The organism is Erysipelatoclostridium sp. MSK.23.31 (genome assembly GCF_019125875.1).
Lineage (GTDB): Bacteria > Bacillota_I > Bacilli_A > Erysipelotrichales > Coprobacillaceae > Thomasclavelia > Thomasclavelia ramosa.
This window is the reverse complement of record NZ_JAHOCB010000007.1, coordinates 57,084-99,668: the sequence shown is the minus strand read 5'-3', so window position 1 is coordinate 99,668 and position 42,585 is coordinate 57,084. Positions and strand designations below refer to the sequence as shown.

At 32.8% G+C, this 42,585-nt stretch carries 44 protein-coding genes (1 of these 44 cut by a window edge); 43 read left to right on the top strand and 1 reads right to left on the bottom strand.

What is annotated here, in order from left to right; genetic code table 11:
- From KSU54_RS05455 to rbfA, 41 genes are all read left to right on the top strand, one after another.
- On the top strand, nucleotides 1-173 hold a 173-nt coding region (locus KSU54_RS05455), incomplete at its 5' end, for an alpha/beta-type small acid-soluble spore protein (RefSeq protein ID WP_217746587.1).
- 123 nt (nucleotides 174-296) lie between these two features.
- A complete protein-coding gene (locus KSU54_RS05450) occupies nucleotides 297-518 on the top strand; it encodes an alpha/beta-type small acid-soluble spore protein (RefSeq protein ID WP_003538205.1) in 222 nt (73 codons plus the stop codon).
- Between the two features lie 180 nt (nucleotides 519-698).
- On the top strand, nucleotides 699-1,895 hold the full coding sequence (locus KSU54_RS05445; protein ID WP_003538206.1) for an acetate/propionate family kinase: 1,197 nt from the start codon (nucleotides 699-701) through the stop codon (nucleotides 1,893-1,895).
- Between the two features lie 84 nt (nucleotides 1,896-1,979).
- A complete protein-coding gene (locus KSU54_RS05440; protein WP_022007747.1) occupies nucleotides 1,980-2,915 on the top strand; it encodes a DHH family phosphoesterase in 936 nt (311 codons plus the stop codon).
- Entirely contained in the window at nucleotides 2,908-4,572 is a 1,665-nt protein-coding gene (locus KSU54_RS05435; protein WP_003538208.1) for a hypothetical protein, read from the top strand. Before KSU54_RS05440 ends, KSU54_RS05435 begins: the two co-directional genes overlap by 8 nt.
- A gap of 152 nt (nucleotides 4,573-4,724) precedes the next feature.
- Nucleotides 4,725-5,396, top strand: a complete 672-nt coding sequence (locus KSU54_RS05430) for a response regulator transcription factor (protein WP_003538209.1) — start codon at nucleotides 4,725-4,727, stop codon at nucleotides 5,394-5,396.
- Entirely contained in the window at nucleotides 5,393-6,784 is a 1,392-nt protein-coding gene (locus tag KSU54_RS05425; RefSeq protein ID WP_003538210.1) for a HAMP domain-containing sensor histidine kinase, read from the top strand. Before KSU54_RS05430 ends, KSU54_RS05425 begins: the two co-directional genes overlap by 4 nt.
- Before the next feature lie 12 nt (nucleotides 6,785-6,796).
- Nucleotides 6,797-7,369 carry a xanthine phosphoribosyltransferase gene (locus KSU54_RS05420; RefSeq protein WP_008791764.1) on the top strand — a complete coding sequence of 191 codons (573 nt, stop codon included), beginning with the start codon at nucleotides 6,797-6,799 and terminating at the stop codon, nucleotides 7,367-7,369.
- Nucleotides 7,370-7,385: 16 nt separating this feature from the next.
- On the top strand, nucleotides 7,386-10,331 hold the full coding sequence (locus KSU54_RS05415; protein ID WP_029479984.1) for a chromosome segregation protein SMC: 2,946 nt from the start codon (nucleotides 7,386-7,388) through the stop codon (nucleotides 10,329-10,331).
- A gap of 10 nt (nucleotides 10,332-10,341) precedes the next feature.
- The gene (gene ftsY / locus KSU54_RS05410) at nucleotides 10,342-11,325 is read left to right on the top strand and encodes a signal recognition particle-docking protein FtsY (RefSeq protein WP_003538213.1); all 984 of its coding nucleotides are present in this window, start codon (nucleotides 10,342-10,344) and stop codon (nucleotides 11,323-11,325) included.
- Nucleotide 11,326: 1 nt separating this feature from the next.
- The gene (gene ylxM, locus KSU54_RS05405) at nucleotides 11,327-11,656 is read left to right on the top strand and encodes a YlxM family DNA-binding protein (RefSeq protein ID WP_003538214.1); all 330 of its coding nucleotides are present in this window, start codon (nucleotides 11,327-11,329) and stop codon (nucleotides 11,654-11,656) included.
- Nucleotides 11,657-11,668: 12 nt separating this feature from the next.
- Nucleotides 11,669-13,063, top strand: coding sequence for a signal recognition particle protein (gene ffh, locus KSU54_RS05400; RefSeq protein WP_003538215.1), 1,395 nt, complete (start codon nucleotides 11,669-11,671; stop codon nucleotides 13,061-13,063).
- Between the two features lie 41 nt (nucleotides 13,064-13,104).
- Nucleotides 13,105-13,839: a class I SAM-dependent methyltransferase gene (locus tag KSU54_RS05395; RefSeq protein ID WP_003538217.1), complete on the top strand. Its 735-nt coding sequence runs from the start codon at nucleotides 13,105-13,107 to the stop codon at nucleotides 13,837-13,839.
- An 80-nt stretch (nucleotides 13,840-13,919) separates the two neighbouring features.
- Complete coding sequence (gene rpsP / locus KSU54_RS05390; protein WP_003538218.1) at nucleotides 13,920-14,192, top strand: 30S ribosomal protein S16; 273 nt, start codon at nucleotides 13,920-13,922, stop codon at nucleotides 14,190-14,192.
- A 2-nt stretch (nucleotides 14,193-14,194) separates the two neighbouring features.
- A complete protein-coding gene (locus KSU54_RS05385; RefSeq protein WP_003538219.1) occupies nucleotides 14,195-14,446 on the top strand; it encodes a KH domain-containing protein in 252 nt (83 codons plus the stop codon).
- A gap of 39 nt (nucleotides 14,447-14,485) precedes the next feature.
- Nucleotides 14,486-14,995, top strand: coding sequence for a ribosome maturation factor RimM (rimM, locus tag KSU54_RS05380; RefSeq protein WP_008791762.1), 510 nt, complete (start codon nucleotides 14,486-14,488; stop codon nucleotides 14,993-14,995).
- The gene (gene trmD / locus KSU54_RS05375) at nucleotides 14,985-15,704 is read left to right on the top strand and encodes a tRNA (guanosine(37)-N1)-methyltransferase TrmD (protein WP_003538221.1); all 720 of its coding nucleotides are present in this window, start codon (nucleotides 14,985-14,987) and stop codon (nucleotides 15,702-15,704) included. Before rimM ends, trmD begins: the two co-directional genes overlap by 11 nt.
- 106 nt (nucleotides 15,705-15,810) lie before the next feature.
- Nucleotides 15,811-16,161, top strand: coding sequence for a 50S ribosomal protein L19 (gene rplS, locus KSU54_RS05370; protein WP_003538222.1), 351 nt, complete (start codon nucleotides 15,811-15,813; stop codon nucleotides 16,159-16,161).
- Nucleotides 16,162-16,228: 67 nt separating this feature from the next.
- A complete protein-coding gene (lepB, locus tag KSU54_RS05365; protein ID WP_003538223.1) occupies nucleotides 16,229-16,774 on the top strand; it encodes a signal peptidase I in 546 nt (181 codons plus the stop codon).
- Between the two features lie 10 nt (nucleotides 16,775-16,784).
- Nucleotides 16,785-17,651 carry a ribosome biogenesis GTPase YlqF gene (ylqF, locus tag KSU54_RS05360; RefSeq protein WP_003538224.1) on the top strand — a complete coding sequence of 289 codons (867 nt, stop codon included), beginning with the start codon at nucleotides 16,785-16,787 and terminating at the stop codon, nucleotides 17,649-17,651.
- Nucleotides 17,638-18,258, top strand: coding sequence for a ribonuclease HII (locus KSU54_RS05355; RefSeq protein ID WP_117791799.1), 621 nt, complete (start codon nucleotides 17,638-17,640; stop codon nucleotides 18,256-18,258). The genes ylqF and KSU54_RS05355 overlap by 14 nt, the downstream gene beginning before the upstream one ends.
- Nucleotides 18,259-18,327: 69 nt before the next feature.
- Nucleotides 18,328-19,080 (top strand): DNA-processing protein DprA, encoded by a 753-nt coding sequence (dprA, locus tag KSU54_RS05350; protein WP_003538226.1) that lies wholly within the window; start codon nucleotides 18,328-18,330, stop codon nucleotides 19,078-19,080.
- 76 nt (nucleotides 19,081-19,156) lie between these two features.
- Nucleotides 19,157-21,229 carry a type I DNA topoisomerase gene (gene topA, locus KSU54_RS05345; protein WP_008791761.1) on the top strand — a complete coding sequence of 691 codons (2,073 nt, stop codon included), beginning with the start codon at nucleotides 19,157-19,159 and terminating at the stop codon, nucleotides 21,227-21,229.
- A gap of 59 nt (nucleotides 21,230-21,288) precedes the next feature.
- Entirely contained in the window at nucleotides 21,289-22,593 is a 1,305-nt protein-coding gene (trmFO, locus tag KSU54_RS05340; protein ID WP_117791798.1) for a methylenetetrahydrofolate--tRNA-(uracil(54)-C(5))-methyltransferase (FADH(2)-oxidizing) TrmFO, read from the top strand.
- Nucleotides 22,574-23,482 carry a tyrosine recombinase XerC gene (gene xerC / locus KSU54_RS05335; RefSeq protein WP_003538230.1) on the top strand — a complete coding sequence of 303 codons (909 nt, stop codon included), beginning with the start codon at nucleotides 22,574-22,576 and terminating at the stop codon, nucleotides 23,480-23,482. The genes trmFO and xerC overlap by 20 nt, the downstream gene beginning before the upstream one ends.
- A gap of 161 nt (nucleotides 23,483-23,643) precedes the next feature.
- Nucleotides 23,644-24,507: a 30S ribosomal protein S2 gene (gene rpsB, locus KSU54_RS05330; RefSeq protein ID WP_009300653.1), complete on the top strand. Its 864-nt coding sequence runs from the start codon at nucleotides 23,644-23,646 to the stop codon at nucleotides 24,505-24,507.
- Nucleotides 24,508-24,577: 70 nt separating this feature from the next.
- Nucleotides 24,578-25,468 carry a translation elongation factor Ts gene (gene tsf, locus KSU54_RS05325; protein WP_003538232.1) on the top strand — a complete coding sequence of 297 codons (891 nt, stop codon included), beginning with the start codon at nucleotides 24,578-24,580 and terminating at the stop codon, nucleotides 25,466-25,468.
- Between the two features lie 191 nt (nucleotides 25,469-25,659).
- A complete protein-coding gene (gene pyrH, locus KSU54_RS05320) occupies nucleotides 25,660-26,376 on the top strand; it encodes a UMP kinase (RefSeq protein ID WP_003538233.1) in 717 nt (238 codons plus the stop codon).
- Between the two features lies 1 nt (nucleotide 26,377).
- Nucleotides 26,378-26,923: a ribosome recycling factor gene (frr, locus tag KSU54_RS05315; RefSeq protein WP_008791757.1), complete on the top strand. Its 546-nt coding sequence runs from the start codon at nucleotides 26,378-26,380 to the stop codon at nucleotides 26,921-26,923.
- Nucleotides 26,924-27,058: 135 nt separating this feature from the next.
- Nucleotides 27,059-27,370 carry a DUF6434 domain-containing protein gene (locus tag KSU54_RS05310; protein WP_003538235.1) on the top strand — a complete coding sequence of 104 codons (312 nt, stop codon included), beginning with the start codon at nucleotides 27,059-27,061 and terminating at the stop codon, nucleotides 27,368-27,370.
- 296 nt (nucleotides 27,371-27,666) lie between these two features.
- A complete protein-coding gene (locus KSU54_RS05305; RefSeq protein WP_008791755.1) occupies nucleotides 27,667-28,422 on the top strand; it encodes an isoprenyl transferase in 756 nt (251 codons plus the stop codon).
- Nucleotides 28,422-29,204 (top strand): phosphatidate cytidylyltransferase, encoded by a 783-nt coding sequence (locus KSU54_RS05300; RefSeq protein ID WP_003538238.1) that lies wholly within the window; start codon nucleotides 28,422-28,424, stop codon nucleotides 29,202-29,204. The genes KSU54_RS05305 and KSU54_RS05300 overlap by 1 nt, the downstream gene beginning before the upstream one ends.
- Nucleotide 29,205: 1 nt before the next feature.
- Nucleotides 29,206-30,357 (top strand): 1-deoxy-D-xylulose-5-phosphate reductoisomerase, encoded by a 1,152-nt coding sequence (locus KSU54_RS05295; RefSeq protein WP_003538239.1) that lies wholly within the window; start codon nucleotides 29,206-29,208, stop codon nucleotides 30,355-30,357.
- Nucleotides 30,357-31,436 (top strand): M50 family metallopeptidase, encoded by a 1,080-nt coding sequence (locus KSU54_RS05290; RefSeq protein WP_003538240.1) that lies wholly within the window; start codon nucleotides 30,357-30,359, stop codon nucleotides 31,434-31,436. Before KSU54_RS05295 ends, KSU54_RS05290 begins: the two co-directional genes overlap by 1 nt.
- 75 nt (nucleotides 31,437-31,511) lie before the next feature.
- Complete coding sequence (locus tag KSU54_RS05285) at nucleotides 31,512-35,834, top strand: PolC-type DNA polymerase III (protein ID WP_008791753.1); 4,323 nt, start codon at nucleotides 31,512-31,514, stop codon at nucleotides 35,832-35,834.
- A 98-nt stretch (nucleotides 35,835-35,932) separates the two neighbouring features.
- Nucleotides 35,933-36,400 carry a ribosome maturation factor RimP gene (gene rimP / locus KSU54_RS05280; RefSeq protein WP_003538242.1) on the top strand — a complete coding sequence of 156 codons (468 nt, stop codon included), beginning with the start codon at nucleotides 35,933-35,935 and terminating at the stop codon, nucleotides 36,398-36,400.
- A gap of 12 nt (nucleotides 36,401-36,412) precedes the next feature.
- Complete coding sequence (gene nusA, locus KSU54_RS05275) at nucleotides 36,413-37,756, top strand: transcription termination factor NusA (RefSeq protein ID WP_117791797.1); 1,344 nt, start codon at nucleotides 36,413-36,415, stop codon at nucleotides 37,754-37,756.
- 12 nt (nucleotides 37,757-37,768) lie between these two features.
- On the top strand, nucleotides 37,769-38,026 hold the full coding sequence (gene rnpM / locus KSU54_RS05270) for an RNase P modulator RnpM (protein WP_008791752.1): 258 nt from the start codon (nucleotides 37,769-37,771) through the stop codon (nucleotides 38,024-38,026).
- Nucleotides 38,019-38,315: a L7Ae/L30e/S12e/Gadd45 family ribosomal protein gene (locus KSU54_RS05265; protein WP_008791751.1), complete on the top strand. Its 297-nt coding sequence runs from the start codon at nucleotides 38,019-38,021 to the stop codon at nucleotides 38,313-38,315. Before rnpM ends, KSU54_RS05265 begins: the two co-directional genes overlap by 8 nt.
- 4 nt (nucleotides 38,316-38,319) lie before the next feature.
- Nucleotides 38,320-40,173 carry a translation initiation factor IF-2 gene (gene infB, locus KSU54_RS05260; protein ID WP_008791750.1) on the top strand — a complete coding sequence of 618 codons (1,854 nt, stop codon included), beginning with the start codon at nucleotides 38,320-38,322 and terminating at the stop codon, nucleotides 40,171-40,173.
- Between the two features lie 9 nt (nucleotides 40,174-40,182).
- Nucleotides 40,183-40,530, top strand: coding sequence for a 30S ribosome-binding factor RbfA (gene rbfA / locus KSU54_RS05255; protein WP_003538248.1), 348 nt, complete (start codon nucleotides 40,183-40,185; stop codon nucleotides 40,528-40,530).
- A gap of 60 nt (nucleotides 40,531-40,590) precedes the next feature.
- Here the strand turns inward: rbfA and KSU54_RS19410 are convergent, their stop codons facing one another.
- Complete coding sequence (locus tag KSU54_RS19410; protein ID WP_081723939.1) at nucleotides 40,591-40,737, bottom strand: IS3 family transposase; 147 nt, start codon at nucleotides 40,735-40,737, stop codon at nucleotides 40,591-40,593.
- Between the two features lie 271 nt (nucleotides 40,738-41,008).
- On the opposite strand from KSU54_RS19410, the gene nagA reads away from it, so the two are divergent.
- Nucleotides 41,009-42,148 (top strand): N-acetylglucosamine-6-phosphate deacetylase, encoded by a 1,140-nt coding sequence (nagA, locus tag KSU54_RS05245; protein ID WP_009009118.1) that lies wholly within the window; start codon nucleotides 41,009-41,011, stop codon nucleotides 42,146-42,148.
- 1 nt (nucleotide 42,149) lies between these two features.
- A protein-coding gene (locus tag KSU54_RS05240; protein ID WP_003538252.1) for an aldose 1-epimerase family protein crosses the window boundary here: on the top strand, nucleotides 42,150-42,585 show its 5' portion. The gene runs 443 nt beyond the window's last position; 436 of the gene's 879 nt are visible here — the first part of the coding sequence; it begins with the start codon at nucleotides 42,150-42,152; the stop codon falls past the right edge of the window.

Here is a 42,585-nt window from a genome sequence, read left to right as displayed (position 1 = left end):
AAAATGCAATCGATCAAATGAAGTATGAGATTGCTAACGAATTTGGCGTTAATTTAGGTCCTGATACAACTGCTCGTGATAACGGTTCAGTAGGTGGCGAAATCACAAAACGATTAGTCGCTATGGGTCAAGCACAAATGAGCTCATCAAACAAATACAATCAATCTAAATAATTATTTTTAAAACCCTAGTTAGCTAGGGTTTTTATCTTTAAAAAATAAATTTAAATTTTTTTATTAAAAATGTATATTTTAAAACAAATGACACAAAATATTACTGTCAGGAGGTGAAAATATATGTCACAAAATAACTCTAGTAGAAACAAATTAGTTGTCCCTGGAGCTCAAAATGCAATCGATCAAATGAAGTATGAGATTGCTAACGAATTTGGCGTTAATTTAGGTCCTGATACAACTGCTCGTGCGAATGGTTCAGTAGGTGGCGAAATCACAAAAAGATTAGTCGAAATGGGTCAATCACAAATGAGTTCATCTAATAACTACAATCAATCTAAATAATTATTTTTAAGACCCTAGTTCAATCTAGGGTTTTAAAATATTCTTAAATATAAAACAAATTTATTCGATAATTCCAATAAATACTTTAATAAATGGTGAAAGTGCTTTCAAAATATATTGAGTTTAGTGTTGAATTTAGGTACAATTAATATATGACATGAAGAAATAGGAGGAATTATAATGGTTAAAGTAATGGCAATCAATGCTGGTAGTTCATCTTTAAAATTCCAGTTGATCAATATGCCTAGTGAAGAAGTAATTACATCAGGGTTAGTCGAAAGAATTGGACTAGACCAAGGTAACTTCGAAATGAAATATAATGGTGAAAAATTTATTAAAGAGTGTCCAATTAAAGACCATAGTGTTGCAGTACAATTATTATTAGATGCTTTAGTTGATCACCATGTTGTTGAAAGTTTAGGTGAAATCGAAGCTTGTGGACATCGAGTTGTCCACGGTGGCGAATATTATAACGACGCGGTTAAAGTCGACGAGGAAGTTGTTGCTCGCGTAGAAGAATTAGCTGAATTAGCGCCACTTCACAATCCAGCACATATTGTTGGATATAATGCATTTAAAGCAGCTTTACCAGAGGTTGAACATGTTTTTGTATTTGATACTGCATTTCATCAAACTCTTGACCGGGAAAGATATTTATATCCTTTACCATATGAATACTACACAGATTTAAAAGTTCGCAAATATGGTGCCCATGGAACAAGTCATAAATATGTATCTCAAGTTGCCATTGATATGTTAGGAAATCCCAAACATTCGCGAGTAATTGTTTGTCATTTAGGAAATGGTGCAAGCATTTCAGCAGTTCAGGATGGTATATGTATTGATACTTCAATGGGATTTACACCACTGGCAGGAGTAATGATGGGAACACGCTGTGGTGATGTTGATCCATCTATTATGCCGTATTTATGTAAAAAATTAAATAAAACACCTGATGAAATTTTAGATATCTATAATAAGAAATCAGGAATGTTAGGAATTTCTGGAATTTCTTCAGATTCCCGTGATATTGAAAATGCATTATTTAAGAACGGTGATGAACGTGCACTTCTTACAGGTTTGTTATATGCACGAATCGTTTCAAAATATATTGGAAGTTATTTTGTTGAAATGGGTGGTGTTGATGCTATTGCCTTTACTGCTGGAGTTGGAGAAAATGCTTCTTATCTTCGTCGTTTGATCATTGATAATGTTTCACGTGCGTTAGGCGTTTTCTTAAATGAAGAAGAAAATGAACGTCGTAGTAAAGAAAATCGTCTAATTTCCCATCAATATTCTAAAGTTGATGTTTATGTAATCCCTACTAACGAGGAAGTAATGATTGCTCGTGATACTGTAAGAATTTTAGGTTTATAAGCTCTGATCAATAATCAGAGCTTTTCTATTTATAAATTTGGGTAAATATGGTATAGTCATCTTATTAAATAGAGGAGTTTTATAATGGAAGAAAAAATAATTGCTAAAATTGAAGAATATGATTATATTGCTATTTACCGTCATGTAAATCCAGATTTTGATGCTTTTGGCAGCCAATTGGGAATGTACGATATGATTAAAGCTACTTATCCAGATAAAAAGGTTTTTTTATGTGGTGATTTCAGTTCGGAATTAGTGAAAAAATATACAGTAGTTTTTGAACATCAAGAAGTTGATTATACTAAAGATATTTTAGGAATTGTTCTTGATACTGCTAATATTGAAAGAATTGATGATCAAAGATATCAACTTTGTAAAGAAATTATTAAAATTGATCATCATTTGGTCGTAGATAGTTATGGCACTTTAAATTACGAAGATAGTAGTGCTAGTTCAGCTAGCCAATTAGTTGGAACAATTTTTAAAGATACGGCTATGAAAATTACTAAAAGTGGTGCAGAAGCTTTGTATTTGGGAATTGTTGGAGATACAGCGCGGTTTATGTATCGAAATACTGATGAACGGACTTTTGCAGTAGCTGAAGCTTTGGTTCAAGAAGGAATTGATATTGTTGAAATCTATAATCGAATTTATATGAAGAAGGCTAAGGATTTACAAATTAATAAATTTATTTTAAATAATCATCAGTTTGATGGTGGTGTTGCTTATTATGTTTTAAGTGATGCAGATTTAAAAATGTTAGAAATTAGTCGTGAAAGAGGTTCGGATTTTGTTAATTTATTATCTGGTGTAGAAGAATATAAAATTTGGATGGCTCTAACTGAAAATGTCGCTGATCATAATTGGCGTGTTAGTTTACGTTCACGTGATTACGCAGTCAATAAGGTGGCTGAAAAATATAATGGTGGTGGTCATATACTGGCAAGTGGCGCAAAGTTAGCTTCATTAGAACAGCTTGGTCAACTGCTTCAAGATTTAAAGGAGATAATCAATGAATAAATTTACTGACATATTTGCAAATTTTATTGAGGGTTTTTCATTTAGACAAGGTTCTCAAGATGTAAAACAAGTAAAAAAAGGTGCCTTTTTAAAGGCGTTTACAATAACTTTAATAATTGGATTGATTGGTGAATATGCTTTTTTGATCCCATTGAATCTTCGTTCACCACAATTTATAATTTATTTTTGTATATTATTATTAATATTTAATGGACTATATTTTATGTTAAGTCAAAGATTTAGTAAGATCACCAAATATAGTCTCATTGTGATTGGAATATTAATTGCATATGTGGCCATTGGGACATTTGTTAGTTCGCCTATCTTTAATGCAGGAAGTTATCAAAAACAATTAAAGTTAGATAAGAAAGCAGACTTCTATGCTGACAATAAAACTATTTCCTATCAATCGATTCCAGTGGTGGATCGAGATAGTGCGATTAAATTAGGTGATCGTAAAATGGGACAGATGGTTGATTATGTATCCCAATTTGAGGTTGATGAGTCGTATGAACAAATAAATTATCAAGATACGCCATATCGTGTGACACCATTAGAATATAGTGACTTGATCAAATGGTTTACTAACCGTAGTGATGGACTGCCCGCATATATCCGAGTAAATATGGTGACGCAAGAATCTGAAGTAGTTAAATTAAAAGAAGGAATGAAATATTCTAAATCAGAACATTTTGGACGTAAAATTGAACGTCATTTGCGCGCTAATTATCCAACTTTAATGTTTGATACATTGGCTTTTGAAATTGATGAAAAGGGGAATCCTTATTGGATTGCACCAGTATATAATTATAAAATCGGTTTATTTGGTGGAAAAGATATAACTGGAGCTGTATTAGTTAATGCAATAAATGGTGATCATGAATATTATGATATTGATAAAGTACCAGAATGGGTTGACCGTGCTTATCCAGCAGAACTGGTTTTAAGTCAATTAGAAAATTATGGTAAATATACAAATGGGTATTTTAATACTTTATTTTCGCAAAAAGGAGTATTACAGCCAACCTCTGGTTACAATTATGTAGCAATCAATGATGATGTCTATTTATATACTGGTTTAACATCGGTATCTAATGATGCTTCTAACGTTGGGTTTGCTATGATTAATTTGCGGACTAAAGATGGAAAGTATTATAATATTTCTGGAGCTGAAGAATATTCTGCAATGTCTTCGGCGGAAGGTCAAGTTCAAAACTTGAAATATACGGCAACTTTTCCGATTTTGATCAATGCGGGAGGGCAGCCAACATATTTCTTATCTTTAAAAGATGATGCTAAACTTGTTAAAAAGTATGCTTTTGTTAGTGTTGAAAATTATCAAATCGTGGCTACCGGTGACAGTGTTGCTCAAGCTGAACAAGCATATTATGCTTTATTAGAAGCTAATGGTAAAAAAACTGACTCAAGTGAATATAAGACTAATGAGTTGACTGGAGCGATTACTGCAATTAATGAAGCTGTCGTTGATGGTAACAGTACTTATTACTTTAAACTTGAAGGTAGTGATACGATTTTCATCGGAGATATCAGTTTATCTAATCAATTCCCATTAGCAAAAGTTGGTGATGTTGTAACCATTGAATATGTTAATAGTAAAGACAATAGCGAGGTAATTACTTCAATTAAATTTGGTTAGTCTTTAATAGAACAAGAAGCTATAACTTATATATAGGTTATGGCTTTTTTATATTTATTATCATCTCTTTAAACTCAAGCTATTTTGCTTTTGTAACTATATATTTAGTTAATAAAATGTGTTATAATCTTACAGTGAATTGAGGTGTAAAGATGAAAGCAAAAGTACTAGTAGTTGATGATGAAAAAGATATTAGGGAATTAATTAATTTTTATTTGAATAAAGAAGGATTTGAAGTTCTGGAAGCTAGCAATGGTGAAGAGGCTTTAGAAATATTCGAAAATGAATATATTGATTTAGGAATCATTGATGTCATGATGCCAGTTATGGATGGTTTTGAACTAGTAGAAAATCTAAAGGAATTTAAAGATGTTCCAGTAATTATGTTAACAGCGAAAGGTGAAAGTAAAGATAAACTTCGCGGTTTTTCTGTTGGTGCTGATGACTATGTAGTTAAGCCATTTGATCCAACTGAATTAATGGCACGAGTGCGAGCAGTTTTAAAAAGATATAGTGTTAATACATCAAATATAATCAAATTAAATGAAGTTGAGTTTGATGGCGATAAATATGAGATACGTTATCAGAGCGAAATCATTCATTTACCGTTAAAACAATTTGAATTAGTTTTTGAGTTAGCAAAGCATCCAGATCAGATTTTTAGTCGTGAACAGTTGATTGAAAAAATTTGGGGAATGGACTATGATGGCTTTGATCGTACTGTAGATGTTCACATTAAGCGAATTAGAGAAAATCTAGGACACTTACCAGGATTTAAAGTTGTAACGGTGAGAGGACTTGGATACAAGGTTGAAGTCGAATGATGAAATCTATTTATGGCAAGCTGATTTGCGGTTTTTTAATAACTATCGCATTTAGTTTTTCGGTTGCTGGATATGTAGCTTTACGTAATAATTATGATCAAATTGAAGATATGGCTAAGAGTGAGTTGAGTGCAACAAGTGAATATGTTGTAGGTATTTTAAATAGCCTTGATGATGCTAATATTAACGATATTATGAATAAATACGCAATTAGCTCAGAGGTTTATATAACGTTGTATTCACCAGAATTGGACTATTATACATATGGTGAAAACAAAGGATATTTTCCTAGTCGCGAGACAATGATTCAATATTATCATGATGAAAACAAAAACGGGCGTTTCGATGAGCGCAAAAGTGTGCAAACCTATGGCAGCAAGGCAAAAATCAATGGTTCTGATGTATATATATTTATTCAAAAGGATACTAGTTATGAAAAAGGAATTTTTGCTAATTCTGCTGTTTTGATTTTGGGTTGTGTCTTTTTATCAGGAAATCTAGTTTTTTTAGCGATTGCTGATATTATTGTTAAACCAATAACGAGATTAACTAACGCCACTAAAGAATTATCAAAAGGAAATTATAGTGTTCGTGTTAATTATGTGGGTGATGATGAAATTTCTCGATTGAATCAGGGATTTAATCAAATGGCACAGCAGTTAGCGAAACAAGAAGAAACAAGACAAAAGTTCATTTCTGATATTTCGCACGAATTTCAAACTCCATTGACTGCAATTCAAGGCTTTGCCAATATTTTAAAAGAGGAAGATCTTCCTAAAGAGCAGCGTCAAAAGTATGCTGATATAATCTTATTTCATTCAAAAAGGTTATCGACTCTTTCTAAGAATATGCTGCAGCTGACGTTGTTGGAACGAGAAGAGGTTGAGTTAGAATTTACAACATATTCAATTGTTGAGCAATTATCTCGGGTTATTTCTACTCAAGAAAACCAAGCAATTTTAAAGGATATAGAAATTCAATTTGAAAAACCGCGCAAAGATATTATGGTTTATGGCGATGAACAACGATTGGAACAAGTTTGGATCAATCTTATTTCAAATGCAATCAAATATACTGGTGAAGGTGGTCTTATTACAGTAACTGTTAAAAAGGCTTCTCGTGAAGTTGAAGTATCAATTGAAGATACTGGATACGGAATGTCTAAAGAAGTTGTTTCACATATATTTGAACGTTTTTATCGTGAAGAAAAAGCCCGTTCTGTAGAAGGAAATGGACTAGGGTTATCAATTGTAAAAACAATTGTAGATTTACATCATGGAAATATAGATGTTATTTCCCAGGTTGATGTTGGCTCTACTTTTGTAGTAAAATTACCAAGCGAACGAAAAGTTTTTGATATTAAAGAAAAACTATCGTTTAATAAATAATCGGAGGAATTTATGGAATTACTTAAAGAGAGAATATTAAAAGACGGGATTGTAATTATGCCGGATATATTAAAAGTGGATAGTTTTTTGAATCATCAAATTGATCCTACTTTGTATCGACAAATAGCTCAAGAATTCAAAGCTCGTTTTAAAGACACAAAAATTACTAAAATCTTAACAATTGAAGCTTCGGGAATTGGGATTGCTTTAGCAACAGCTTTTGAATTTGATGATGCACCTGTTGTCTTTGCAAAGAAAGGGACTGCAAAAACAACAAGTACACATTATTATAGTTCTAAAGTACATTCATTTACTAAAGGAATTGATTATGATGCGATTGTCAGTAAAAAATATTTAGATAAAGATGATAATATCTTAATTATCGACGATTTTTTAGCTAATGGTCAAGCTGTATTAGGTTTAGTTGATATTGTTAAACAAGCAGGTGCAAATATTGCTGGTGTTGGAATTGTTGTTGAAAAAGGTTTTCAAACAGGTCGCCAATTAATTGAAGAAAAAGGCTATCGTGTGGAATCGTTAGCAGTAGTAGAAGCATTTAGGGATGGTGCGGTGATCCTGAAATAATGAGAGGAAGAAAGTAATGTATTTAAAAAGAATTGAATTACATGGTTTTAAATCATTTGCTGATAAAGTCAATGTAGAATTTCAACCTGGAATCACAGGAATCGTAGGTCCAAATGGTTGCGGGAAATCAAATATCTCTGATGCTGTACGTTGGGTTTTAGGAGAACAGTCAGTTAAATCGTTGCGTGGTGCAAATATGTCAGATGTTATTTTTGCTGGAAGCGAAGATCGTCGGGCGCAAAATTTAGCTGAAGTTACCTTAGTTTTCGATAACAGTGATCGTTTTATGAAATATGATTATAATGAAGTCGAGATTACACGGCGACTTTATCGTATGAATAATGAAGCGGAGTATTTAATCAATAAACAATCTTGTCGTTTAAAAGATATTATTGATTTGATTATGGATACAGGTCTAGGAAAGGATTCGTTATCAATTATTTCCCAAGGCAATATTTCTTCTTTTGCGGACAATAAACCAGAAGAACGTCGTGGTATTTTTGAAGATGCAGCAGGAGTTTCTAAATATAAAAAAAGAAAATTAGAATCGATTCGTAAATTAGAACGTACTAACGAAAATCTTGAACGAATTGGTGATATCGTAGTAGAACTAGAAAAACAGGTTGGTCCTCTTAAACGTCAAAAAGACAAAGCAGAGAAGTATTTAGCGTTGAAAGAAAAATTAACAGCTATAGAAGTTAATGTTTTAATAAATGAGATAACTGAAGCAAAAAAATCACTAGATGAATTGAGTAAGGTAATCAAGGACTTAAATGAGCGTCAAGCTTCTTTAGAGGCTGATATTTTGCTTAAAGAGAGCAGTAACGATGAAATAAAAAAGAAAATGTTTACTCTCGACCAAGAAATAAATGCTTTACAAAGTAAACTATTAGAGGCAGTATCAAATGTCTCGAAACTAGAGACTGCCAAAGTCGAAGTTGATCAAAAGCGAAAACATGCACTTGAGACCTTAAGTAAAGAAAATTTAAAAGAAAATATCGCTAATATGAAGGCGATTTTAAGTGATGTTGTTAATGAATATAATGATCGTGTGGAACGATTAGATAACACTCAAAAAGAGTTAACCACGATAATTGGACAACAAGAGGAGCGTAATAAAAAATTACTTTTATTAAAAAATGAAATTGATCAATTATCAAACAATATTAATAAAAATAAATCACGAAAAGAGATTTTAATAGATGCGATTGAAAATAAATCAAATTATCATCATGGCATTAAAACAGTTTTAAGTCTTGCTAAAAGTAATAAAAATATTATTGGTGTTTTAGGTGATTTAATTACAGCTGATGAAGGATATGAATTAGCGTTGTCGTCAGCTTTAGCAGGAGCAATAGAGTTTATTGTTACAACAGATGATTTAACTGCACGAGATGCAATTAAATTTTTACGTGATAATAAAGCGGGACGAGCTACTTTTTTACCAATCAGTGCTATGAAACCACGACATGTGCGTGAAGAACATTTAGTTGTTTGTCAAACCATGGAAGGATATTTAGGTTTGGCTAGTGATTTTGTAACATATGAAGATGAGATTGCTGCCGTTGTTTTAAATCAACTAGGGAATATTATTGTAGCTAAAGATATTGATAGTGCTAATGAAATCAGCAAAGCAACTTTTTCTCGGTACAAAGTCGTTTCTCTTGAAGGTGATGTTGTTAATGTTGGCGGTTCTTTGACGGGTGGAAGTTTTAATCGTCAAAAATCTTCAATAGTTCAAAAACGTGAACTTGAGCAGGTTGCTGTTACTCTTGAACAACAAGAAAAAGAACTTGGGCTTAAGCGTAATGAACATAATGGATTGGATAATGAAATCAAAGAAGTTTCACATGCTCTATTACAAAAGCAGATGGCATATGCTAAATTGGAAGTTGTTGTTCAAAGCAAGAAAGAAGAGTTGATCAAGGCAAAATCCGAGTATGAATCATTAGCTGATCAAAGTGTTGAATTAGAAGAATTTGCTAGTGGAAAAACAGAAAGTAAATTAGTTAATCAGTTAAATGAAGCGATTAAATATCGTGATAATTTAACTGAAGAAATTAAATCAAAACGTGAACTTAGAATGGCCTATGTTAATCAAAATGAAGCTTTAGATGTTGAATTGCGTGAATATCGTAATGATTTAAAAGAGGTTCAAAGTGAGGTTAATACTAGTGCTATTAATGCAACAAAATTAGAAGCAATGTTAAATAATCATTTAGCTAGATTAAATGATGAATATCGGATGACTTATGAGTATGCTGTCGAGCATTACCTTGATGAAATTGATATTGAACAAGCTAAATTAGAAGTATACGAATTAAGAACAAATATTAATCGTTTAGGAAACGTTAATGTTGATGCAATTGAAGAATATCAAATAATCAGTGAGCGTTATGAGAACATGAATACTCAGCGTATAGATTTGATTCAAGCCCAAGATAGTATCCTTGAAGCGATTAAAGAGATGGATGAAATTATGGTTGAGCGTTTTTCAGAAACGTTTGAGAAAATCAACGAAGAGTTCAATCATGTCTTTAGGAGTTTATTTGGTGGAGGAAAGGCTAGAATAAAGTATACTGATCCTACAAATATTCTTGAAACTGGAATCGATATTGATGTTCAGCCCCCAGGTAAAGCAGTCCAGAATATTACATTATTTTCAGGTGGGGAAAAGGCCTTGATCGCTATTTCATGTTTATTTGCAATTTTACGGGTACGGCCAATTCCGATGTGTATCTTAGATGAGGTTGAAGCTGCATTAGATATTGCAAATGTTGAACGTTTTGCTAAATATTTAAGAGAATTTTCGGGAACGACGCAATTTATTGTGGTTACCCATCGTGAAGGAACAATGGAAGAATGTGACCTTCTTTATGGAGCAACAATGCAACAAAAGGGAGTTACAAAGTTAGTTAGTGTCAAATTAGAAGAAGCAATAGATTTAACAGATCAAAGTTAGGAGGAATCGTATGGGATTTTTTAGTCAAATAAAAGAAAAATTCGTTGGTAAATCTGCTAAACAAAACGAAAAATATGTAGCTGGATTAGATCGGTCTAATAGTACTTTTTCAGATCGAATCAATGAACTTGCAGCTCGCTTTAGAGAAATCAATGATGAGTATTTTGAAGAATTGGAAAATATTTTGATTATGTCCGATGTTGGAGTTTCGATGGTAATGAAGATAGTTGAAGAAATTAAAAACGAGGTACGTTTGCAAAATATTACTGACCCAAAAGAGATTAATGAGATCATCGTTGATAAAATGTTCGTTATTTATGCAAATGATAGTGTCATGACAACTAAGATTAACTATGCTGAGGAAGGATTAACAGTAATTTTAATGGTTGGAGTAAACGGGGCTGGTAAGACTACAACAATTGGGAAATTAGCTAATCGTATCGTTAATGATGAAGGTAAGAAAGTAATGGTTGCAGCTGGAGATACTTTTAGAGCCGGAGCGATTGATCAGTTAGCAGTTTGGGCACAGCGTGTTGGTGTCGATATTGTTAAAGGTAAAGAGGGCGGTGATCCTTCAGCAGTGGTATTTGATGCTTTAAAACAGGCAAAAGAAAAAAATGTTGATGTTTTAATTTGTGATACTGCTGGTCGTCTTCAAAATAAGGTCAACTTAATGAATGAATTAGAAAAAATGAATCGTATTATTAAACGCGAAGTACCTGATGCACCGCATGAAACACTGTTAGTTATTGATGCAACAACTGGTCAAAATGGTGTTTCACAAGCTGTGGAATTTTCTAAGATCACTGATGTCTCAGGGTTAGTTCTAACCAAAATGGATGGAACTGCTAAGGGTGGGATTGTTCTTTCTATCAAAGATCAATTGAATATACCTGTAAAATTCATTGGTCTAGGAGAAAGTGTTGATGATTTACAAGAATTTGATTTAGACCAGTATATATATGGGTTATGCAAAAACCTAGTTGAGGAATAGTATGGAATCAAGTTTAGAGAAAAAACAACGAGTTAATCTACTAATGGATTGTTATAGTGATTTGTTGACAGAAAAACAGCAAACATATTTAGAATATTACTATCAAGAAGATTACTCTTTATCGGAAATTGCACAAATTTTGGATGTTAGTCGTAATGCTGTATTTGATAATTTAAAAAAAGCGGTTCATAGTTTAGAAAATTATGAAGAAAAACTGCAGTTGTTAAAAAAACATCAAGAAAGGCTTGACTTGATCCAAAGAATTGAAGATGATATATCTAGTGATCATAAAAGTCTAGAAGAATATTTAGAATTATTAAGGAAGATTTAGAAAGGGGTATTTATGGCATTTGATTCATTATCAGAACGTCTGCAAGGGACTTTAAAGAAAGTTTCTGGACAAGGGCGTTTGACTGAAAAAAATATGGAAGAAATGCTTAGCGAAATTCGCTTAGCATTATTAGAGGCAGATGTAAACTTTCAAGTTGTAAAAGAGTTTATTGCTGCAACAAAAGAAAAAGCGTTGGGACAAGATGTTTTAGGTTCATTAAAACCGGGACAGGTTGTTGTAAAAATCGTCCATGACGAACTAGTTTCGTTACTGGGAACAAGTGTTGCGGAAGTTGATTTTGATAAGAAGCCAACTGTTATTATGATGGTTGGACTTCAGGGTTCTGGGAAAACTACAACTTCTGGAAAAATCGCAAAATTAATTACCAAGAAATATGGTAAAAAACCATTGTTGGTTGCTGCAGATATTTATCGCCCAGCTGCTGTGGATCAGTTAAAAACATTAGGTGAACAATTGAATGTTCCTGTCTACGAAAAAGGGACATCACAATCTGCTGAATCAATCGTAGAAGAAGCGATGACATTTGCTCGTGACCATAATAATGACGTAATTATTATCGATACTGCGGGGCGTTTACATATTGACGAACCATTAATGAACGAGCTGGCTAATATTAAAAAGATCGCTCATCCAAGTGAAATTTTACTAGTTGTTGATGCTTTAACTGGACAAGATATTGTTAATGTTGCCAGTTCATTTAATGAACAGTTGAGCATTACTGGGGCTGTTTTAACTAAATTAGATGGTGACTCTCGTGGTGGGGGAGCTCTATCAATTCGTCATATTACAAATGTACCAATTAAATTCATTGGTACTGGTGAAAAATTAGATGCTATCGATTTATTCTATCCTGATCGTATGGCTGATCGTATTTTGGGAATGGGCGATGTTGTATCTTTAGTTGAAAAAGTACAAGATGTATATGATGAAAAAGATACAATGAAAGCCTATAAAAAGATGCAATCGGGACAATTTGGTCTTGATGACATGCTTTCTCAAATGCAGCAGTTAAGGAAATTGGGGCCACTATCAGGAATTATGAAAATGATTCCAGGAATGCCTAAGTTACCAAAAATGAATGATGAGGACTCTGAAAAGAAATTAAAAATGACTGAATCAATTATCTTTTCAATGACCAAAGAGGAACGTCGAGATCCAAGTATTATTACTTTATCTAGAAAAGAGAGAATTGCTAAAGGTTGTGGTAAAGATGTTGCAGCAGTTAATCGCTTGCTAAAACAATTTGAAGAATCTAAAAAAATGATGAAGATGTTAGGTAATGTTGATCCTAATACAGGTATGCCAATGCCAGGGGGACGTGCAAAGAACCCTAATATCGGTAATCCTAATCGTAAAAAAATCCGTCATAAAAAGAAGAAAAAATAGCCTGATAAATTCAGGCTTTTTATTACTAAAGGAGAATATGAATGACTCAAAATAAATATGATGATCCAGCCTTTTTTGAAAAATATAGTCAGATGTCGCGGAGTAAAAATGGATTAGAGGGTGCAGGAGAATGGCATGTATTACAACGAGTTTTACCTGATTTTACAAATAAAACAGTATTGGATTTAGGTTGTGGATATGGCTGGCACTCTATATATGCGATTGAACACGGTGCAAAAAAAGTTATCGCAAGCGATATTTCTAGCAAAATGATTGAAACAGCAAGAATCAAAAACAATGATCCGCGGATTAAATATGAATGCATTTCGTTTGAAGAAAGTAATTTTGGAGAAGCTGTATTTGATATTGTTATTTGCTCTTTAATGATTCACTATTTACCTTCCTACCAAGATTTTGTAAAAAAAGTAAATAAATGGTTAAAAACAGGTGGATATTTGGTGTTTAATGTTGAACATCCTGTATTTACTGCTAAAGGAGATCAAGACTGGTATTATAATGAAGCTGGTGAAATTGAGCATTTTCCTGTAGATAATTATTATCTTGAAGGAAAACGTGAGGCGGTGTTTTTAGGAGAAAAAGTAATTAAATATCATCGCACATTGACGACTTATTTAAATGAACTGTTAAATGGCGGATTTGAAATAATTCAAGTTAAAGAACCAACGGTAAGTTCAAATGCCCTTATTGCACATCCTGAGTTTAAGGATGAGTTACGCCGCCCGATGATGCTGATTGTTTCTGCTAGAAAAAAATAAACACTGTCAAGTAAAAAAGCTTGACACCTTATCTAGAGTATGATAAATTTAGTGAGTAAATTAATTAGGAGGATATGTATATGGCAGTAAAATTAAGATTATTAAGAATGGGTGCTAAGAAAGCTCCTTTCTATAGAATTGTAGCAGCAGATTCAAGAGCTCCAAGAGATGGACGTTTTATTGAACTATTAGGAACTTATGATCCACGCACTAACCCTGCAAAAGTTACAATTAAAGAAGAAGAAGTATTAAAATGGTTAAACAATGGAGCACAACCATCTGATACAGTTAAAAACTTACTATCTAAAGAAGGAATTATTAAAAAATTTGCTGATTCTAAATCAGGTAAATAATCATGGATTACGCAAAGATTCTTAAAGATATCGCGATTGAATTAGTTGAAGATAAAGACCATTTAGAAGTACGTGAAATGCCGTCGTTAGAAGAAGATGTAGTGGTACTACATGTTTATTCAGCTAAATCGGATATTGCGCGATTGATTGGTCGTAAAGGTATGATGGCTAATTCAATTAGACAGCTTATGTCTGTTGCTGGTCGCATGGCCAATAAAAAATTAGATATTAAGTTTGAATCGTATGAACAATAAAAGATGTGCTGAGCACATCTTTTATTATATGGAGGACTAATGGAAAAACTTAAAATTGGAAAAATAGTAGGAACACATGGCTTAAAGGGAGAACTAAAAATTAGATCAAATAGTGATTTTGCTGATAAAAGATTTAAAAAAGGAAACGAAATTATTATAAGTTATCAAAATCAAGATTTGGTCTATAAAATTATTACATCGCGGATACACAAAGGAAATTATTTAGTATCATTTAGGGATAATCAAGATATTAATTTGGTTGAAAAATATATTGGTTCTTTTGTTTATGGGTATAAAGATGATGAACTCTTAGATGCTGATGAATATTTTTATACAGACTTAATTGGAATGCAGGTTGTTTCTACAGAGGGAACAAAAATTGGTCCAGTTACTTCAATTTATGATAATACTCGTCATGATATTTTAAATATTGATCATAATGGTAAAAATGTTGCAATACCGTATGTTGATGCATTTATTAAAGATGTTGATGTAGAAAAGAAAATTATTGTAGTTATGCTAATAAAGGGGCTTATTGATGAAGATTGATATTTTAACATTGTTTCCAGAAATGTTTACAGGTTTTTTAAATACGTCGATCATCAAAAGAGCGATTGACAAAGGTTTAGTTACTATTGAATTACATGATTTTAGAGAGTTTTCTATTGATAAACATAAGCATGTCGATGATTATCCTTATGGCGGAGGACAAGGGATGGTTTTAATGTGTGCACCAATTGTTGAATGTCTCAAAACAATTGCAACTGATGATAGTTTTATTATCTTAATGTCACCTCAAGGCATTACTTTGAATCATGGTTGTGCTGTAGAATTGTCAGCTAAAAAACATTTAATTATCATTTGTGGTCATTATGAAGGTTTTGATGAACGAATCCGTGATTATGTTGATATGGAATTATCGATTGGTGATTATGTTTTAACTGGTGGTGAACTAGGAAGTATGGTTGTTAGTGATGCAGTGATACGCTTATTAGATGGAGCAATCAAAGAAGACAGTCATATGGATGATTCTTTTAGCCATGGACTGCTTGAGTATCCTCAGTATACTCGCCCACAATGCTATGATGGTAATGAAGTACCTGAGGTACTAATGAGTGGGCATCATGAAAATATTCGCAAATGGCGCAAGTTCCAATCATTAAAAAAGACCTATTTGAAACGACCGGACTTATTGGAATCGTATCAATTTGATGCTGAAAGTATCGAAATGATGAAAAAAATAAAAGAAAATGATTGATTTTTATGATTGATCAGTCTATAATGTAACAGTCGCAAGACTGCAGATGTTCCGCTGGTTAATCGAATGAACGTTTAAGACAAAATTTTGATAAGGAGAAATAGTAATGAATTTACAATTAGTAGAACAAATCACTAAAAAACAAATGAGAAATGATATTCCTGAGTTCAAAGCAGGGGATACATTAAAAGTTTTCGTAAAAATTAAAGAAGGTGAAAAATTCCGTATTCAGTTATTTGAAGGAGTTTGTATCGCCAGAAAAGGTAGTGGAATTTCTGAATCTTTTACAGTAAGAAAAATCTCTTACCAAGTTGGAGTTGAAAGAACTTTCCCTGTCCACACTCCAATTATTGATCATATTGAAGTTGTTAAAGTTGGTAAAGTACGTCGTGCTAAACTTGGATACTTACGTGGATTATCTGGTAAAGCTGCTAGAATTAAAGAAATTAGAAAATAGAAATGGCTCGCCATTTCTTTTTTTTCTAATTTTTTGTATAATAGACATAATGTAGGAGGACTTTTTTATGTCAAAGAAAAAAGAAGTTATCAAGTTTTCACTACAACTATTGGCAATCGTTGCAGTTACAACTGTAACCTTTACTAAAATAATTATTCCGGTGAGGGTTGATGGTCAAAGTATGTATCCAACTCTTCATGATGAAGATATTGCAATAGTAAATGCGTTATCACTTGAGCGAAGTGATATAAAACGTTTTGATATAGTTGTATTGAAATGTGAAAAATTGGATAAGGATATTGTTAAACGGGTAATTGGGTTACCTGGTGATACTCTTGTTTATAGAGATGATAAACTATATATTAATGGAACATACTATGATGAAAAGTACTTGAATAAAGATTATATCGCAAAAGCTAAAATAAAATATCAAACGGAACTATTTACTAATGATTTTGAAATCACATTAAATGACGATGAGATCTTTGTATTAGGTGATAATCGGTTACAATCTGCTGATTCTAGAACTTTAGGTACATTTAAATATAGTGACATTATAGGCAAAAAAGGTTTAGTTATTTTCCCGTTAAAAAATATGAATTTAATTAAGTAGGAGGTTTAAAATGGTAAAACAGATTCAATGGTTTCCTGGACATATGGCTAAAGCTCGTCGGGAAATTAGTGAAAAAATGAAATTGATTGATATAGTGATAGAGCTTGTTGATGCTAGGGCTCCACTATCTTCAAAAAATCCAATGTTTAACGAAATTTGTAATAATAAGCCAAGGTTGATCGTAATGACGAAAAAAGATTTAGCGGATTCTAAGGCAACAAGTAAGTGGATTGAGTATTTTAAGGGAAAAGGTATTTATGCAATTTGTGTGAATTTAAAGAATTTTAATGAATATCAGTTGGTCATTGATGTATGCAAAGAAATATTGAAAGAAAAAATGGAACGTGAAGCTAAGCGGGGATTAAAACCACGGGCAATGCGAGCAATGGTTTTAGGAATTCCTAATGTTGGGAAGTCAACTTTTATAAATCGTTTAGCAAAAAGAAAAGCGACAGTAACTGGGAATCGACCTGGGGTTACTAAAGCTCAACAGATTATAAGAGTAGACAAAGATTTTGAATTATTCGATACGCCGGGAGTGTTATGGCCGAAATTTGATGATTTGAATGTTGCTCGAAACATTGCTTTGATCGGGTCAATCAAGCAAGATATCTTACCACTTGATGAATTGTTTATTTATGCTGTTAATTATTTAGAAACCCATTATGCAAACATTGTTTGTAATCGCTACAATATTATAATCGACTTAAATACCGATTGGGTAGAAAAAGCATATGATGATATTGCAAAAAATCGTAAAATCAAACCAGTGCGTGGCTATACTGACTATGATCGGGTTATGGAAGTGTTTTTTAATGATATTTTTGATGGTAATATGGGGAAAATAACTTGGGAGTTGCCAAATGGAACGCTATGAGTATGAAGAAAAGTATTATCAAGCTGGATATGACTATATCATTGGTTTAGATGAAGCTGGTCGTGGTCCGATGGCTGGAGAATTGGTTGTTGCTGGAGTGGTTTTTCCTAAAGGGTTTTATGATGAAAGAATTAATGATTCAAAGCAGTTAAGTGCTAAAAAACGAGAAGTATTGTACGATTTGATTATTGAAAATGCATTATATTATGATATTGAAATTATTAGTGTTGCAGATGTCGATCGTTTGAATGTGTACCAAGCAAGTAAACAGGGGATGGAAAAATGTTTAGAACTACTAAAAAAAGAGAAGATGTTTGCATTAACAGATGCAATGCCGATTGATTATCCTGACCATCTTTCAATCATTAAAGGTGATGCTAAAAGTATCTCGATTGCTGGTGCCAGTATATTGGCTAAAGTGACGCGTGATCGTTTGATGGAAGCTTATGCTTTGGAGTATCCTGAATATGGTTTTGAAAAGCATAAAGGATATGTTACGAAAGCACATAAAGAAGCTCTGGGAAAATATGGAGTTTGTCCAATTCATCGTAAATCTTTTGGACCGGTCCAAAAGATATTCTCAAAACAGATGTCATTTGATTTTTAATGACATTTTTTTGATTTTTAAAAGTAATTTTAAGTTTAATGAAGTATATAATAATGAGGTGATAAAAATATGGAAGAAATCTTATTATATTTTTCATTAAAATATGCAGGTGATTTTGATTCGATTTTAAAAGCTTTAGAGTGTAAAGAAAAGATAGATGAAAAATTGAAAAAAGAATTGTTTAAAGATATTACAGCCAATTACACTACTTTGATCTCGCCAGATTATCCAACTGCTTTGAAAGAGATTGCCTGTCCGCCATTCGTTTTATTTTATTATGGTAACTTAGCTTTGGTTAAAAATAAATGTATTAGTGTAATTGGGAAGCGACATCCTAGTACATATGGCGTAGAATGCACAGCAGCACTAGCAGCACAGTTGGTTGAAGCAGGTTACACAATTATAAGCGGTATGGCAATGGGAATCGATACGATTGCACATCAAAGTACAATTACAGCTAATGGTCAAACAATAGCTGTTTTAGGAAGTGGTATTGATTATTGCTATCCACACAGAAATCAACAGCTGTATCAGGTTTTAAAAGATCATCATTTAGTTATCAGTGAGTATCCGGGAAAATTTATACCACAAAAAATAAATTTTCCAAGAAGAAATCGCATAATTTCAGGATTGAGTGAATCTATATTAGTAACTGAAGCAAATCAGCAAAGTGGTACGATGATCACAGTCGGGCACGGTCTAGAACAGGGAAAAGATATATATTGTGTTCCTAGCCGTATCAACGATGCTTTGGGTTGCAATTATTTAATTCAACAGGGTGCTAAATTAGTTATAAATGTGAGCGACATTCTTAATGGATAAAAACAGTTTTAAAAAATTTAGTTGACAAAACTTTAAAAAACACTAATAATTGTGTTAATCGCGTGGAGGAAATGAAATGAGCAAAAAATTAGTTATTGTCGAGTCGCCATCAAAATCCAAAACAATTGAAAAATATTTAGGGAGTGATTATGTAGTCACTTCGTCAAAAGGACATGTTCGGGATTTGGCAACTTCAGGAAAAGAAGGGTTAGGTGTCGATATTGAAAATCAATTCGAACCTAAATATGTTATAAATAAAGACAAAAAAGATGTTGTTAAGGAATTAAAACAACTTGTAAAAGAATCAGATGATGTTTATCTAGCAACTGACCCTGACCGCGAAGGAGAAGCAATTTCATGGCATTTAGCTCAAGTATTAAATGTCGATATGGATAAAGAAAATCGTGTTGTTTTCAATGAGGTTACAAAGGATGCAGTAGTTGATGCACTAAGTCATCCTCGTAAAATTGACCAAAATTTAGTTAAGTCTCAAGAAACAAGAAGGGTTTTAGATCGGATTATTGGATTCAAACTTTCAAAACTGCTACAAAAAAAGATCAAATCTAAAAGTGCAGGTCGTGTTCAGTCTGTTGCGTTAAGATTGATTGTTGAAAGAGAACGTGAGATTGAAGCTTTTGTTCCCGAAGAATATTGGAAAATAAAAGCAGAATTTGAGAAAGACAAAATTGAATTTAGTGGTGAACTAGCTAAATATAATAATAAGAAGATTGAGATAAAAAATGGTGAAGAAGCTACTGCAATTTATGAAGCTTTAAATAAAGAATTTGAAATCGCTAGTGTCAAAAAAACGACTAAACGGCGTGAATCAAAACCACCTTTTATTACTTCGACTTTACAACAAGAAGCATCTTCTAAATTAGGTTTTAAAGCGAGAAGAACAATGTCAATTGCTCAAAAGCTTTATGAAGGGATTACTTTAGAAAATGAGACAGTCGGATTAATTACTTATATGCGTACTGACTCAACTCGTTTATCAGATACCTTTGTCAGTGCAGCTCAAGATTATATTGGTGAAAAATATGGTAAAGAGTATATTGGAAAAGTAAAAGTAGGAAAGAAAAAAGAAAATGTTCAAGACGCTCACGAAGGGATTCGTCCTACGAGTGCATTAAGAACGCCGGAAAGTGTAAAAGAATATTTAAAGCCAGAAGAGTTAAAATTGTATTCATTAATTTACGCTCGAGCAATGGCTTCATTGATGGCTCCAGCAAAATTTGATGCAACTTCAGTATCATTGATGAATAATGGTTATGAGTTTAAGACTAGTGGTTCAGTAATCAAATTTGATGGGTACCTAAGAGTTTACGGCGATTATGAAAAACAAAGTAATGAAATTTTGCCGGAGCTTAAAGAAAAAGAAATGTTATTAAGTAAAAACATTGAAAAAACTCAACATTTTACTAAACCACCAGCTCGTTATAGTGAAGCAAAATTAATTAAAGAGATGGAGGAACTGGGAATTGGTCGTCCTAGTACTTATGCAATGATTATTGATACAATTCAAACTCGTCAATATGTTGAATTGGTTGATAAAGCTTTCAAACCGACAGAATCTGGAATCTTGACAAGTGATCGATTAACAGAATATTTTAATGATATTATCAATGTTGAATATACAGCGAAAATGGAACATGAGCTTGATGATATTGCTGAAGGGCAAGATGAATATGCTCACGCTTTACAAAAGTTCTTAGATTTATTTCAACCGTTGCTTGATAATGCATATGATAAAATGGAAGTGATTGCACCGAAGAAAACTGGAGAAAAATGTCCTGAATGTGGACATGATCTAGTTGAACGTAAAGGACGTTATGGAACTTTTGTTGCCTGCGAAAATTATCCAGAATGCAAATATGTAAAAAAAGACCCTGTAGAGATTGAATATACGGGTGAAGAATGTCCTAAGTGTGGAAGTAAGATGATTTTTAAAAATGGTCGTTTTGGACGTTTTGAAGCATGTTCAAATTATCCTGAGTGTAAGTATATTAAAAACAGCAAGAAAAAAGAACCTGTTATGACGGATGAAGAGTGTCCAAACTGCGGTTCTCCGATTGTAATCAAACAAGGACGTTGGGGTGAGTTCAAAGCTTGTTCAAATTACCCGAAATGTAAGACAATCATAAAGTAGAACGAAAGTTCTACTTTTGTTTTCAAAATAGAAATGATAAAATTAGAAAAGGTGATAAAATGGAAAAAATTGTAAATGTAATTGGAGCAGGTCTGGCTGGTGTGGAAGCCTGTCATCAATTAGTAAAAAGAGGATATAAAGTTCGACTGTATGAAATGCGTCCTAAAAAGATGACCCCAGCTCATCATAGCGGTAATTTTGCAGAACTGGTTTGCTCTAATTCACTTCGTGCTGATGGGACTGGAAATGCGGTCGGTGTTTTAAAGGCAGAGATGGAAATGATGGATAGTCTCATTATTAAATATGCTAGAAAACATCAAGTCCCAGCGGGAGGATCACTTGCAGTTGACCGTAATAATTTTTCTCAAGCGATAACGGAGTACATTCAGAGTCATCCCTTGATTGAAGTAATTCATGAAGAGGCAAAAGAATTTCCTGCAGGTTACACAATTATCGCATCTGGTCCTTTGACAAGTGATGCTCTTGCAACAGCAATTAAAGAAAAGTTAGGGGAAGATTATTTTTATTTTTTTGATGCAGCAGCACCAATCATTGCAAAAGAAAGCATTGATTTTGCAATTGCGTATTATAAATCTCGCTACGATAAAGGGGATAATGAATATATTAATTGTCCTATGAATGAAGCACAATTCAATGCTTTTTATGATGCCCTAGTCAATGCGGAAGTTGTTAAACCTAAAGATTTTGAAGAAAAATTTTTTGAAGGCTGTATGCCTTTTGAAGAAATGGCTCGCCGTGGAAAACAAACGTTGTTATTTGGACCGATGAAACCAGTTGGACTTACTGCGCCGGATGGGACGCGCCCTTATGCTGTTGTGCAGTTAAGACAAGACAATGTCCAAGCAAGTTTATATAACATTGTTGGTTTTCAAACACATCTAACTTGGCCTGAACAAAAAAGAATTATTCAAATGATTCCAGGACTTGAAAATGCAAGTTTTGTTCGATATGGAGTAATGCATCGAAATAGTTTTATTTGTTCACCAAAACATCTATTAAAGACATACCAGTTAAAAAATTATTCTAATATATTTATGGCAGGTCAAATTACTGGAGTAGAAGGATATGTAGAATCTGCTCAAAGTGGTATGGCTGCCGGAATAAACATGATCCGGTTATTAGAAGATAAAGAGCCTTTGATTTTTCCGGAGAATACTGTTATGGGAGCGTTGGCTAATTATATAACTAATGCCTCGAAAGAAGATTTTCAACCAATGAAAGCTAATTTTGGAATTTTGCCAGATTTTCCAATACGAATCAAGAAAAAAGAACGTAAAGCTGCTTATGCATCAAGAGCGTTGGAAACAATGAAGGGATTTGTTGATGAAAACAACCTTGGATAAATATTTCCGACAATATCTTGATTATTTACAATATCAGCGTCACTATGCTGATAAAACAATAGAATCGTATAAGCGTCAGATCGATCATTTCAAACAATTTCTTATTGAAGAATCTATTGATGATTATAATGATGTGAGTTATGCAATGCTACGTGGATATCTTACTAAGCTATATGAAAAAAATCTTTCTAAAACAACAATTAATCATAAACTCAGTGCGTTAAGAAGTTTTTTTAACTATTTATTAAAAGAAGAGTTAATAAATGATAATCCTTTTTTGCTTATTGAATCCCAAAAAGTTGCAAAGCGTAATCCGGATTTTCTTTTTCCTGAAGAAATCCTAGGACTATTAGATAGTATTGAAACAAAAGATGATCTGGGAATTCGTAATAAAGCGATGATGGAATTAATGTATGCATCAGGCTTGCGGTGTTCAGAGGTTGTAAATTTACAACTTTCAAATATAGATTTTAATCAAATGGTATTATTTATTCATGGAAAAGGGAATAAAGATCGTTATGTTCCATTTCATGATTATGCTGGAGAATGGTTGATTAAATACATACAAGAAGCTCGTGAAAATTTAATGATAAAAAATGAGGGGCATAATTTCGTCTTTGTTAATAAATTCGGTAATCCTCTAACTAACCGAGGAGTAGAAAACATAGTAGATCGAATAATGCGACTTTATGATTCAACCAAAAAAATTCATCCTCATACAATTCGACATTCCTTTGCTACACATTTATTAAATGCAGGAGCAGATATTAGAACTGTTCAGGAGTTGTTAGGTCATGAAAACTTATCAACCACTCAAATTTATACACATATTTCAAGAGATCATTTAAAAGAGGTATATTTAAAAGCACATCCACGAAATATTGAATAATTCAAGTTAAAATGATGAAAAATATGCTTGTATGATTGAAAAATCTATGATAAAATGTTTCAGGTATGAAAAATACACACATTATGAATTCATTTATCTAGTGCCGTAAGGTGATAAATGTTCGAAATAATGGAGGAAAAAAACAAAAGGAGGAAGTTACAATGTCAGTAATTTCAATGAAAAAATTATTAGAAGTAGGTGTTCATTTTGGACATCAAACAAAAAGATGGAATCCAAAAATGGCTCCATACATTTTCACATCAAGAAACGGGATTTATATTATTGATTTGCAAAAATCATCTAAAAAAATCGATGATGCTTATAAAGCAATGAATGAAATCGCTGCTAAAGGTGGAAAAGTATTATTTGTTGGTACTAAAAAACAAGCTCAAGAAGCTGTTAAAGAAGAAGCTATTCGTTCAGAAAGTTTCTATGTTAACTCTCGTTGGTTAGGAGGAACTTTAACAAACTTCAAAACAATTCAAAAAAGAATTAGAAGATTAATTGAATTAGAAAAAATGGAAGCTGATGGTACTTTTGATTTATTGCCTAAAAAAGAAGTAATCTTACTTAAAAAAGAAGCTGCTAAGTTAGAAAAGAACTTAGGTGGTATCAAAGAAATGAGAAGATTACCAAATGCTTTATTCGTAGTAGATCCTAAAGCTGAACATAATGCTGTAGCAGAAGCTAAAATCTTAGGTATCCCTGTATTCGGTATCGTTGATACTAACTGTGATCCTGATGAAGTTGATTATGTAATCCCAGCTAATGATGATGCAATTAGAGCAGTAAAATTAATTGTTGCTGCAATGGCTGATGCAATTTGTGAAGCTAAAAATGAACCATTAACTGTAGCATATGTTAAAGATGAAGATGATAAAGAAGTATCTATGAACGATGCAATCACTTCAGTTGAAAATAATCAAAGAAGAGCACCTAGAAATAAAGGTGGAAGACCTAATCCTAGAAGAAATAATGCTCCTAGACCAAATAAAGATAACACAGCTGGAACTGAAGGAAAATAATTCTGTAAAATAAGGGAAAGCAAAGCTTTTCCCTTTTTAATAAAAAAAACAAATAAAGGAGAAAATTAAAATGGCAATTACTGCAAGTTTAGTAAAAGAATTACGTGAAAAAACTGGTGCTGGAATGATGGATTGTAAAAAAGCTTTGGAAGCTTGTGATGGTGACATCGAAAAATCATTTGACTGGTTAAGAGAAAAAGGAATCGCAAAAGCTGCTAAAAAAGCTGATCGTATCGCTGCTGAAGGTTTAACTGCTTTCGTATTAGATGGGGATACTGCTGCAATTGTTGAAGTTAACTCAGAAACTGACTTCGTTGCTAAGAACGCTGAATTCCAAGGGTTAGTTAAAAATATCGCTGAAGTTGTTGCTGCTAATAAACCTGTTGATTTAGAAGCTGCATTAAACACTGAAGTAGATGGTAAAAAATTAGAAACTGTTATCGCTGAAGCTAGCGGTAAAATTGGAGAAAAATTAAGTTTCAGAAGATTCGAAGTTTTAACTAAAACTGCTGACGAAGTATTTGGTGCTTATTCTCATATGGGTGGAAAAATGACTGCAATTGTTAAAGTTGCTAATTCTACTGAAGATAAGGCTCGTGACGTGGCTATGCATGTTGCTGCTTCTGATCCTAAATATATTGATAGAACTGCAATTCCTGCTGAAGTTTTAGATCATGAATTATCTGTATTAAAAGCTCAAGCAATGGAAGAAAACGCAGCAGCTGCTAAACCTAAACCAGAAAATATTATTGAAAAAATGGTTGAAGGTAGATTAAATAAAAACTTAAAAGAAATGTGCTTAGTTGATCAAGAATTCATTAAAAATCCGGATGAAACTGTAGCTAAATTCTTAGGTGAAGGTAAAGTAATCAATATGGTTAGATTCCAAGTTGGTGAAGGTATCGAAAAGAAAGAAGAAAACTTTGCTGAAGAAGTTGCTGCTCAAATGAACGCAAAATAATAACTTTTAAAACACTATCATTAGATAGTGTTTTTTCTTTGGATAAGCGTCATTCGACTAGGAATGTACCTTGACTAAACGACGAAAATATGATAAATTTTTTAGAGGAAAAAGTAATCATTATTAGCTGATAATGATGTGCGAATTTAAGCATAAATCTTTTTTTATAAAATATAAATAAGGAGATTAATATGAAGTATAATCGGGTATTATTGAAATTAAGTGGTGAAGCATTGGCTGGAGATGATAAAACTGGTATCAACGCTCATACAGTAGCAGATATCGCTCGTCAAATTAAAGATGCCAAAGATTTAGGAGTTGAGATTGCAATTGTTTGTGGCGGCGGGAACCTATGGCGTGGTAAAACTGGTGCTGATATGGGAATGGATCGTTCAAGTGCTGACTATATGGGAATGCTGGCTACTGTAATGAATGGTTTAGCTGTTCAAAATGCATTGGAGGCCATTGGCGTTCCAACTCGTGTTCTTTCAGCGATTGAAATGCGTCAAGTTGCTGAACCATATATTAGAAGACGAGCAATTCGTCACTTAGAAAAGGGGCGAGTAGTAATATTTGGAGCTGGAACAGGAAGTCCTTTTTTTACAACAGATACAACAGCTGCTTTGAGAGCTGCAGAAATTAACGCAGATGTTATCCTAATGGCTAAAAACGGGGTAGACGGAGTTTATTCAGCTGATCCAAAAGTTGATCCTAATGCAATTCGCTTCGATACTATTTCGTATTTTGATGTATTACAAAAAGATTTAAAAATCATGGATCAAACAGCTATCACTTTATGTAAAGACAATAATATTGATTTATGTGTATTTAATATGTCTGTAGACGGAAACATTGCTAAAGCATGTAATGGCGATGATATCGGAACAACAATCTCAGGAGGAAAATAAAATGATAAATATGATTTTAGATGATACAAATGAAAGAATGACAAAGACGATTGAATCTTTCCAACGTGATTTATCATCTGTTAGAACTGGTCGTGCAAATCCTAATATGCTTGATCGAGTAATGGTTAACTATTATGGTTCACCAACTCCAGTGAATCAAATTGCTGGTATTTCGGTAGTAGAAGGCCGTCAATTAGTTATTAAACCTTATGACAAATCAAGTATTAAAGATATTGAACATGGCATTTATGAAGCGGATTTAGGTCTTACTCCACAAAACGATGGTGAGATTATTCGTATTATGGTTCCCGCTTTAACTGAAGAACGTCGTAAAGAGTTTGCTAAAAATGTTTGGAAATTTGCGGAGAATGCTAAGGTGTCAATTCGCAATATTCGCCGTGACAGTAATGATGAAATTAAGAAAACAGATGGTAGTGAAGACGAAATCAAAGCTGGTCAAGAAAGAGTTCAAAAATTAACAGATAAATTTGTTAAAGAAATTGATGAAATTGCAAAAGTAAAAGAAAAAGATATCATGACTGTATAATTAGATGGGCGTTTTAAACGCCCATTTTATCTAATTTATTTAGAAAGAAGAAAATATATGCATAAAAGACCATGTTCGGATTGAAATTTAGATAGCGAAATATTTCGTAGCTACTATTATTTAAAAGAAGAGCCTGTGGCATTTTGTCGAGTTAATGGATTACCTATGAGTGGTGGTAAAGTGGAAATTACAGAGAGAATTGGTTATTTTTTAGATACTGGTAATATTTCGGATTTGATAAGTTCGAATAAAAGTAAATGTCAAATAGGAATTATAACAGAAGATAGTAAAATTGAAGAAAATTTTGTTTGTTCACAAAAACATCGTGTTTTCTTTAAAGAAAAAATAGACAAAACTTTTTCTTTTAACGTCCCATTTCAAAAATGGTTGAAGACGAACACTGGTAAAATATATCTGATGCAATTAAAGCATATTATGAGATTTTAGAAGCAAAAAAGTCAACAAAAACTGTAATTGATAAAAAATTTGAATATAATACATATATTCTGATTTCTTTAAAAATAACAAAGGAAAGACATTAGAACAGGCAATCAGATGCTGGAATTATAAAAAGCTGTAAAGACCATAATCGTTATGAAGGTGTATATTTTCTTATTTTAATGTAGTAAATTAAATAAATAATTTATATGTACTAGGATGATTAAGTCTAGCAATGTTGCTTAGGCTTTTTTTTGTAATGAATTTATGGTATAATCTCGAATAGTTAAACAGGAGGACGACAAATGTTTTTTAAGAAAAAGAAGAATGAAGAATTTAATTATCATGTTCTTGATAAAGATAATATTCCTCAACATATAGCTTTTATTATGGATGGAAATGGTCGTTGGGCAAAAAAAAGGAAGATGCCACGCACTTATGGACATCATGAGGGGACTAAAACAATTCGAGATGTTGCTTTGCATTGTAATAAGTTAGGAGTCAAAGCTATGACTGTATATGCTTTTTCAACCGAAAATTTTGCACGACCAGAGCAAGAGGTACAGTATATTTTTAAATTACCAAAAGATTTCTTTGAATTGTATATGAAAGAACTGATAGAAAATAATGTAAAAATCTGTACAATCGGACATTTAGAAATGGCTCCTAAAGAAACTCAAGATATTATTAACTCTGCAATTGATAAGACTAAAAATAATACTGGTCTAAAATTATGTTTTGCTTTTATTTATGGTGGACGTGATGAAATTTTAGAAGCAACAAAAAAACTAGCAATGAAAGTAAAAGCTGGTGAATTAGGTGTAAATGAAATTAATGAAACTGTCTTTAATGATGAGTTGATGACTAAGGATCTACCGGAAGTTGATTTAATGATTAGAACTAGCGGGGAACAACGTTTGTCGAATTTCCTGTTATGGCAATTAGCATATGCAGAATTTATTTTTACAGATGTTTTATGGCCCGATTTTAATGAAAATGAACTTGATAAAGCGATTTGGATGTACCAAAATCGTGATCGTCGTTTTGGAGGATTAAAATAATGAAAGAAAGAATTATTACGGCAATCTGTTTGATGCTGGTTGCTGTTCCTTGTGTTATATTTGGGGGATATTATTTTAAAGGCTTGATTGGAGTGATTCTAGCATTGGCAGTGTATGAGATGTTACATATATGCACTCGTCCAAAAATAAAAATGTATTTATATCCAATCGTCTGTGGATTTTTTATCTATGGTTTTTTATTTGACCAGGATGATTTATTTTTAGCTTCTTATGGAATCTTAATCTATTTGATTGTCTTATTTGGAGCAACAATTTTTGATGACACCTTGACAATTGAACGCACTAGTTATATTTTTACGATGGGGGTACTAATATGTGCTGGTTTACATGCTTTAATGTCACTTCGTGATGTATATGGTTTTCAATATATTTTATTGCTTGCGTTAGCTACTTACGGTAGTGATACAGGCGCATATTTTGCAGGAGTTTTTTTTGGTAAACACAAGTTGATTCCTCGATTATCTCCAAAGAAAACAATAGAAGGATCAATCGGTGGGGTGCTGCTTGGGACTTTACTATCAGTTGGGTATGCTAGTTATTTAGGTTTGTTAGAAAATAATGTGATTTTAATTGCAGCATTTTTCGTTTTAACTTTCACTAGTCAAATTGGTGATCTAGTTTTTAGTGCTGTGAAACGTCATTTTGGAGTAAAAGATTACTCTAATTTATTACCTGGACATGGTGGCATATTAGATCGTATTGATAGTATTTTATTTAATGCAATAGTTTTTAGTTTCTTTTTAGTAATGGTGAGGTTATAAAATGAAAAAAATTACAGTATTAGGAGTTACTGGATCAATTGGAATGCAGACAGTTGATGTTGTAATGAATCATCCTGAACAGTTTAAGATTACAGCAATGGCAGCAGGGTATAATGTGGCTAAGGTTGAGGAAATTTTAGCAATGATTGATGTTGAGTATATCTGTATGGTAAAAAAAGAAGATGCTTTATATCTTCAAGAAAAATATCCTGATCTTAAAGTTGTTTATGGTGAAAGTGGATTGATAGAAATTGCAACTTTACCAGAGATTGAGATTGTATTAAATGCAATTGTCGGATTTGCTGGTTTAGTCCCAACAATTGAAGCAATTAAAGCAAAAAAAGATATAGCTTTGGCGAATAAGGAAACTTTAGTCGTAGCGGGGCATATAATTACTGAACTGGTAAAAGAATATGGCGTCAAACTTCTACCGGTTGATAGTGAACACTCTGCTATTTTTCAATCATTAAATGGCGAAGAACACAATAAAATTAAGAAGATTATTTTAACTGCTAGTGGTGGCAGCTTTCGTGATAAGCAACGTGATGAATTAGCAGGTGTAACTGTTAAAGAAGCATTAAATCACCCGAATTGGTCAATGGGAGCTAAAATTACAATTGATTCTGCAACTTTATTTAACAAAGGGTTGGAAGTAATGGAAGCAAAATGGTTATTTGACGTGGATTATGATCAAATTGAAGTTTTAATTCATCCTGAAAGCATCATTCATTCGATGGTTGAATTTGTGGATACTTCAATTATCGGACAATTAGGCAATCCAGATATGCGGTTACCAATTCAATATGCTTTAACTTATCCAGAACGTGATTATTTAATTGGTGGTGAAAGTCTTGATTTAGCAAAGATTGCATCATTAACATTTAAAAAGCCAGATTTTGAACGTTTTAGAGCATTAGCTTTAGCTTATCAAGCCGGCAAAAGTGGTGGAAGTATGCCGTGTGTGTTAAATGGTGCAAATGAACAAGCAAATGAGCTATTTAGAAATGGTAAAATTGAGTTTCTTGAAATTGAAAATTTAGTTGAGAAAGCATTGAATAAACATCAGTTAGTCAAAAATCCAACACTTGAACAGTTGATTGAAATCGATGCTTGGGCTCGAAACTTTGTTTTAAAAGAGATAGGAGAAGATTAATGCAGACATTAATTAATATTGTCGTTTTTATTTTGATTCTTGGAATCGTTGTGCTGATCCATGAGTTAGGACATTTTATTACGGCTAAATCGTTTGGGGTTTATTGTAGTGAATTTTCAATTGGGATGGGACCAAAGATATTTTCGCGCAAAAAAGGTGAGACAGAATATGAAATCAGAGCTTTACCAATTGGTGGTTTTGTATCAATGGCTGGAGAGGCTGATAATGATATTGAGGAATTTAAAGATGTTCCAATTGAGCGTACTTTAAAGGGCATTAGCTGCTGGAAAAAGTGTGTTGTTTTTTTAGCCGGAGTCTTTATGAATTTTGTTCTATCATTAGTAATTTTAATTGGTGTTTATTGTGTAATAGATGTTCAAACTAATACACCTGAAATCGGGAAAGTTACTTCGGACAGTCCCGCAATGATTGCAGGCCTTGAGGCGGGAGATACTATTTCTAAAATTACTTATGATGGTCATGAAAATATTATTGCATCTTTTGCAGACATTCGTGAAGTGTTGAATAATGATAATCTTAAATCAAAAAGTGCTACAATAATGTTGCAAGTTGAATTGGTCCGTGATGGTAAAACAATTACTAAAGAAGTTAATGCAAAATATAATAGTGATTCTAATTCATACACAATGGGTTTGACTCCAGCAACAAGAAATTTAAGCTTTTTTGAAGCTATTAATTATGGGGTAACTAAATTTGTAGAGATGGCGCTGTTGATTTTTACAACATTAGGTAAGCTATTTACAGACTCCGCTAATACAATTGGACAATTGTCAGGACCAGCGGGAATTTACAACGTAACGGCTCAAATTACTGAAACAGGATCAATTAGTCAATTATTAACATTGCTAGCTTTATTATCGACTAATATTGGAATGTTCAATTTATTGCCTATTCCTGGTTTAGACGGTTGTCAAGTTATCTTTGCTGTGGTTGAAAGAGTAATCGGGCGTGAATTACCGTTAAAGGTTAAATATGGTTTACAAATTGCTGGATTAGCCCTTGTTTTTGGTCTAATGATCTTTGTAACCTTTAATGATATTTCTAGAATATTTGGATAAAGGGAATTAATTTTCCCTTTTTTTATGCTATAATGTTTGAGTGTTATATTGATAAGAATAATGAAGGATGATTTGATGGAAAATAAATTATTAATATTATTAAAAAATTTAAAGATTGAAAGCCAAGCTAATATTTTAAAAGAAGGAAAAATCAGTAAAGTTGTTGTAGCGAGAGATAATAGTTATACTTTTCACTTAGTGTTTAATCAGATTTTGCCATTTGAGGAGTATCAATTATTAATAAATAACCGCGATAATTTTCCTTATCCTACTAAATATAAAATTAGTTATGAAACTGAATTTTTTAATCAAAATGAATTATTATTATATACCGGATACCTTTTAGAAAAATTAAAAAAAGATTATCCTGTTTGTGCTACTTTAACAGTTGAAAGTTTTAAAATCGAAGATAAAGTTATTAGAGTAGAAACATGTAATGAAATTCAGTTAGAACAATTACGTCAGTTAAGAGCACAAATTGAAGATATGTTCAATGATGTAGGTATCGATAAAAATTTTGATTTTTATATTGATGAAGAAAACGATGTATTTAAAGATATTAAAGAAGAGATGGAAGCTTATGAACCAGTTGAAATTGACCTTTCTTTAATCCAAAAGCCAGATAAACCGGCGTCAGAACAAAATAATTATAAGAATAATTATCGTCAAAAAAATGCAGCAATCGATATGAAAATTGAAGAGATTACTAATCAGACAATGGATAATAATATTGTAATAAAAGGCTTTGTTTTTAAAACAGAAATGATTAAAACAAGAGCGGGAAAACATATTCAAAGTTTATGGGTTACAGATTATACTGATTCAATTATTGTTAAACGTTTTGAAAACAATTCTAATAACTCGTTAGAAGAATTAAAAGTTATCGGTAAAGGCGGAGTTTGGGTAAAAGTTCGAGGTGAAGCCCGTTTTGATAGCTTTGCACGCGAAACAGTTATGATGGCTCGCGAGGTTGAAGTGATTAAGAGCCCAGCACCACGTAAAGATACTAGTGAAGCAAAAAGAGTGGAATTACATACACATTCAAAAATGTCAGCGATGGATGGGGTTGGAACAATTACCCAATATATTAACGCTGTAGCAAGCTGGGGACATAAAGCAATTGCTGTAACTGATCATGGTAATGTCCAATCTTTTCCTGAAGCTCAAATGGCAGCTGGAAAAGCAGGAATTAAAATGATCTATGGTGTTGAATTCAATATGATCGAACCGATTTTGAATATTGTTTATAACGAAATAGATACCTCAATTGAACATGCAACCTATGTTTCTTTTGACTTGGAAACAACAGGTCTATCAGTTATTCACGATGGGATTACAGAATTTGGAGCTGTCAAAATTAAAAATGGAGAAGTAATTGATCGACTGCAAATGTTTGTGAATCCAGGGAAGAGCATTTCCTCAAGAATCACTAATTTAACTAGCATTACTAATGATATGGTACGTAATGAACCGACGATTGATGCATTATTGCCTAGAATTATAGAATTTTTTGATGATTGTATTTTAGTCGCTCATAATGCTAATTTTGATATTGGATTTTTAAATGAGAATTTACGGCGAAATAATATGCCTGAAATTACGAACCCAATTATCGATTCATTGGCTTTAGCACGAGCAATTTTGAAACCGATGAAATCGTATCGATTGGGGAATGTGTGCCGCAGTTATCGAGTAAATTATGATGATGAAGTGGCTCACCGTGCTGATTATGATGCTGAAGTATTAGGTGATGTTTTTAACATGATGTTACATCAAATTATGCAAAGCGGTAAATATAATCTTTTAGACTTGTGTGAATTAACAGGGGATGATGTTTATAAAATTGTTTATCCTTATCATATGACCGCATTGGCGTTAAATAAAGCTGGTTTAAAAAATATGTTTAAATTGGTTAGTGAAGCAAATACTAAATATTTTCATAATGGATCAAGAATTCCTAAAGAACGTTTAGAACATTATCGAGAAGGCTTATTATATGGCAGCAGTTGCTATAACGGTGATGTTTTTGAGGCGGCTCTGAACTTATCTGATGAAAAATTAGAACGGGCCATGGAATTTTATGACTATATTGAAATTCAACCACTTGAGGACTACTATCACTTAGTTGATCGTGGAAAATTGCAAGATACTGATGAGTTAATCAAATCTTTACATCGGATTATTGATTGTGCAAAAAAACTAGATAAATTAATTGTAGCAACTGGTGATGTTCACTTTTTAGAAGTTCGTGATAAAATTTTTAGAGATGTTTTTATCTCTAATCCGACGATTGGAATTGGTCACCGTGCTCATCCGCTGTGTGATCGACGCAATCCTAAGGCTAAAAATCCCTGCCAATATTTGAGAACAACTAATGAAATGTTAGAAGGTTATCCTTATTTACCACAAGACGAAGTATTTGAATATGTTGTTACAAATACAAATAAAATTGCTGATATGGTTGAGGAAATCAAACCAGTGCATGATAAATTGTTCACGCCTAAGATAGATGGTGCAGACGAAAATCTAAAGAAGATTTGTTACGATACTGCGCATAAGACATATGGTAATCCGTTACCGCAAATTGTTGAAAAGCGCCTTGAAAAAGAACTTAGTAATATCATCAAGCATGGCTTTGGGGTCATTTACTATATTTCTCATCTATTAGTAAAAAAATCAAATGATGATGGCTATCTAGTAGGTTCTCGGGGATCTGTTGGTTCTTCATTTGTTGCAACAATGTCAGGAATAACAGAGGTAAATCCGTTACCGCCCCACTATGTATGCCTCCATTGTTCGCATAGCGAATTTTTAGAAGAAGGAATTGTGGCTGATGGCTATGATTTGGAAGATAAAGTGTGCCCTAAATGCGGTAAAATAATGAAGGGTGAAGGACATAATATTCCATTTGAGACCTTCCTTGGATTTAACGCTGATAAAGTACCGGACATTGATTTAAATTTCTCAGGTGAATATCAAGCTAATGCACATGCTTTTACTAAAGAAATATTTGGTGAAGATCATGTTTTTAGAGCAGGAACGATTTCGACAGTAGCAGAAAAAACAGCTTATGGATATGCAAAAGGATATGCTGAATTAATGGGGACTGATCAAACAATTCGTTCTGCTGAATTAGAGCGAATCGCAGCCGGCTGTGGTGGTGTTAAAAGAACAACAGGACAGCATCCTGGTGGGATCATCGTTATTCCAGGGGATATGGATGTATTTGATTTTACACCGTATCAATTTCCGGCAGATGATCTAAATGCTGCGTGGAAAACAACTCACTTCGATTTCCATGCTATTCATGATAATGTTTTGAAATTTGATATTTTAGGCCATGTCGATCCGACTGTAACACGATTTTTGCAAGATCTGACAGGTGTTGATCCTAAGGATATTCCAACTAACGATAAAAAAGTTATGAGTTTGTTTACTAGCAGTGAGGCATTAGGATGTAATCTTGATTTTATTGGTTGCAAAAATGGAGCTTTAGGGCTTCCTGAATTTGGTACCTCATTTGTACGTGGAATGTTAGATCAAACCCAACCTAAAACATTTAATGATTTAGTTATTATCTCGGGGCTATCACATGGAACTGATGTATATTTAGGAAATGCTGAAACGTTAATTAAATCTGGGACTTGTACACTTTCTGAAGTAATTGGATGTCGTGATGATATTATGGTTTATTTGATTGAAAAAGGTTTGCCAAACAAGGATGCTTTCGATATCATGGAATGTGTCCGTAAAGGTAAGTCACCGGTAGTTTTCCCAGAAAAAAAATATGAAGAACTAATGAAAGAATACAATGTACCGCAGTGGTATATTGATTCTTGTAAAAAAATTAAATACATGTTCCCTAAGGCTCATGCTGCTGCCTATGTATTATCTGCAATTCGAGTAGCTTGGTGGAAATTATATTATCCACGAGAATATTATGCTGTTTATTTTACAACAAGATGTGATTTTTATGATATTGAAACACTTGTACAAGGTAAAGATGCTATCATGGCAAGACGAGCTGAAATAACGCAGTTAAGAGCTGAACGGAGTTCTTCAAACAAAGATGAAGGATTATGGGATATTTTTGAAATCGCACTAGAAATGATTGAGCGGGGATTCCATTTTAATCCAGTTAGTTTAGAGTATTCACAAGCTAGCAAGTTTATATTAGATCCAAACGATGAAAAAGGGTTGATTCCACCGTTTAGTGCAATTGATGCATTAGGTGAATCAGTAGCTAAAACAGTTGTAGATGCTCGAGCAGATGGTCCGTTTTTATCTAAAGAAGATGTTATTAAACGAACAAAGTTGAACAATTCACATATTAAAACACTATCTAAAATGGGGGTTTTTAATGGAATGCAGGAGCGTAATCAACTTTCACTTTTCTAAGTAGTTGCAATAATTAAAAAAATGTGGTATTATTTATTTAGTTTCATAGAGAAGCGAGTGGGGTGACCCACTCTTTATTATTGAATAGAGGTGAAAGAATGGAACTTTTAGATACGATTAAAACACTGATAAAACCAATTTTAGAAAATAATGATGTATATCTTGATGATATTGAATACCTTCAGGAAAATGGCGAATGGTATCTTCGCATTTTTGTTGAAAAAAATGAAGGTTCCCTAGACATGGACACATGTGTAGCAGTTAGTGAAGCAATTAGTTTAAAGATGGATGAAGAAGATCCGATCAAAGGAGAATATTATTTAGAAGTTTCTTCACCAGGTGTAGAAAAGCCCTTAAAGACTTTTGAGCAAGTTAAAGCTTCAGTAGGTAAGTATGTCTACGCTAAATTCATTAATCCAACTGCTGGAATGGATGAAGTGGAAGGATTTATTAAAACAATTGAAGATGAAACGATTGAATTTGAATATTTAGTTAAGAATATTAAGAAAAGAATTAAAATTGACTATAGCAATATTAAATTTATAAGACTAGCTGTGAAATTTTAGGAGGATAAAAAAGTGGCAAGTAAAAAATTCATGGATGCACTAAATTTATTAATTGAAGAAAAAGGGATTGAAAAAGATGTCTTTTTAGAAATGCTTAAAGAATCTATTGGTAAAGCATATAAGAAAAATTATTTAAACCCTGATGCTAATGTCCGTGTTGAAATTAATGAAAAAACTGGAAAGTTTAGATTATTTGAACTTCGAACAGTTGTTGATGATCTAGATGATGAAGATATTGAATTATCTCTAGAAGAAGCTCAAGCAATCAATCCTAATTATCAAATTGGAGATGTTGTTGAAACTGAAGCCGATATCGAACATATTGGACGTTTGGCAGCTATTCAAACAAAACAATTATTTAGACAAAAGATTCGCGAAACTGAAAAAGAAACACTTTATAACGAATTTGCAGATAAAAAAGATGATATCATCACAGGTATCGTTGATCGTGTTGAGGATAAATTTGCAATTGTAAATATTGGTAAAACAGGAGCTTTCTTAGCTTCTAATCAACAAATTCCTGGTGAAAAATTAAATGAGGGTCAACATTTAAAAGTGTATGTTAGCGATGTTGATCGTGGAACTAAAGGAACTCATATTGTTGTTAGCCGGACAGAGCCGAGTTTTGTTAAGAGATTATTTGAATTAGAAGTACCTGAAGTATATGATGGAACAGTTGAAATCAAAGCAGTTTCACGGGAACCAGGTGAAAGAAGTAAGGTTGCTGTTTATACTAGTAATGAAAATATTGATCCAATTGGCTCTTGTGTTGGACCAAAGGGAAGTCGAGTTAAAAATGTAGTTGATGAGTTAAATGGTGAGATGATTGATATTATTTTATGGAATAGTGATCCGGTTGTCTTTATTTCTAATGCCTTGAGTCCATCTGATGTTAAGTGGGTATCTATTAATGAAGAAAATCACAGTGCTTTAGTAGTTGTACCAGATGATCAATTATCTTTAGCTATCGGTAAGCGTGGTCAAAACGCTCGTTTAGCAGTACGTTTAACAGGTTGGAAGATTGATATTAAATCTGTTAGTGAGGCTGTTGAACTTGGTTTAATTGATCTTCAAACAGTTAATAATACAGAAGAATCATCACCTGTTGATGCTAGTTTTGAAGAAGAGTTTGCTCAAGAAATGTTAGATGAAGCAGTTGAGGAAGCTGTTGTGGAAGAAGCTGTTGAAGTTGCAGAAGAACCAGAAATCGAAGAAGTTGTTGAGGTTGAAGAAGAACCTACTCAATCGAAAAAGGTTATTGAATACGAAGATTTTGAAGATTTAGATGATGAATATAGTAAATATGATGAAGAAATCGATTACGATGAATATGATGAATACTATGATAAAGATTAAGGAGTGATTAAATTGCGAAAAATCCCTTTAAGAAAATGTTTAGCAACGGGTGAACAGTTGCCAAAACAACAATTAATCAGAATCGTACGTAATAAAGAAGGTCAAGTAGCTGTCGATCCAACTGGTAAGATGAATGGACGAGGAGCTTATCTGAAACGTAGTCATGAAGCGTTCGTGTTAGCAAAAAAGAAAAAAGTTTTAGCTCGGGCTTTGCAGGTTGAAATTCCTGAAGAAATTTTCGTAGAACTGGAAAAATTTGCGGATGAATAATTATTTAAATACACTTGGCTTGGCTGCGCGAGCTCGAAAAATCGTTACTGGTGAAACTTTAATCACAAAGATTAGAAGTAACGAAGTAGAATTTGTTATTATTGCTAGCGACGCTAGTGACAATACTAAAAAAAAGATCACCGATAAATGTACAAGTTATAAAGTTGAGTATGTTATAGCTTGTACTATTGATGAACTATCCAGTGCAATCGGTAAAAAAAATCGAGTAGCACTTGGTATCCAGGATACTGGATTTGCTAAAATATTAAAAGAAAAGATAGGAGGGTGAACATATGGCAAAACAAAATAAACAAACAAAAAATAAAAAAGGTGCGCCAAGAAAGAAACAATTAAAGTCTAATTTTCCGACCAAAAAAGAAGAAATAGTTGCTAAAGATGGTGTCATTGTTTATGAAGAAGGTATTACTGTTGGTCAATTAGCTGATAAAATTGGACAAACGCCTGCCAATGTTATTAAAGTATTGTTTCTATTAGGAACGATGGTAACTATTAATTCATCTTTAAATGATGAGCAAGTAGAATTAATTTGTCTTGAATATGGTTTTGAAGTCGAAAAACATGTTGAAGTTAGTGAAGTGAATTTTGAGGAAATTGATATTCAGGATGATGAGAAGGATTTACAGCCTCGTTGTCCAGTAGTTACAATTATGGGACATGTTGATCATGGTAAAACTACATTGTTAGATACAATCAGAAAGTCTGCGGTTGTAGAAGGTGAATTTGGTGGGATTACACAACATATCGGTGCTTATCAAGTTGAAGTTAATGGAAAAAAAGTTACTTTCTTAGATACACCGGGCCATGAAGCATTTACTGCTATGCGTGCTCGTGGAGCTCAAGTAACTGATATTGTTATTATTGTAGTAGCAGCTGATGATGGTGTTATGCCACAAACAAAAGAGGCAATTGATCATGCAAAAGCAGCAGGTGTACCAATTGTCGTTGCGATTAATAAAATTGATAAAGAAGGTGCCGATCCTGAAAGAATCAAAGGAGAAATGGCTGAGCATGGTCTGCTTCCTGAAGATTGGGGTGGAGATACAGTATACTGTGAAATTTCTGCTAAAAAAAGAATTGGAATTGAAGAATTGCTAGAAACTTTAACTGTTGTTGCAGAATTAGCAGATTTAAAAGCAAATCCTAATCGTTATGCATATGGCAGTGTAGTTGAAGGTAAACTAGATAAGGGGCGTGGACCAGTTGCAACGTTACTTGTTGAAAATGGTACTTTAAGAGCGGGAGATCCAATTGTAGTTGGAACATCATTTGGACGTGTTCGTCAAATGCTTGATGATCGTGGAAAAATTATTAAAGAAGCACTTCCCGCTACTCCAGTTGAAATTACGGGTTTAAATGACGTTCCAGTCGCTGGTGATAAGTTTATGGCTTTTGAAAACGAAAAACAAGCTCGTAGTGTTGGTGAAACACGATTAAAAGCGAAACAAGATAAAGAGCGTAGTTCAGGAGCTGCCTTATCATTAGATGATTTATACTCTCAAATCAAAGAGGGCGAAATGATTGACTTAAACATTATTGTTAAAGCTGATGTCCAAGGTACTGCTGAAGCAGTTAAAGCTTCATTAGAAAAAATTGATGTTGATGGTGTAAGAGTAAATGTTATTCGTTCTACAGCTGGAGGAATTTCAGAATCTGATGTTCTATTAGCATCTGCTTCACAAGCAATTATTTATGGTTTTAATGTTCGTCCAAATGCAAAAGTACGTCAAAAGGCTGAAGAAGAAGGAATTGAGATTCGTTTACACAATATCATCTATAAAATGGTTGAAGAGATTGAAACCGCGATGAAAGGTATGCTTGCTCCAGAAATTAAAGAGGTTGTTACAGGTCAAGCAGAAATTCGTCAGGTAATTAAAGTTTCTAAAGTTGGAAATATTGCTGGATGTTATGTAACAGATGGTTTTATTCGCCGTAATTGTGGAATCCGTTTACTTCGTGATAGTGTTGTTGTATATGAAGGAAAATTAGGTTCATTAAAACGTTTCCAGGATGATGCTAAAGAAGTTGCAGCGGGATTTGAATGTGGTTTAAGTATTGAAAACTTCAATGATATTAAAGAAGGCGATATTGTCGAAGGATATATCATGGAAGAAGTCGAAGTTAAGTAGGTGAATTAAATGATTCTTAAAAAGGATAAGATGAATGGTATTATTCAACGCGAGTTATCACAAATCATTCAAGTTGAAGTACGTGATCCTAAGATAGGTTTTTGTACTATTACTGCAGTTGATACGACTACTGATCTATCAATTGCTAAAGTATATGTGACTTTCTTAGGAAAAGACTTTGATACGCGCAAAGGAATGGAAGCATTAAATCGTTCTAAAGGATTTATTCGTTCTTTATTAGCTAAACGTCTTACAATTCGTAAAGTACCAGAACTGATTTTTGTTAACGATACCTCTTTAGAGTATGGTAATAAAATCGAAAAAATTATTGATGATTTAAATCATCATGATAAATAATTCAAAAGAAGGTCAAATTGAAGTGAAGTCAATTTCTTGGACACTAATTTAGTTATGCTATTAATAAGGATTGATCCTGTATTGTACAGGAGTTGATCCTTTTAATTTTGTTGTTATTTTTTGAGTATAGTATTGTTTTATACATTCTTCTATTGCAATCTTTAAATTATATAACGATCTAAAAGTATATTCATAACCATAAAAAATTTCATTTTTCCAACGGAATTCTTCATTGGTGAATTATCTAAACAATTTCTTTTTTAATATTGACTGTGGAATTTATTCTTTTCAAAAATTTTTTATACACAATATTTTTTTGTTATCTTGTGAGTTTAACCATAATAAAATGAACTCCACCATTTGAAATACCTAAATAATGGGACTACAATAAATCACCTTCTTTTTATTTGAGTCTTATTTGTTTCATCTAGATAGAATTGTGCTATAATACTATATAGATATAGGAGGACTAAAAGAAATGAAATACTGTATAACAAACGGGAAAGTTATTTTAAAAAATCAAGTAGTAGATGCAAATGTATATGTAGAAAATACAAAGATTACTGAGATTTCTAATCGTCAACCTGATGATGAAACAGTAATTGATGCAAAAGGTAGATATGTGTCACCAGGATTTATTGATGTTCATACTCATGGGCGTGGTGGCAGTGATACAATGTATAACACTTTTGAAGATCTTGATACAATTACAAGTACTGCCGTAAAAACAGGTGTAACAGGAATTTTACCTACAACGATGACGATGTCTAAAGAAGATACTTATGCGGCTATTAAAAATGTTGGAGATAACATGGATAAAGTTGGAGGAAGTAAAATCCTAGGAGTACACATGGAAGGTCCATTTTTTAATACAAAATATAAAGGAGCTCAACCTGAAGAGTTTATGATCAAACCTACAGCTGAAAATTATAGCAGTTTAGTTGGTGAATATGGTAAAATTGTAAAAAAATTAAGTTTAGCACCAGAATTAAAGGATTCTGATAAGTTAATCGAGTATTTAGTCAAAGAAGGTGTGGTTGTAAGTATTGGGCACACTAATGCAACTTATGACGAAGCAGTTGTTGGAATTAAAGCTGGAGCAACTTCAGGTACTCATACTTATAATGCAATGACACCATTAACACATCGAAATCCAGGAGTAGTAGGAGCTATCATGGAACATGATGAAGTTTATGCGGAATTGATTTTAGATGGAATTCATGTCAGCTATCCAGCTGCAAAAGTGCTTTTAAGGGCTAAAGGTTTAGATAAAGTGATTTTAATCACTGATTCTATTGAAGCTTCTGGTTTAGAAGATGGTCAATATAAATTAGGTAATCAAGCTGTATTTGTTAAAGATAATTCAGCTCGTTTAGAAGATGGGACTTTAGCTGGTAGTATTTTAGCAATGAATAATGCAGTAAAGAATGCATATCAACATTTAGGTTTATCAATTAATGAAGCTGTTAATTTAGCTAGTTATAATCCTGCTAAAAATTTAAATTTAATTAATTTAGGGGAAATTGCAGTTAACAAAACAGCGGACATTATTATGTTTGATGAAGAAATTAATGTTGATTTTGTAATGATTGATGGAAATGTAAAAATTGGAGGATAGTATGATTACATTAAAGAATGAAGTTTTAGAGGTTACTCTAGCTAATAAAGGTGCAGAAATTATTAAAATTGTTGGGCAGGATGATCAAATTAATTATATGTGGCGTCGTGATCCAATTCAATGGGCGAATAGTGCTCCAATCCTATTTCCTATTGTAGGTGCGCTACAAAATAATGAGTGTCGAATTGATGGTAAAACTTATACTATGACTCAACATGGTTTTTCACGTCATAGTGAATATGAGGCTAATCAAATTAATGATCAAGAAGTAGTTTTTACACTTATTTCAAATGAGGAAATAGCTAAACAATATCCATATTTATTTAAGTTAGATGTAACTTATAAATTGGATAAGAATGTACTTAGCTGTAATTGTAAAGTTACTAATACCGATAGTCAGACTATTTATTTCCAAATTGGTGGTCATCCTGCATTTG

Bases quoted from the DNA above. Each gene is read 5' to 3' on its own strand.
- KSU54_RS05440 (WP_022007747.1), top strand. From the start codon at position 1,980: ATGGAAGAAAAAATAATTGCTAAAATTGAAGAATATGATTATATTGCT.
- tsf (WP_003538232.1), top strand. From the start codon at position 24,578: ATGGCAATTACTGCAAGTTTAGTAAAAGAATTACGTGAAAAAACTGGT.
- KSU54_RS05385 (WP_003538219.1), top strand. From the start codon at position 14,195: ATGGATTACGCAAAGATTCTTAAAGATATCGCGATTGAATTAGTTGAA.
- KSU54_RS05435 (WP_003538208.1), top strand. From the start codon at position 2,908: ATGAATAAATTTACTGACATATTTGCAAATTTTATTGAGGGTTTTTCA.
- rimM (WP_008791762.1), top strand. From the start codon at position 14,486: ATGGAAAAACTTAAAATTGGAAAAATAGTAGGAACACATGGCTTAAAG.
- rpsP (WP_003538218.1), top strand. From the start codon at position 13,920: ATGGCAGTAAAATTAAGATTATTAAGAATGGGTGCTAAGAAAGCTCCT.
- nagA (WP_009009118.1), top strand. From the start codon at position 41,009: ATGAAATACTGTATAACAAACGGGAAAGTTATTTTAAAAAATCAAGTA.
- rpsB (WP_009300653.1), top strand. From the start codon at position 23,644: ATGTCAGTAATTTCAATGAAAAAATTATTAGAAGTAGGTGTTCATTTT.
- KSU54_RS05445 (WP_003538206.1), top strand. From the start codon at position 699: ATGGTTAAAGTAATGGCAATCAATGCTGGTAGTTCATCTTTAAAATTC.
- KSU54_RS05265 (WP_008791751.1), top strand. From the start codon at position 38,019: ATGAATAATTATTTAAATACACTTGGCTTGGCTGCGCGAGCTCGAAAA.
- ftsY (WP_003538213.1), top strand. From the start codon at position 10,342: ATGGGATTTTTTAGTCAAATAAAAGAAAAATTCGTTGGTAAATCTGCT.
- topA (WP_008791761.1), top strand. From the start codon at position 19,157: ATGAGCAAAAAATTAGTTATTGTCGAGTCGCCATCAAAATCCAAAACA.
- rbfA (WP_003538248.1), top strand. From the start codon at position 40,183: ATGATTCTTAAAAAGGATAAGATGAATGGTATTATTCAACGCGAGTTA.
- KSU54_RS05295 (WP_003538239.1), top strand. From the start codon at position 29,206: ATGAAAAAAATTACAGTATTAGGAGTTACTGGATCAATTGGAATGCAG.
- KSU54_RS05305 (WP_008791755.1), top strand. From the start codon at position 27,667: ATGTTTTTTAAGAAAAAGAAGAATGAAGAATTTAATTATCATGTTCTT.
- KSU54_RS05415 (WP_029479984.1), top strand. From the start codon at position 7,386: ATGTATTTAAAAAGAATTGAATTACATGGTTTTAAATCATTTGCTGAT.
- dprA (WP_003538226.1), top strand. From the start codon at position 18,328: ATGGAAGAAATCTTATTATATTTTTCATTAAAATATGCAGGTGATTTT.
- infB (WP_008791750.1), top strand. From the start codon at position 38,320: ATGGCAAAACAAAATAAACAAACAAAAAATAAAAAAGGTGCGCCAAGA.
- xerC (WP_003538230.1), top strand. From the start codon at position 22,574: ATGAAAACAACCTTGGATAAATATTTCCGACAATATCTTGATTATTTA.
- rimP (WP_003538242.1), top strand. From the start codon at position 35,933: ATGGAACTTTTAGATACGATTAAAACACTGATAAAACCAATTTTAGAA.
- KSU54_RS05300 (WP_003538238.1), top strand. From the start codon at position 28,422: ATGAAAGAAAGAATTATTACGGCAATCTGTTTGATGCTGGTTGCTGTT.
- KSU54_RS05430 (WP_003538209.1), top strand. From the start codon at position 4,725: ATGAAAGCAAAAGTACTAGTAGTTGATGATGAAAAAGATATTAGGGAA.
- trmD (WP_003538221.1), top strand. From the start codon at position 14,985: ATGAAGATTGATATTTTAACATTGTTTCCAGAAATGTTTACAGGTTTT.
- rplS (WP_003538222.1), top strand. From the start codon at position 15,811: ATGAATTTACAATTAGTAGAACAAATCACTAAAAAACAAATGAGAAAT.
- KSU54_RS05395 (WP_003538217.1), top strand. From the start codon at position 13,105: ATGACTCAAAATAAATATGATGATCCAGCCTTTTTTGAAAAATATAGT.
- KSU54_RS05450 (WP_003538205.1), top strand. From the start codon at position 297: ATGTCACAAAATAACTCTAGTAGAAACAAATTAGTTGTCCCTGGAGCT.
- frr (WP_008791757.1), top strand. From the start codon at position 26,378: ATGATAAATATGATTTTAGATGATACAAATGAAAGAATGACAAAGACG.
- KSU54_RS05425 (WP_003538210.1), top strand. From the start codon at position 5,393: ATGATGAAATCTATTTATGGCAAGCTGATTTGCGGTTTTTTAATAACT.
- trmFO (WP_117791798.1), top strand. From the start codon at position 21,289: ATGGAAAAAATTGTAAATGTAATTGGAGCAGGTCTGGCTGGTGTGGAA.
- ffh (WP_003538215.1), top strand. From the start codon at position 11,669: ATGGCATTTGATTCATTATCAGAACGTCTGCAAGGGACTTTAAAGAAA.
- pyrH (WP_003538233.1), top strand. From the start codon at position 25,660: ATGAAGTATAATCGGGTATTATTGAAATTAAGTGGTGAAGCATTGGCT.
- KSU54_RS05355 (WP_117791799.1), top strand. From the start codon at position 17,638: ATGGAACGCTATGAGTATGAAGAAAAGTATTATCAAGCTGGATATGAC.
- KSU54_RS05420 (WP_008791764.1), top strand. From the start codon at position 6,797: ATGGAATTACTTAAAGAGAGAATATTAAAAGACGGGATTGTAATTATG.
- lepB (WP_003538223.1), top strand. From the start codon at position 16,229: ATGTCAAAGAAAAAAGAAGTTATCAAGTTTTCACTACAACTATTGGCA.
- KSU54_RS05290 (WP_003538240.1), top strand. From the start codon at position 30,357: ATGCAGACATTAATTAATATTGTCGTTTTTATTTTGATTCTTGGAATC.
- ylqF (WP_003538224.1), top strand. From the start codon at position 16,785: ATGGTAAAACAGATTCAATGGTTTCCTGGACATATGGCTAAAGCTCGT.
- KSU54_RS05285 (WP_008791753.1), top strand. From the start codon at position 31,512: ATGGAAAATAAATTATTAATATTATTAAAAAATTTAAAGATTGAAAGC.
- ylxM (WP_003538214.1), top strand. From the start codon at position 11,327: ATGGAATCAAGTTTAGAGAAAAAACAACGAGTTAATCTACTAATGGAT.